Source organism: Paenibacillus chibensis (assembly GCF_004001045.1).
Lineage (GTDB): Bacteria > Bacillota > Bacilli > Paenibacillales > Paenibacillaceae > Paenibacillus_AQ > Paenibacillus_AQ chibensis.
Genome location: NZ_BIMK01000041.1, coordinates 1 through 57,671, shown reverse-complemented (window position 1 = coordinate 57,671; position 57,671 = coordinate 1). Strand labels below are relative to the sequence as shown.

Here is a 57,671-nt window from a genome sequence, read left to right as displayed (position 1 = left end):
GATTTTCGATTCGAGGCGGGCCAGCTGGGAGCCCAGACAGAAGTGAATGCCGCTCCCGAGACCCAGATGGGGATTCGGATTCCGGTGGATATTGAATTGTTCCGGCCGTTCGAACACGTCCTCATCATGGTTGGCCGATGCCATCCAGATGTGGACGAATTGCCCTTTCTTCAGTTCTTGCCCGCGCAGCACGGTATCCTCTTTTACATGACGGAACATCAGCTGAACCGGCGAGAAATAGCGGAAGGTTTCCTCGATCGCTCCCGGGATCAGCGTCGGATCTGCCAGCAGCTGTGCCCGTACCTCCGGAAGGCTGTCAATGCCAAGCATGGCCGAGGAGATCAGGTTGGTCGTCGTTTCGTTGCCGGCGACGAGCAGAAGAATGCAGAATCCGATGATCTCCAGATCGCTTAAGTGCTCGTTATCGATGCGTGCCTGAACCAGCTTGGTAATCAGATCCTCCTGCGGATGGCGGCGGCGGTCCTCGGCGATGACCGAGAAATATTCGCTCATCTCCCGCTGGCATTGGTAAAAGTCCTCCGCATGATCGCCGACAAGGGCATCCGACCATTCCTTGAATTTTTCCCGGTGCTCCATGGATACGCCCAGCATCTCAGCGATGACGGTGATCGGGAGCGGACTGGTAAACTCGGCCACAGCGTCCATATGTCCCTTCTTCTCCGCTTCGTCCAGAAGCGAGGACGTGATCGCCTTGATTTTCGGGGCAAGGGATTCGATGACGCGCGGGGTAAAGGCCTGGGAAACCAGCTTACGCAGCTGACGGTGCTTTGGCGGGTCCTGCCGCAGAATGCTGTACTCCAGCGGGTCCTCGGAATCGGGAGCGCCTTGTGAGGAGAATACCTCGTAATTCGTAAAGACGGCTTTGACGTCCTCATACTTGAACACGTTCCAGACCATGTTGTTTTCGGATAGGATCACCGGAGATTGTTCCCGCATTTGCTTAAACCATTCCAAAGGCAGCAGACCGTTTTTGTTCCATTCCATTCGTAGACACCGTCGCTTTCGTATTGGATTTGTGTAAAACTGACTGGTCAGTTTAATGAACTTAAAAAAAAGGCCGTGCTAATCGATCGATATAAACAGGCCTTTGGTAATGATGGTAAAGACGAAGTGTTCCAGCTCATCGCGCGAATAGGCTTCCGGATGGCTCAGATAGTAGTTGCAGGTACTCTCCATTGTGCCGATGATGCTTGCCGCCGCCAAATTGGAATCCACGTCGCGAAGCAAATTTTCCTCGCATTTCCCAGCTTCGAGAATCGAAGCCAAAAAGTGAAGATGGTCGCGCCGGAGCTGCTTCAGTTCATCCAGCACATCCTGCTCGATGCCGTTCGAAAGCTCATTGAACACGATATGCGAAAAGTGGCGCGATTCCAGAAATAAATCCAGATGATGGCGGATAATCCGCAGGATCTGTTCTTTGATCGGGAGCGGGGCGTTCAGGTCGGCTTGCGTGCGATGCATGATATCCTCAAAGCCCTCTTTGACGATGGTTTTGAACAGCTGGGATTTTCCCGGGAAATTGTAGTAGAGCGTACCTTTGGCCACCTGTGCCCGCAGGGCAATCTCGTCCATGCTTGCCCGGTGGTAGCCATTTTCGGAGAAGACTTCGATGGCTGCGCGTATGATTTTATCTTTACTCAAGGTTAATCTACCTTTCAGAAGCGTAATTTCGGACAAAACTAATCTGACTGGTCAGTACAAATTTAAAATAACACGCTGGAAAATAATAGTCAAACGAAAGAATGCCCGGCGGATAAATGATTATTTCCGGTCGGAACATGTACATATGGCCCATAGTGGTGTATATTTCAACTTGCTGGTTAATTAATCAGAAGAAATGGATATGACTAAACCTAGAACACTACACGGTAACGGAGTGATCATTTGAGCAAATCAAAAGGCAAGGGCGGAACAGGCAGGGGAACGGATAAAAAGGGCTGGACCCGCTGGGATGCGAAAGCCCGCCGGGCGAAGAGCGCCCCGAAGCCTTATACGAGTAAAGGGACGAAAAAAGCCAGCGAAGCTAAAGTCGAAGGACAAGGCAAAAACAACGACGCCACGCGCAGCTGACCATCATAAGGAGATGACATGAAATTGGAAAATACGGAACAGGAAGTAACTTCGGTAGCAAGCGATCTCCCGGAGAACTATAATGAACTTAAGAATGCGGCGAACCGCACAGCGAACTGGAGAGAGCGGCTGGATGCGGTCAAGCAGCTGGGCCAGTGGAAAAGCCAGCAATCGGTCGATATTCTGACGCGCAGATTGCATACCGATCCGGTATTCCAGGTGCAGGAGGCAGCCTATGAGCAGCTGAAGGCATGGGGAGAGGATGTCGAGAAGCCGGTCCGCAGCAAGTATGACGTGGTCAAAGGCATCCAGAAAATTTTGCTGCGCGTAAAGAAAAGCCTTCCGCGGGAGCATTCGTACGAAGCGTTTAAAGAGAAGCTGAAAAAAATGAGAATCGACGTCTACGACACCTATGAAGGGGATAAAGGCGCTGATTTTGACACCTGGCTTGAAGAAACGTGGAAAAAGCTGTAACCAGGATTGAACCAATACAAATATAGGAGTGGTATTCTGAGAAAACAAAAACCGATGTCATTTGACGACCTGTTGCTGGAGCTGAAGGGGCAAAAAACGATTCAGGAAGATCCGGACCATGTTCCGCTGAAAGAGCTGTTTAACGCCGCATTTATGCGGAAGCATTCTTCTTTTGACAGCTTCGAGGAATTCGCGGAGAAGGGCAACTTTCACATCGAATCCTATGAAGATATCGCGAACATACCGGATGAGCTGTATGACCGCCATGTCTCGAGAGAGACGGACTTCGCCGACTGGAAATCCATGCTGGATCAAGCCAATGCGGAGTATAAGGGAAAGTAGAATAAATATCCACGAAGAGCGCGCCGGCACAGGCTGCGCTTTTTTCGTTCAGCGATCCTTCCTGCGCGGGAGCGGCTCAGTAGACTGGATCCAAGGATTCTTGATAAAATGAAAAGACGTATGAAACCAATGGGATCGGAGGGATTGTTATTCTGGAACTTTCGATGGCGCGGCCCGAGGAACTTGTGAAGGTAACCCATGCCCTCTCGACAGAACTAAGGCTGAGCATGATGAGGCTGCTGAACACCCGCAGAATGAACGTTGCGGAGCTTGCGGAAGCACTGGACATTCCCGTATCCACGGCCGCATCGAACGTGAAGGTGCTTGAGCAGGCCAAGCTGATCGAAACGGAGCTGCTGCCTGCGTCTCGCGGCGCAATGAAGGTATGCCGACGGACGTATGATGATATTAAAATCCGGATGAATGCACCGGAGCTGCATGGAAGCGATCTTAACCGGTGTTATGAAATCGAAATGCCCATCGGCAGCTTCATTGCCTGCGAGGCGGCTCCCACCTGCGGCATGGTCAGTGAGGAGGGTCCGATGATCGCGGAAGACTCGCCTGCGGGCTTTTTCCATCCCAGTCGGCTCCAGGCGCAGCTGATCTGGCTTCGCAAGGGATACTTGGAGTACCGTTATCCGCTTGAGCTTCCGCCGGGCGCGCAGATCCAATCGATTCAGTTTTCTATGGAAATATGTTCGGAAGCCCCGAATTACGATCCTGATTGGCCTTCGGATATCACCTTATGGATTAATGGGGTGGAGATTGGCACATGGACATCGCCCGGCGACTTCGGCGGGAGACGCGGTAAGCTGAATCCTTCCTGGTGGAGCGATTCGGGCACGCAGTTTGGCCTTCTCAAAACGTGGTGCATCGATGACACACGGAGCATGCTGGATGAGAAGGAAATCTCGGCGGTTACGCTCAACGAGCTGAATCTGGCAAGCCGCAGTTACGTGGATATGCGTATCGGCGTTAAGGAGGATGCCGTGTACAAAGGCGGACTGAACCTGTTCGGAAAGCGGTTTGGGGATCATGAGCAGGATTTGAGGATGAAAATCCATTATTTATAAGCGAGCTTTCTGCTTTGACGCAGAGGCTCTTTTTTTGTGCACGCATTGACTTTTGAAAAAGGGGACTCTATGCTGTAACTATTAATACATTATTTTTGTATAAAAACAATATTTATGTATGAAAAGGAGTGTATACGGATCATGACGACTCTGAAGTACATCAAGGATTATCCTCGGCCGCAGTTTGTCCGTGATGCATGGCAAAGCTTGAATGGGGAATGGGACTTCCGTTTTGACGATGCCAACGTGGGAGAGAAAGAGAAGTGGCAGGAAGATCTGCAGGGAGACTTGAAGATTCAGGTTCCTTTTACTTATGAAACGCAGGCCAGCGGAATCGGCGAGGAAGCATTTCATCCCTATGTATGGTATCAGCGGGAACTGGAGCTGCCGCAAAATTTGGGGGATCAGCGGGTAAGGCTGAATTTTCAGGCCGTAGATTATATCGCCAAAGTATGGGTCAACGGCAGCTTTGCAGGTCAGCATCAAGGCGGGTATGCGGCATTTTCATTTGATATTACGGATTACTTAAATCTGGATGCGGGTGCGCGCAACCGGATCGTTGTGAAAGCGGAAGACAGCCAGAACTGCACGCAGCCGCGGGGAAAACAGCGTTGGGTGGATCAGAACTTCGAATGCTTTTATGTGCAGACCACCGGGATCTGGCAGAGCGTATGGATCGAATATACCTCCGAGTCGTATTTGAAGGCAGTCAAAATCACGCCGGACTTCGATCAGCGCTCCGTTCGTTTTGAATATCAGACCCATAGGGCGGCAGATTCCACCTCCCAGCTACGGGTGGAGACGCGGATTAGCTATCAAAACAGGATGCTGAAGCAGGTCCAGCTTCATATAGACCGCCCATGGCTGCAGTTGGAAGTAGATTTAACTCATGAAGCCAATGGACCGTGGAAGACCATCGCCTGGTCTCCGCAGACGCCGAATCTATACGATGTGGAGTTTGTTGTATACGAGAATGACGTCGTGATCGACCGGGTGTATTCATATTTCGGGCTGCGCAAAATCTCCATTGAACAAGGCAAAGTGCTGCTGAACAATACGCCGGTGTATCAAAGGCTGATCCTGGATCAGGGGTATTGGCCGGAAAGCCACCTGACTCCGCCTTCGGAGGAGGCGCTGATCGCGGATATCGATGCGATTCTGGCCATGGGATATAACGGGGTCCGCAAGCATATGAAAATCGAAGACGCAAGATTCCTGTACTGGTGCGACGTGAAGGGGTTGCTCGTCTGGTCGGAAATGGCGGCGACGTTCGAGTTTAATGATGAGGCGGTGGAATCCTTCACGAAGGAATGGACGGAGATCGTGAGGCAGCAGTACAATCACCCGTCGATCGTGACGTGGGTTCCCTTTAACGAGTCCTGGGGCATTCCGCAGATTTTAACGCATCGCAAACAGCAGCAGTTCACCGAAGCCATTTACCATCTGACGAAGTCGATCGATCCGTATCGTCCGGTGATCGTGAACGACGGGTGGGAGCACACGGTCAGCGATATCATTACGCTGCATGATTACGAGGAGCATGGTTCAGCTTTGCAGGAACGTTATGCGGACTCCCAGGCGCTGCTGGGCGGCGGCATTTCCTTCAACAACTGGAAGTATGCCATGGCGCAGGGCTACGAATATCGGGGGCAGCCGGTGATCGTCAGCGAATTCGGCGGCATCGCTTTTCAGTCCAACACGGGCTGGGGTTACGGCAATCAGGTGAACGGCGAGGAAGCCTTCATCGAGAGGTTTAGAAATATAACGCAGGCGATTAAAGCGACGGATTATATCTGCGGATATTGCTATACGCAAATTACCGATGTCCAGCAGGAAGTGAACGGACTTCTTACGGAGGACCGGCAGCCGAAGGTTCCTTTGGAAGTGATTAAGGAGATCAACCTCTCCTAATATATAAGAACGAATGAAGTCTGGTCTGGGGGGAGCCCGGATCAGGCTTCTCTTGTTTAAGCGTAACAATGTCCACCTCTTAGCACAAAGACAGCAAGATTATCCTTCAAATTCGTAACATTGTCCCCCAAAAGCATGCCGATTATCGGTTCAACGCCCCATCCGTTGCGATTACACTTGTATAAAAGAAAGCCCTTACATTTAAACTGGACCACCGAAAATCACAGAAAATAGGGCGACTAGATCGGAGGTGAAGACTAAGCGGTTTTGCCTGCATGGCGTTCAAGGCTTCTTCAAGATCACCAATGAAATTTAATCGGGAGGGAAACCATTTGAAGCGAAAACTGTTCACCTCGTTTGCGGGTCTCATGTGCTTGATCATGATGTTTGCGGCCATCCCCGCCTTTGCGGCGGCCAGCGGGCCGATTGTATGGGGCTCTTCGTCCACCATTACGGATATTAAAACCTTCAACGATGCCGGTCCTGATGCGCGGGGCTTAAGACCGGGCACATTCGGTGCCGAATATGCGCGCATGATCAAGCTTGCAAACGGCGATTGGCTGGCGGTTGCCGCCATTTACGATAATAACGGATACACGAAGGTTTCCTGGGGCGGAACGCGGCTTCAGGTATTCCGCAGCACGGACAACTGCCGTACATGGTCGCTCGCAGCGACCTTATGGGAGGATGGACGCGACCTGGACAACGGTCAGCTTCTCCAATTGCCTAACGGGGATATTCTGCTCGCCATGCGTTCGGTGCGTTGGCAGGAATCGTACCAGCTCCGGGTATACAAGAGCGTAAATGGAGGCTCCAATTGGAACTTCCTGAGCACGATTGACGAGAATACGGGTGCGCCCGGCGCGCTGGGGAACCCGGACAAGGGCGTATATGAGCCGCATATGCAGCTGCTGAATGACGGATCGGTTGCCGTCATGTACGCGAACGAGAAGCATGTGACCGAGAATCCATCATATAGCCAGTTGATCTCCGAGAAGATTTCGACGAATGGCGGAGCCAGCTGGGGGAATGAAATCTACGTCGCTTGGGATCCTGCGAATGCGGGGGCACGTCCGGGCATGCCGGTATGGACCAAAATGACCAACGGGCAGTATATCGTCGCATTTGAAGTCTGCGGCACCCAGAACTGCGAAATCTTCACCAAGAAGAGCACGGATGGGAAGACCTGGTCGAGCGGAATTGGGACCAAGGTATCTACGGCGCAGCATGGCGGGCCATACATCCTGTCACTGGGTGACGGCCGGCTTGTCCTCAGCTCGAACTCCAACGTGCTCTCGCTCAGCAATGACTACGGAACGACCTGGTATAACAATGACGTTCCCGCATTCGGCAACTCCTGGTGGGGAGCCCTCTACCAGACAGGACCCAATGAAATTGCCATGGTCAACTCCGTGGAGCGAAGCGTCGGCGGACATAATGTGCAGGTCCGATTCGGAACCTTAACCGGTTCCTATACGAACGATTTTGCCGCGAATGATAATGGCTGGGTTCGCTACGGGGGAACCTGGTCCGTCGCCGGGGGCACCTATAATGTGAATTCGGCGAACGCGGATAAATCGGTGCTTACGCCGTACCCTTCCAAGATGAATTATTCTCTTGAGGGAGATATTAAGCTCAATAATGCGGGTCAAGGGAGCTTGATCTTCAACGTGACGAACCCATCCACCGGAGCGGATCAGCAGTCTGGCTACGGAGCCGGCATCGACTCGGCAGGAATGGTCTGGTTAGGACGGTTCAACAATAGCTGGACGCAGCTTCAATCCGTAAACACGGCGATTGCGGCGAACACGTGGTACCATATGAAGGTGGTTGTGAACAACGGGAACATAAAAGTGTATGTCGGAGATATGTCGACGCCCAAAATCAGCTATAATGACGCCGTGTATACCGGCGGCACGATTGGCGTACGCGGAGGCTTCAACAACAGCGTCAGCTTCGACAATATTACCCTGAATTAGATCGAACGTGAAAGAGCCCTTCAAGGGCTCTTTTTCTTGTATGCCCTTTGTTCTCATGCCAGCGGACGCTTACCGTACGTTTCGCCACCTACCTTAACTTTCTCCACCTGTGAAGGCTCCGCCCAGGTCAAACATCTGTGATTTGTTCCCCAAGGATCGGCTTTTTGTCGGTTCTTGACCGGCTCTAATCCAGGTAAAGTAGGTGATGAAGAAAGCACTTACATAAAGCTGAAAGGGCTTTCGCAAAGCAAATACAATTGCACGAGAGGGTGGGTCAAATATGAAGATGAGAAAGAAATTAACGGGCCTGTTAACGGCAAGCCTGACGCTGGCCTTGGTGATGGCGGGCTGCTCGTCCGGCACCAAAGACAGCGGCGCCTCGGGTTCTACCGGGACCGAAACGCCAAAGACAGAAAGCACAGGCAGTGCTCCTGTGGAGATTACCTTCTGGAATATGTTCGGCGGAGGGGAAGGCGATTTCGTAGATCAAATCATCAAAGGCTTCAATGATTCCCAAAAGGAAGTTTCAGTCAAGCAGTTGCGCCTGGAGTCGAACGAGTACTACGCGAAGCTCAGCACGGCGCTGTCTTCGTCCAAAGGTCCTGACGTCGCCGTAGCGCACGTGGACCGGATCTCGCCGTTCGTGAAGGCGAAGCAGATCGTACCGGTGGATGAGCTGGCGAACAAGGCCGGTTTCGATCTCAAGCAGATTACCGAATCCAACATCACGAGCGTGACCTATGACGGCAAGCCTTATGCCGTGCCGCTGGATACTCACTTCCATATGTTCTATTACAACAAGGACATTCTGAAAAAGGCCGACCTGCTGAACGAGGATGGCACGCCGAAGCTGGGCGAGATGACGCCTGAAGGGTTCGAAAAGACGCTGGCTGATATTCATGCCAAAGTGCCTGACGTGCAGGCGCTTGCCGTGAACACGCCTTATTTCCAGGAACCGTTCCTGAATATGTATTACGAAGCGGGCGGGGATATCCTCAACGCAGACATGACCAAAGCCGCGATCAATAATGATAAGGCACTGAAGGTCTTAAACTTCTATATGGATCTCTACAAGAACAAATACAGCGATTTGAACGATAAAACGCCATGGGATACGTTCCACAACGGCAAAGCCGCATTCTGGTTCGGCGGCGTTTGGGAAGCCGGGCTGCTCCTCGGGGATAAATCCCTGAATATCGGCGCCATGCCGCTTCCACCGATCTTCGGCAGTCAAACGCATTGGGCCAGCTCCCATACCCTTGTCATTCCTTCCTACGTATCCCCGGAAAAGCAGGAAGCCGCAGCCAAATTTATGAAGTACTTCTCTGAAGTTGGCGGCAAGACTTGGGGTCAGGCAGGACACGTGCCGGCAAACAGCAAGGTTACGGCAAGCGAAGAATACAAGAGCCTTCCATACCGCAACGAATTCATCGAAGCCCAGAAAACGGTGAAATTCGCGCCGCCGACAGATAAATACACGACGATCATCACGACGATCTCGGAATCGCTGCAGAACATTATTTTCGGCAACGAGAAGCCGGAAGACGGCCTTGCGAACATGGAGAAACAAATCAATGAAGTCCTCGATAACTAGAATGTAAATTGGAGGGGAAGCGACCTGGCCCGGTTGGCAGGGAGCTTCTTCTCATTCAGATATCAGAAAAGATCAGCGTCGAAGGATCGGCCTCCTGATATCGCATGAGAAACTACCGCTAATGCTACTGCTGAGGAGAATGACCAATGGAGACGAAGTTGAGAGAAGGCAAGGGATCCGTGGTGCTGCACAAGCCTGCTCCCTTGCGCATTCGATCCGAACTGAAAGCAATCATCTACCTGATCCCGTTCCTGGTGCCTTTCGCCGTGTTCTACTTGTGGCCGGTGCTGCGGGGAGCGTGGATGAGCCTGCATGTATGGGGCATCCAGGGGATGGAGAAGTATTCGGCGTTCGCCAACTATAAGAAAATTCTCACCAATTCGGATTTCTATACGTATTTGTGGCACTCGTTTTATTTTGTGCTGCTGTGCGCGCCGACCGTAATTGTTCTCGGCCTGGTGCTGGCGCTGATCATTAATCAGAACATTTGGCTGCGGACCTTGATCCGCTCGGTTTTTTTCCTGCCTTACGTACTGTCCGTTTCCGTAATCAGTTTTATATGGCTGCGCCTGTTTGATGCGAAGAATGGACCCGTAAATGCACTTCTGCATGTGCTCGGACTTCCTACAGACATCAACTGGCTCACGGATCACCGATTCGTGTGGTGGGCCATTACGATCGCAACCGATTGGTGGACGGTCGGATTTGTTATGGTGCTGTTCCTGGCGGGCTTGCAGGAGATTCCAACCGATCAATATGAAGCGGCCAAGATAGACGGCGCGAATGCGTGGAAGAGATTCCTGCATATTACGCTGCCGGGATTGTCCAGAGTCATGAAGGTCCAAATTTTTTATCAGATTATCAGCTGCCTGAAGCTGTTCGGTCAAGTACAAATTATGACCGGAGGCGGACCCGGAGACTCCACGAATACGATGATCCGCTATATCTACGTGACCGGATTCAAAAAGGATATGTTCGGTCTGGCTTCCGCGCAGTCGATGATCTTCTGCTTCATCATGCTGCTTATCGCCGTCATTCAATTTAAAATGACCGACCGCAACGACGGATAAGGAGAGAAGAACATGAATAAGATCCTTTTGAATATGATCGCTATCGTCCTTGCAATTTTATTTATTTTTCCGCTGATCTGGATGCTTCTCGTTTCTCTGAAACCTGACGGCGTGAACGTATACAGCCTATCGGATTGGGTGAACTGGTCTGATCTGAACGTGGATAACTATGTCAAAGTCATCCGTGACTCGCCCATTTTGCGCTGGACCTGGAACAGCTTGGTGATTGGCGTCCTTACGACCGTCATTTCCATCCTGTTCAGCTCGCTGGCGGCATTTTCGTTCTCGAAGCTGCCTTTTCGGACACGGGGCATCTTTTATGTCATCATCGTCTCGGGGCTGCTGATTCCGACGGAAGCGATATTGATCCCGCTGTATGAAACGGCGCTTCATCTGAAGCTGATCGATAACATCTGGGCGATCATTTTGCCGGGATTGACGAATCCGATCGGTATTTTGTTATTGAAGCAGTTCATGGACGGCGTGCCCAAGGATTATATCGAGGCCGCGCAAATCGACGGCAGCCGTAATTTCCGTCTCTGGTGGAGCATCTGCCTGCCGCTGACCCGTACGGCGATGGTGTCCGTAGGTATTTTCTTCTTCATCATGTCCTGGAACAATTTTCTGTGGCCGTACCTTTCGATTACGTCTGAGGAAAATATGATCCTCTCGGCAGGGCTCCCTACCTTTTTGTCGAATAATACAATGTCCTTAAACCTGATCATGACGGCAAGCGCCATTGCGGCGATTCCGACCATTATCGTGTTTATCCTGCTTCAACGCCACATTGTCCAAGGGGTATCGATGTCGGGCGTTAAGGGCTAAGCAAGCGCCGGCAGAGATCTCTTGAATAGAAAGGGTTACAAGCATGACCCATCCACCTGGCAAGACCGTACAACCCTGGGACCGCGTTCGATCCTGGATGAAAATATGGAAGAGCAGCATACGTTATAAATGGATGCTGCTTTTATTTCTGTTCTCCTTGACGCCGCTGGTCGTCATGGGGATTATTTCGTTTTCGATATCGAAGTCCACCATCAACGATAAAGTCACCGAATACTCGGAGCATTTGTTGTATCAAACGGCGGACAATCTGGATACGCGCCTGGGCATTTATAAGGATATGATGATGCAAGTCCTGAATAACAATGAGATCGTCAATATGCTGCGGACCCTTGATCAAACGGACCCTGCCCGTTACGATGTGGATAGCCTGTCGCTCACGACGAAGCTGTCGACCATTGTGGCGATTAATCAGGATGTGCAGTCGATATCGTTTGTATCGGAGAAGCATTACATCAAAGGCATTTACCGCTGGAGCAAGCGGACCCGGACGGAAGTCGAGCCCTTCCTTCGGACGCTTGAGGATGGCAGCAACTTCCGCTGGTATCCTACCCGCTACGGTACGTACGTGGATAGCTTGAATTCCCAGAGCGCGCATGTCTTTTCCTTGGCCAAACAGCTGTATAAAACATCCGATGACAGCCCGCTCGGCATTATTGCCGTGCTGGATATCCGGGAAGACGTGATCAAGGAGCTTGTATCGAAGGCTGTGAGCAACAATCAGGATCTGCAAAGCTTCGTCGTGGATGGCCGCGGACAGCTGGTCTCTTATCCGGATAACGCCATGATCGGCAAAAGCGTGACGGAGGTGCTTGGGAGCGGCGGATATGATAAAATTGTGAACTCGGGCTCGGGGGAACAACGGTTTCCGCTCATCTACAAGGGCAACCATCTCATCGTGAACGCGAAAAAGCTTCATACCAACGACTGGATGGTCGTCAATGTCATTTCCAAGGCTGCGCTGTACCAGGATTCGAACCGTCTGCTGCAAATCATTCTGGTCATCGCCCTGCTGTGCATCGTCTTTTCGATTATTACCGCCATGCTGCTGGCCAACTCGATCACGAACCCGATTCTTAAGATGATCCGTTTGATGAGACAGGTGATGTCCGGAGAATTGACGGTCCGTTATAAAGCCAAGCGCCGGCATGACGAATTTGATATTTTGGGCAACAACTTCAACTATATGGTGACTCGCATCGACGAGCTCCTGAAGGCTGTGTATGTTGAGCAGGACCAGAAGAGAGTTGCGGAGCTGAAAGCGCTGCAAGCCCAGATCAACCCCCATTTTCTATACAATACCCTTGATATTATTAAGTGGACGGCCCTCATTCAAAAGGCGAATCATGCTGCGGAAATGGTCAGCCTGCTGTCGCGCCTGCTCCGGATCAGCATCGGAAAGGGGGAGGAGACCGTAACCGTCGAAGAGGAAATAGAGCATGTCCAATGTTATTTGGGCATTCAGAAATTCCGCTTCAATTTCAATATCGAGACGCGGGTCGAAATGGACGACGATGTAAGGCAGCTGCGTACGCCCAAGCTGATTCTGCAGCCTATTGTCGAGAACGCGATCATGCATGCTTTCGGGGAGCAGGAATCCGGGGGAAGAATCGATATTACCTGCTTCAAGGTGCCGGGTGAAGGTCTGCGGTTTGAGGTAGCGGATAACGGAAAGGGAATGGAGCCTTCATTTGCACGCAGTCTGCTGACAGAGCACGCTGCCGATGGCGAAAAATCAGGCGGGATCGGCCTGGCGAACGTGGATGAACGGATCAAACTCATTTGCGGAAAAATGTACGGCATTGAAATCGAAAGCGAACCCGGTACAGGAACCGTCATCCGAATTAGACTTCCTTTGATGACATAGAGGGGGAATGAGGTATCATGCATCGCGTCATTATTGTTGAAGACGAGTTTATCGTAAGGTATGGCATCTGCTCGATGATTGATTGGGAAAAAATAGGGCTGCAGCTAATCGGCGAGGCCGCCAACGGAAAAGAAGCACTTGAGCTTATGGAGTCGGAAATGCCGGATATCCTCATTACAGATATCAAAATGCCCGTGATGGACGGCATTGAGCTTATCGCTGAAGTGCGGGCCGCCTCACCGGATATGAAGATCATCATTCTCAGCAACCTTGAGGATTTTCAATATGCCAAGGAAGCGATCAGGCATGGCGTATCCGAATATCTGATCAAATCGGACATGATGCCCCGGGACTTCGAGCAGGCACTGCTCAAGGTCAAGGAAAGCCTCGACGCGGTCCGGAAGGGACCGTCCGGGGATACGCCGTCCTTTCAGTCTGAGCCGGTACATAAGGAGAAATTCCTGCTCGAATTGATGGAGGGAAGCATTGCCAATGCAGCTGAGTCCATGGAGCAGGCACGGTTATTAGGCATGGCTCCGCTTCATTCCGCGCATCTGTTGCATATCAGCCTGAATGCGGCGGAGCAGGGCTACACGGAAAGGCAATCCGCGATCCGGCATATGGTGGAACGAATGCGGGATGAGCTTCCTTGGAAGGTCGAAACCTTTCCGGATAAACAGGGCGACATGAATGTGCTTTTCATGGACGCTGCTGGGGAAAGGGTCATAGGTTCCACGCCAATGGAGCTGCTGATTCATCAGGCGGAAGAAATGATCCGGCGATTATCCAAGGAGTTCGGGCTTACGGCCACGATCGGAATCGGGGGGCGCATCCGGGAATGGACGGATATCAAAGAGGCATATGCCCAAGCGGTCAGGGCGGCCAAGCAGAAAATGTTTCTTGGAAGCGGCCGCGTCATGGTACACGGCAGCGATGAATTGCAGGCGTCTGACGTGCAGGCGGATCATTTCAAGATCAGCACGCATCAGATCCAATCCATGGTGTATGCGTTCCAAACCAAAGAGCTGATGGAATATCTGGAGGCGCTGTTCGGGCAGCTCGCTGCACGCCGGGATGTCGAGCTGGTCCAAATCGTTTCGCTGGAGCTGCTGATGATCCTGACGACCTTATGGCCCGATGTATCCAACGATGCCCAGCAGGTGCTGCGGCTGAAAAAGCAGTATTTTGATGAGCTGGCCAAGCTTGAGACGCTGGAGCAGAGCCGGAGCTGGTTCATAGAAGCATTTGAAGCATTGGCGCGGCATATGAACGAGATGTATCATAGCGACCGTAACAGCATCATTAAAGCAACCCAGTATATTCAGCAGTTTTATCATCAGGAGATCTCGCTTCAATCGATCAGCAGCCTGGTGCATTTAAGCAAGAACTATTTCGCCAATTTGTTCCGGAAGGAAGTCGGGGAAAGCTTTCTGGAATACTTGACGCGAATCCGGATCGAAAAAGCCAAGTCGCTGCTGACCGGGGATCTGAAGGCGGGGGATGTCGGAAGCCTGGTTGGCATTCATGATCCGAAGTATTTCTCCAAGGTGTTCAAAAAAATTACCGGGCTGTCGCCGTCGGAATACCGCCAGCGGATTCGTGACTACGGTGAAGACAGAGGGCCTGTGTAAGTTTGCAAGCGCTTACTAATTAAGTTAAAGATGGTTGGATCAGGGAGGTGGAGTGTGGTGAACATCAGGGGTTCCCTCCTGCCGGTTATCATGCTGTGTGCGTTCATCATATCGGGTTGTTCGGATTCCTCTTCTGACGTCAGGGTCAAGGCAGAGAAGATCGTACCGCCCGTCGAGCTGTCATTTTGGAATCCCTTTGGGGGCGGGGAAGGCGAATTCGTCGAGCAGATCATCAAGGATTATAACGACTCACAACATCGGGTGTTTGTGAAGCAGCTGCGGCTCGAGTCCAACGAGTATTACGCACGGCTGAGCACGGCCCTTTCTCTGGGGAAGGGACCGGATGTGGCCGTGGCGCATGTGGACCGTCTGTCCCCGTTTATCAAAGCCAAGCAAATCGTACAGCTTGATGCGTTAGCAAACGAGGCGGGGTTTGATTTTAATGAAATCGAGGCATCGAACCGCCTGAGCGTGAGATATAACGGAAACGATTATGCCGTGCCTCTGGATACCCATTTTCATATGCTCTATTACAATAAAGACATCCTGGACAGAGCCGGATTATTAAACGACGACGGGACACCGAAGCTGGGGGAGCCCACGCCGGCCGGTTTCATGGAGTTTTTGCAGCAGATTCACGAGCGGGTTCCCGGTGTACAGCCGATGGCGGTGAATACGCCCTATTTTCAGGAATCGTTTCTGGATCTGTACTATGAAGCTGGTGGGGAGCTGCTGAGTCCCGACTTGAAAAAGGCGGCTATACATAATGAGAAAGCGATGCAGGTACTGACCTTCTATCAACAGCTATTCGACAGGAATTTAAGCGATTTGAATGACAAGACGCCATGGGACTCCTTTGATCATGGGCAGGCAGGTCTATGGTTTGGAGGGGTATGGGAAGCAGGTCACCATCTCGGCAATCCGTCCTTGCATGTCGGGATCATGCCATTACCGCCGATCTTCGGCACCAGCGTTCACTGGGGGAGTTCCCATACGTTGGTCGTGCCGGCTTACGTCTCGGAGCAGAAGCAGCATGCCGCCATGGATTTCATGAGATATTTCTCGGAGGTCGGCGGAGCGATCTGGGGACAGGCGGGGCATGTTCCTGCGAACCATGCCATTGTACAGAGCGAAGCCTACCTGGAGCTTCCGTACCGCAAGCAGTTTGTGGTATCCCGTGATTCGGTCAAGTTTGCGCCCAAGACGGATAAGTACGCGGCGCTGTACACCACCATTTCGGAGGATCTTCAGAACATCGTACAGAACCGAATTGTCCCCGAGCAAGGATTGGCGGCGCTGGAGAAAAAGCTGAATCAGATTTTGGCAAACTAAGAAGGTCACCTGCTGCTCTTATGGTCACGACGGCGAACACGGTTATCGGAAACCCCCGGTAACCGTTTTTTTTGCTGCAAAAATGGAAAATAACCTGGATTATCCCAATGATATCCGTTAAAATTGGAGCATGAATGAAACTCGGTTTCATATAATGAAACGAATTGAGGAGGAGTTCTTATGTCTTATTCATTCACCGGCATCGATCATGTCCAGCTGGCAGCACCGGAGGGGTGCGAAGCGGAAGCAAGAGCATTTTTCGCGGACCTGCTGGGATGGGAAGAAATTCCGAAGCCTGAGAATCTGCGTAAACGCGGCGGCGTATGGTTTCTGTGCGGCAGGCATCAGGTGCATATCGGCGTGCAGAAGGATTTTGTACCGGCGACCAAAGCGCATCCGGCCTTTCATGTGCAGGGCATTCGGGAGCTGCGGGAGGTTTTGCTGCAAAACAACATCCGTGTCATGGATGATGAGGCTCGTGCAGACGAAGGGGTGACGCGGTTTTATCTGAACGATCCGTTCGGCAACCGGCTGGAATTTTTGGAATGGCTGTAATGAAAAAAAGGCGGGGCGGAACGTTTACGTCCACCGGGCCGCCCATAGCTTCATTTCATGGCAAATCACGTGCAAATCCTGGCCCTTCGGCGTCAGCGTGTATTCGACGGTCACCGGTACCGTGGGGAAAACTTCGCGCTCAAGCACGCCATGCTCTTCAAGATGCCGGAGGGTACTGGTCAGCGCCCGGGGGCTGACGCTTGGAATGCGGCGCTGCAGCTCGCCGAAACGAAGGGTGCCGCCGAAGAGCTCGCGGATGACGAGAAAAGCCCATTTGCCGCCTAGCACATCCAGTGTCTTTTCAATATTGCATTCAATGAAATCCGGATTTTTCGGGATATAGCTGCTCGCTTTTTTGGTCGTTGTCACGCGCATCATCCTCCATATGTATTTACTATACTTAGTATACTAGATATCCTTCGTATAATTAAGTGAAAAACATTTCACTTCTTCTAATCCGGCACGAACTTCTATAGAATGAACATGTAATCAAGGATAACCTCAAGGAGGAATGTAAACATGAAATACCGGAGATTAGGCGGCAGCGGCCTCAAGGTCAGCGAAATCAGCTTGGGAAGCTGGCTTACATATGGCGGTTACGTGGAACGGGAAAATGCGGTCAATTCGATTAAAACAGCATATGATTTGGGCATTAACTTTTTTGATACAGCGAACGTGTACGAAAGAGGCGCGGCGGAAGTGTTAGTAGGCGAAGCGCTGAAAGCGTATCCGCGCGAATCTTATGTACTGGCTACGAAAGCCTTTTGGCCGATGGGCGACGGTCCGAACGACCGCGGTCTGTCCCGCAAGCATATCATGGAGCAGGCTCACGCCAGCTTGAAGCGTTTGCAGCATGACTATGTGGATATTTTCTACTGCCACCGTCATGATCCGGAAACGCCGCTTGACGAAACGCTGCGTGCGCTCGACGATCTGGTTCGCCAGGGCAAAGTGCTGTATGTGGGCGTAAGCGAATGGCAGGCATCGCAAATCGCGGAAGCGCTGGGCGTAGCCGACCGTTACCTGCTGGACCGCATCGTGGTCAACCAGCCGCAATACAATATGTTCGAGCGTTACATCGAAAAAGAAATCATGCCGCTGTGCGAGCGTTCCGGCATCGGACAAGTCGTCTTCTCGCCGCTGGCTCAGGGCTTGCTGACAGGCAAATATACATCTGCTTCGGATATTCCGCAGGACAGCCGCGCTGCGAGACTCGAATGGATGCGCAAAGGCATCACCGAGCAAAAAATCAATCAGGTGAAGCAGCTTGAAGGCATTGCAAGCGAACTCGGCATTTCGGTAGGCAACCTGGCTTTGGCCTGGATTCTGCGCAACAGCAACGTTGCCAGTGCCCTGGTTGGCGCAAGCCGTCCGGATCAGGTGACGGAGAATGCCAAAGCATCCGGCGTCGAGCTGAGTGCCGACGTCATCGACCGCATTGAAGAGATTTTGAAATAGCGTATTCATTTCTACATGGACCACTCTTGAGCGAGGAGGCATTTTTCAATGGCAAAGGTTGTGATTACGGGCGGAAGCGGCATGCTTGGACGCTGGGTCGTGAAGCATTTCGTGGAGCAGGGATATGAGGTACTGAACGTCGATTCCCGGCGGCCGGCAGAGGAGCTATGTCCAACGCTGATTGCCGATCTGGAGGATCTGGGCGAAACCTACAGCGCCCTGGCCGGCGCAGATGCCGTCGTGCATTTGGCTGCCATTCCTGCCGCGCATATCCGGACACCGGAAGTGACGTTCCGCAACAACGTCATGTCGACGTACAATGTGCTGGAGGCCGCGTCGGGCCTCGGGATCCGCAAGGCAGTGATCGCGTCGAGCGAATCCTCATACGGCATCGTGTTCGCCGAGAATCCGATCGCGCCGCAGTACGTGCCGCTGGATGAAGAGCATCCGCAGCTTCCTCAGGACAGCTATGGATTATCCAAAATCGTCAACGAACAGACGGCCGAAATGTTCAACCGCCGCACGGGCATCCAGGTCGTGTCGCTCCGCTTGGGCAACGTCATTCCTCCGGAGTGGTACGAACGGTTTCCTTCCTTTATTCGCAAGCCTCGGGAACGCGAGCGCATTTTGTGGAGCTACATCGACACCCGCGACGCTGCTGAAGCCTGCAGGCTGGCGATCGAAGCGGACGGACTGGGCGCGGTGGCGCTGAATCTGGCTTCCGATGATTCGAGCATGGACATCCCGAGCCGCGAGCTGATGGCCGAATGCTATCCGGACGTAACCGACTTCAGGGCACCGCTCGAAGGATACGAGTCTCTGTTCAGCAACGAGAAGGCGAAGCGCTTGCTTGGCTGGCAGCCGAAGCATCGCTGGCGTGAACAGGTCAAGGACATCTAAGCACGACGCAAACACAAGCTAGAATTCGATGAAGGAAAAGCTCCGGGAGGGTTCCCCGGAGCTTTTTCCTTTTGTGAATAGATTCTGGCGGGTACACCGCTCGTGTTGTCGCAGAGGCCGTAACGGCTAACCATTACGCGATATCGGCAGCCAGCAGCGTCAGCGGCCCTTCCTCCGCCGCGACGCTTTGCAGGTCGTACACCGAAATCGGGAACATCGGGAACCCGACGTAATACGGCGTAATGGCATACAGCGGATAGAAAACGACCAGCGCCTTATCGGCCAGATAAAAGTCCTGATTCGGCTGTACCGTCACGGTTGCGCCCTCGAGCACGGGCAGGCTTCGCTTTTTGATCTGCGCGTTGATCTCCGCAGTGAGTACCCCCTGGTAGTTCGAACCGGGCTTGAACAGATCCGAGAGGGCATAGCTGGCACCAGTGGCCGTATTGAAGGTCAAGCCTTTGGCGACCGTATAGCCGTGGGCCATGGGGATCGAGTACGTGTAGTTGCTGAGCACGAGGCTGAGAATGCCGCGTTCATTGGTCTTGATTTCGAAAGTTCCGGTCGTGGACGGATTCGTGCCTGTCTGCATCTGCTGCTGGGTCCGCTGCATCTCCTGGATTTGCTGGATGATCGCGCGGTTGATTCGCTCCTCCGCCTGTCTGTTGGCAAGCCCGGTGACCTGAGGATAATGGATGACGGTGCCAGGGGCCGTATAGGTCAACGTGCGCACGTTCACGGGTGGTTGGTAGATAGCCATTGCGTTCGCTCCCATCTGTTCATGATTGTTGCATTAGCCTATTCAGAGGCGGAATAGGGCGTGAATTAAGGAGACTCGGCAGCAACATCCTAGCCGACATAAGAATGGGGGAAATAAGGGATTGCCCTCCGAAATCTTTTCGGATAAAATGAATGAAAATATTGACTCCAGCACCACACCTTCAAGAATCCACACCTTCAAGAATCCACACATTGATGCAACGCAGCAAGAATACAACCTTCGTTTCATTTTCAAGACGAACTTCCCACAGCCGAAACGACTCCTGCAATATCCATTCTGATTTGTGAAAGCAAGTTCTTTACGAACAACCCTGTTCATATGCATTCATGATAGCGCTTTCCCGTTTACGATGGATTTAACGCATCCTTACACAAGGGGGAGAACATGCAGAGAAATTATGCCTACTATAAAAAAGCATTCGACGGCATACCGAAGCCCTTCGGCTTTGTCGATTTGGATCTGCTTGACTATAACATCGCCCGAATTACCGCCCGGGCCGGCTCGAAGAACATCCGCATCGCGACCAAGTCGGTTCGAAGCACGCCGCTGATCAAACGGATTCTGCATAGCAGTCCGTTTTTTTGCGGACTCATGTGCTTTTCGCCGCAGGAGGCCATCTACCTGCTCAAGCAGGGGATGGACGATATCGTCATGGGCTATCCGGTGTGGGAGCCTGGGGCGCTATCCGGTCTGGCTGAGCTGATCCGCCACGGGAAATCCGTGACCCTGATGGTCGATTCCATCGCGCACATCGAGCATATTGAAGGGATTGCGAAGCGGTATGGCGTACGTTTTCCGGTCTGTCTCGACATGGATATGTCGATGGATGTGCCCGGACTTCATTTTGGCGTCTGGCGCTCGCCGATCCGCACCGTGGAGGATGCCAGGCCGGTCGTGGCACGAATTCTGTCTTCCGGCGGCGTCACCATGGACGGGGTGATGGGCTACGAAGCCCAGATCGCCGGCATCGGCGATCATGCGCCGGGCATGGCCGCGAAAAACGCATTAGTACGAACTCTGAAGCGGCGTTCGGTCAAGCGGATTGCCGAGAAAAGGGCGGAGCTGGTCGCGATGATCGAGGATGCCTTAGGCTCGCCCCTACGGTTCGTCAATGGCGGCGGCACCGGAAGCCTCCGTACGACGACGCAGGAGGAGGCGGTAACCGAGGTCACGGTCGGCTCGGGGTTCTTCTCCCCCGGACTGTTCGATTACTACAAGGATTTCAGATACCAGCCGGCGGCGGGATTCGCGGTGGAAATCGTGCGCAAACCGGCAGAACATTTGTACACCTGCCTTGGCGGAGGTTATGCTGCGTCCGGGGCAGCGGGCAAGGATAAGCTTCCCAAGCCGTACCTGCCGCAAGGCGCGGCGCTTTTGTCTCTGGAAGGTGCCGGAGAGGTGCAGACGCCGGTGTTATACAAGGGGGAGGAGCAGCTAGATTTGGGAGACCCTGTATTTTTCAGGCATGCCAAGGCCGGAGAGCTTTGCGAGCGTTTTACCCATTTATATGGAGTGTCACAAGGCCAAGTTGTGGATCAAATCTCAACATACCGGGGGGACGGGCAATGCTTTCTCTAAATGAAAATCAGAAGGTGTGGAAAAATTGGTCGGGAGTCGTCCGCAGCAAGCCAAGGCATATCGCCTATCCTTCGATCGTCGATGAAGTCGTGTCGCTGGTGCAATCCTGCGCCGAATCGGGCAAGGGCATCCGTGTAATCGGAGCGGGACATTCGTTTACGCCGCTGGTTCAGACCGAAGACGTGCTGGTGTCGCTGGATCATCTGGCCGGTGTCGAGCCGGTGGATGAAGCCACGCGGAGCGTCTGGATTTGGGCGGGAACCCGGCTCAGGGATTTGAGCGGGGATTTGCACCGGCAGGGGTGGGCGCAGGAGAACCTGGGCGATATCGATACCCAGTCCATCGGCGGTGCCATCGGAACCGGTACGCATGGAACAGGCATCCGGTTTGGCTCGTTATCGACGCAGCTGCTGGAGGTTCAAGTCGTTACGGCGTCAGGCGAGCTGCTGACCTGCAGCGCGGAACAGAACCGTGACCTGTTCAAAGCACTCCAGGTTTCACTCGGCATGCTGGGCATTATCGTGAAGGTCCGCATTCGGGTTGTGCCGCTGACCGTACTCCATTATAAGAGCGAGCGATTCTCCGTTGACGAGTGCTTCCGGCGGTTGGCCGAATTCCGGGATGAGCATGATCACTTCGAATTTTTCTGGTTTCCGCATACGGATGTTGTGCAGGTGAAGCGCTTGGATGCGACGGATGAAAAGCCTTCGGGCAGCCGTTTCTGGATCCATATGAATCAGATGGTGATGGAGAACGGCTTGTTCGGATTCATGTCGGCGGGTTGTCGCGCCTTCCCGGGGTTGTGCAAGCCGGTCAGCCGCTTGTCGGCGCGGTTTGTCCCGACGGGCAAGGATGTTGCATACAGCCATCAGCTTTTTACCACGCAGCGCCTGGTCCGTTTCAACGAAATGGAATACAGCGTGACTGCCGGGAAAATGGAGGAGGTCGTCAGCGAGATCCGGGCGAGCGTCGCGGCACAAAGCCATGCGGTGCATTTTCCGGTGGAATGCCGGTACGTCAAAGGCGACGATATTTGGCTGAGCCCCGCGTATGGACGCGATTCGGCCTATATCGCGGTCCATATGTACAAGGGCATGGAGCATACAGCCTATTTCCGCGATATCGAGGAGATCTTCCGGCGCCATGAAGGCCGGCCGCATTGGGGCAAAATGCATACGCGGACGGCGGAGGAGCTGGCCGGCCTGTATCCGCAGTGGGAGGCTTTCCGCGAGATTCGTGAGCAGATGGATCCGGACGGCGTGTTCCAGAACGATTACTTGCGTAAGCTGTTTGCGGTAACATAGCAGAAATGTGTAAAAGCCCACAATGTCGTGGGCTTTTTTGCGTTTTAGGGATTCCATGCTTCTTGTCTGTACCATGAACTTATGCAGGCTGCAGACATCCTGCGAGCGGATGACCTCTGCACGATACGCAAATACAATCGTGGCGGCTGCGTAACCCGTTACATATTGACTTCGAAAAACAAGATATGATATATAAAAGAAAGAATTAGCACTCTTGATGAATGAGTGCTAACGAATCGTTTGAACCGAAGGGAGCCAGACTCATGATTAAAAAAGAGTTTAAAGCCGAATCAAAACGATTGCTGGAAATGATGATCAACTCGATTTATACGCAGAAGGAAATTTTTCTGAGAGAATTGATCTCCAATGCCAGCGATGCGATTGACAAAATTTACTATAAAGCGCTGACCGACGAACAGCTCGTATTCAATAAAGACGATTATTACATCCGCATTACGGCGGACAAAGAGAACCGTACCTTGACGATTGCGGATACGGGGATCGGTATGACGCAGGAGGACCTGGAGAACAATCTGGGCATCATCGCCAAGAGCGGTTCGCTGGCGTTCAAAAATGAGAATGAGGCGAAAGACGGTCATAACATCATCGGGCAGTTCGGGGTAGGCTTCTATTCCGCGTTCATGGTGGCCGACCAGGTGACGGTGATCAGTAAAGCGCTCGGCAGTGACCAGGCTTACCGCTGGGAATCCGAGGGAACGGACGGCTACACGATCGAGCCTTGCGAGAAGGATGCGGTGGGTACCGAAATTACGCTTAAAATCAAAGAAAACACCGAGGATGACCGCTATGACGAATACCTCGAGGAATATCGCCTAAGAAGCATCATCAAGAAATACTCCGACTTTATCCGCTACCCGATCAAAATGGAAGTCACCGGACATCGTCCGAAGGAAGGCGAAGACGGCGGGTTTGAGGAATACAAGGAAGAGCAAACCGTCAACAGCATGGTGCCGATCTGGCGCAAAAACAAAAGCGAGCTGACGCAGGAAGATTACGAGAACTTCTATGCCGAGAAACGCTACGGCTTCGATAAGCCGCTGACTTACGTGCACGTGAAGGCGGACGGCGCCGTCGTGTATAACGCGATTTTGTTCATTCCGGAAAATACGCCATTCGATTATTATACGAAAGAATACGAGAAGGGGCTGGAGCTGTATTCGAACGGCGTCCTGATCATGGATAAGTGCGGAGACCTCCTGCCGGATTATTTCAGCTTCGTCAAAGGCATGGTTGATTCCGAGGATCTGTCGCTCAACATCTCGCGTGAAATGCTGCAGCATGACCGTCAGCTGACGCTGATCGCGAAGAACATCAAGAGCAAAATCAAAAGCCAGCTGCAGTCTCTCTTGAAGGATGACCGCGAGAAATACGAATCGTTCTTCAAGGCGTTCGGCAGACAGCTGAAGTTCGGCGTGTACAACGACTACGGCGCCAACAAGGATGTGTTGTCCGACCTGCTGCTGTTCACATCCTCCAAGGAGAAAAAACTGGTGACCCTCGACGAGTACGTGTCGAGAATGCCGGAAGACCAGAAATACATTTACTATGCTTCCGGTACATCCGTCGAACGCATCGAGAAGCTGCCGCAAACCGAGCTTGTTGCCGACAAGGGCTTTGAAATTCTGTACCTGACCGACGACATTGACGAGTTCGCGATCAAGATGCTGATGAATTACAAGGAGAAGGAATTCAAGTCGGTATCGAGCAGTGATCTCGGCATCGAAGCCGATGCGGACGAAGCCGCCTCCGAAGAGGAGAAAGCCGAGAACAAGGAGCTCTTCGAAGCGATGTCGAGCCTTCTGTCCGGCAAGGTGAAGAGCGTCAAAGCCTCGAAGCGCCTGAAATCGCATCCGGTTTGTCTGACCGCGGAAGGCGATCTGTCCATCGAAATGGAAAAGGTTCTGAAATCCATGCCAAGCGGGGAAGGCATTCAGGCCGACAAGGTGTTGGAGATCAACGTGCATCATGAAGTGTTCCAGTCGCTGAAGGATGCTTTTGAAAAGGATCGGGAAAAGCTGGGTCTGTTTACCAGCCTGTTGTACAATCAGGCACTGCTGATCGAAGGACTTCCGCTTCAGGATCCCGTCGAATTTACGAATGACATTTGTAAAATCATGGTGTAGTCTATTCATAATACACAGTGAATGCAGCCCGGCCTTCCGGAAGGCTGGGTGCGTTCATGTCAGGGCCTCAAAATCAGAATCAATGTGCATCTCTATGAGGGTCCTTTTTGCCCATGAAATCATGCCGATGCTTTCTTATAGAAGATGAATTTGCAGGAATAGTGTATAATGTTAAAGGTGCGTCCCGTTAGCGGGATGTACATGCTTATCAATCTGGAAGAGGTGTAAATGTTGGAAGACCCAAGGATACAAATGGAAGAACGTAATATACAGCACGCCATCATTGGAGACGTGATGACCCGTTTGCCGGAAATTCTGCAAAGCTTGACCAAATCAAGACTTTCTTCGCTTGCTACCGTCAATCAAATTTCCGGACGTTCCAAGATGAAGAAGGAAGAGCTTGCAGATGCTCTTTCAGCATATTTGACCGATCCCGAACAGTTGAAATCCATCGTTCTTGCGACGGATGGCGACGAGTGGGCTCTTCTGGAACCCCTGATGAAGGAATCCTCCATTCAGGACAATGCGCTTCCGTTCGAGCAATATTCCTATTATCTGGAGCGCGGACTGGTGTTCAGCTTTTTCAATGAAGGCAAGCTGCATGTATTGATGCCGGAAGAAGTGAAGGCTGCCGCAGCGACCCTCGATTTGTCCAGGCTGAAGCAGGAGCATGATTCATCGCAGGAAATTCACGAGTATATCGCGGCTGCCGCGCATTTGTACGGTGTTATCAAGCTGGACAAGCTTGTTCAAATATTCAATTCGCAGCATGATTTGGCCATGACGGAAGAAGAGCTTGCGCAGGCTGCCGCCGAAATGATCGAACGCGGCCAGAATATCATCCTTCACGACGGAACCCTGTTTAACGGGTTTATTGCCGGCGGGGATGAAAGCAAGCTCGCTGAACTGGCGGAGAGCCAATCCGGCAAGCCTTACTATGTACCGGACAAAGAAGAGCTGCTCCGTTACGCGGACTTCGCATACTTCGAAATGACCCCGCAGCTGGATGAGCTTCAGACCTTCGTCTTGAACAACATGTCCAAGGACAAAGAGCTCGTCGAAGCCCTGATGGACGATATCCAGCTCGGATGTGCGAACAAATCCTCCATGCAGGAGCTGATCGATCTGTTCGACAAGCGCAAGGTGCCTTTCAAGTCGCCGGTGCATGCGCAGCGCATCATCTCCCTGCTGGCCGAAGTGTACAACAATACGAGAATGTGGGCCAACGCCGGCCATACGCTCGTTGAAGTCAGCGCCATGGAAGAGGGCAGCGATTCCCAAAAAGGTCTGGTCCGGCTGGTGGACGATAACGAAAACGTTATCCCTAAAGTAGGAAGAAACGAACCATGCCCATGCGGAAGCGGTTTGAAATACAAGAAATGCCACGGTAAATAGCATCCCATGCTTTTAGGAATTCCGGATACACCCTGCGGACGAGCAGGCAGCCTTTGGTTGTCTGCTCCAGCCGCGGGGTATTTTTTATAACCCATACCCTATTGAAAGGAACGAAGCATATGCCTGAACCGATTCGCATACCCGACTTATCCTCCAGACCGTATCATTTAGAGGTGGAACGCCGAATGAATTGTACGCCGGAGGTGCTTTACAGCGCATGGACGCGGCAGTTCGACCGCTGGTTTGCTGCGCCGGACTCCGTTATCATGCAGGGGGAAGTGAATACCCCTTTCTTCTTCGAGACGGTCTTTAAACCGGATGCAAACAGCGAAGAGCAGCGCCATCCGCATTATGGGCGATTTCTGCGACTGGAGCCAGACCGTCTGATCGAGCTGACATGGGTAACCGGCGAAGGGGGAACCAAAGGAGCTGAAACGGTGGTCACCGTTACGCTTGAGCCGCTGGAAAGCGGTACGCTGCTGCGTCTTGTGCACGCCGGATTCCCGGATGAGGCAGCCAGAGACGGACACGAGCAGGCATGGCCGTTTGTCCTTGAGCAGCTGGACAAGCAGATGCTGGATGTCCGGTAGCATGGGCTTGGGATGAATCGAACACTATAACTCCCTTTATCGAACAAAAAGACACCCGGGGAAGCGCTTGAACGCGCATTTCCAACAAATTGCCTTCCCTTAGAAAACACCTGAACGTTCCTGCCTTTCCGGATCGGGAGTACAATGAAAGCGTATTCCTCTTGATAAAGGAGAGCAGCCATGACATTTGACCTGAGCATTGTGCCCTTCAGCCGGAGAGAGACGTTTCTCGCGGTATCGCTTCTGCCCGAAGGGAAAAATAGACAAGAAGGATTGTATCTTCGCACGGTTCGCGGCGGCGACGACAAGTTTGGCGAAGCGTTCCGCATCGAGCTGGTGGACCGTCAGGGACAGGCGCTTCCGTATACGCCGGAAGCCGCTCCCGAGTCCATACGGCTTCATGTGAACGCTTCATCCGCTTATGCGGACATCTGCATCTCAGACAGCCGCACGTTCCGCTTCCGGGCTAAGGGCTGCGGTATCCGGCTTACCTTTGTGCCGGCGGCATATGATTATGCTTACGAGGTGAATCCGGACAGCTGGGAAATGAACAGCTTTACCCATGAATGCCGCTTTATGCTGACGAGGCTCCTTGGCGGCATGAAGATGGAGGTACCATGGGACAAGATCAAAAGCTCGCGCGTCGTGGCCGAATTCAGCGCCGACCCGGAAACGGACACGGCCGAGTTTGCCGTCGAGGAATTCCGGACGGTATGGGAACCGCGGGAAGCCTGGGTGTCCTTTGATGACGCCGTCGCCTCGGCCAAAGCCGATTTCGAACAATGGCTGGAGAACAGCTTGTCCGTTCCGCACCGCTGGCAGGAGGGACGGGAGCTGGCGGCCTATATTACCTGGTCGTGTCTGGTACCGGCAGAAGGATGCCTGACGCGTCCGGCCATGTACATGTCCAAGAACTGGATGACGAATATATGGAGCTGGGATCACTGCTTCAATGCAATGGCCCTCGTTCGCCACGATCCGAAGCTGGCCTGGGACCAGTTCATGATTTTTTTCGACCGGCAGGATGAGAGCGGCTTAATCCCCGATTTCATCAATGATAAATACGAGCTGTGGAACTGCAATAAACCGCCGATCCATGGCTGGACGCTCGCATGGATGATGCAGCGGACGGATTACATCCGGGAAGCCCAGCTGCGCGAGGTTTACGGTCCATTATCCCAATGGACGAAATGGTGGTTCCGTTACCGCGACGGGGATGGCGACGGCATTCCGCAGTACAATCACGGCAACGATTCGGGCTGGGACAACAGCACGGCGTTCAATAACGGAATCCCGGTCGAAAGCCCCGACTTGGCGGCATTTCTCATCATCCAGACCGAGCTTCTCGCTGAAATCGCCGGACTGCTCGGATTCGCGGAGGATTCGGCAGCGTGGAGACGCCTCTCGGAGGATACGCTGACGAAGATGATCTCCCACTTCTGGAGGGACGGGAAATTCATTTCCTGCCGTTCGGGGACGCACGAGTCTTCTGAAGGGGACAGCCTGCTGCTGTTTGTCCCGATTCTCCTTGGAGAACGGCTGCCGGAACAGATCCGCGCCTCGCTGCTGGCCGGCTTGAGGGAAGAGAACCGCTTCCTGACGGATAACGGCTGGGCCACGGAAAGCATTCGCAGTCCTTATTATCAGCCGGACGGATATTGGCGCGGCCCGATTTGGGCGCCATCCACGATGCTGCTGGTGGAGGGCGTGGCGGCTGCGGGTGATTTGGAGCTGGCAAAGGATGTATCAAGCCGCTTCTGCAGCATGCTCAGCCGCAGCGGCATGGCGGAGAATTTCGATGCTCTGACGGGAGCAGGCCTCCGTGACCGGGCGTTTACATGGACTTCAAGCGTGTTCCTCATTTTGGGGCATGAATATACACAAGGATAAGCATGAAATGCACTTCTCCGACTGTTTTTTTTCACAGCCGCCGGGAGGTGCTTTTCCTGCTTGACAGGAATGTCCGTCACGCCAATTGGAAGTTAAAGGCAAACCCGAATTGAAAGCGGTAACATGAAGAAGCTGGTTTTAACCATTGCAGGCTTGTCCATGCTAGAATGCAGTTATAAGCACCTGCTGGTGGGAGGTGATCCGTGTATGAAATTCCAGTGGCTTCAGCAGCAATACCGCCGCGTCCTGTCCGGTTCCTACCGCAGCATCCGGACGAAGCTGCTTATCTGTTTCCTCATTGTCACACTGATCCCGCTGCTCTCGCTCGGAGCTTTGTCCTATTACCAGTCTGCCAAAATTATTAACTCGCAGTTCGGAAAATACGGGGAGAACGCCGTAGCGCAGCTGCAGCAGCAGACCGGCTCGTCGCTGAGCCGGATGAAGCAGATGAGCGAGACCATCTATTCCTATTTGCTGGATCCGGCCCGCACGGATCTGGGGAGCAAGACGCCTGTTACCTATAATGAAATTATCGAGAAAAATGACTTTGAAGCGCTGCTTAAGTCGCTCCGAACCGATCTGACCGCGGGAATTTATATCCTTACGCCTTCAGGCTATTATTACGGGGAGAGCAATCTCGATGTGGGTAAACTTGAACATATTCCGGCCTGGAAAGACAAGCCTGCTTCCTACCAAGGCACGTACTGGCTCGGCTTTTACATGCAGGATCATGCGATGAGCAGCGCGGGCAGCGTAAGTGAGCCCGTATTGGGGCTTGCGGTTCCGATTCATAATCCCGGCGGGGCACAGGATGGCAGCACGATATTGATCGAGGAGAATGCCCAGGAGCTTCTTCATATGTTCCGATTGTTCGAAGAGGATACGAAGGCGCATCTGACGATCAAAGCGCCGGATGGAAGAATTGTCTATAAGAGCGCATCGGCGTTCACGCCGAAAGACAGCGATATCGTCTGGGACCGGACGCTGGCCGTGAGCCAGTGGACGATCGAGGCCAGGCTGCCGGCCAAAGCGTTTTATCTGTCGTCGGGCATCATCCGGTCCAACACCATCCTCGTGGCGATTCTTTCTTGTTTATTAGCCTTTGGGCTGGCTTATATATTTTCTTCCCATTTTACCGCGCGGATCCGTTCGCTCAAGGATTCCATGCAGAAGGTCAGCTTCGGCAAGCTGGATACCCGGATGCCCGTCGAGGGCAGGGATGAGCTGGGAAGCCTGGACATGAGCTTCAACCGGATGGTCAGCGGCGTGCAGACGCTGGTGCAGGAGGTGGAGCAAAGCGAGCGACTGAAAAAGGAAGCCGAGCTGAAAGCTTTTCATTACCAGATCAATCCGCATCTGCTGTTCAACACGCTGAACTCGATCCAGTGGAAGGCCCGTCTCCAAGGCGCGGAGGATATCCGGCAGATGCTCTACCACCTGACCATGGTGCTGGAGGGTAACCTGGATATTTCGCAGGAGCTGATTACGCTCGGCCGGGAGCTGCGCATGATCGAGCATTTTCTGAAGATCCAGGAGATCCGGTACGGCTGCGTGTTCCGCTATGATCTCCGCTGCGGGGAGGAGCTGAAGCAGTACCTCATTCCGCGGATGACGCTGCAGCCGCTTTTCGAGAATATATTTTTTCACGGCTTCACCGACGGCGTTGGCATCATCGAACTGGAGGTCAGGGAGAGCGGCGAAGAGCTGCTGCTGACGCTGAAGGATGACGGCGCGGGCATTACGGCGGAGAAGCTTGCACGCTTATTCGTCCCGGGTGCCAAACGCCAAGGGCGCGGCGGATTGGGCGTTCAGAACGCAGACCAGAAATTCAAGCTGCATTTTGGCCCGCAGTATGGGCTTACGGTACATTCGACGAAGGGCGAGGGGACGGAGATCCTCATTCGTTGGCCCAAAAAGGAGGAGCGTTCCGATGGTAACAGCCAGGAAAATTAAGGTGCTGATCGCTGATGATGAGAGCATTGTTCGCAAGGGACTCCGCTCAACCGTACCTTGGGAGCAGTTCGGAATGGAAGTCGTCGCCGATGCGCCCAACGGCCTCAAAGCATGGGAAGCATTTTTGGAATATCGCCCCGACGTGGTGATCACGGACATCGTCATGCCGGAGATGGACGGGATTGAGCTGACCCGCAAGGTCAAGGAAACGGCGAAGCATACGAAAATCATACTGCTCAGCTGCCACCGGGATTTCGAATATGCGCAGCAGGGGATGCGGCTGGGGGCGTCAGGGTATCTGCTGAAGACCGCTTTCGAGGATGAGGAGCTGGAAGAGCTGCTGAAGCAATTTCAGCGCGATCTTTCGGCCCCATCATCCGAGCCGGGGCAAGATGGCGAACGGCTGGAAACGATGTTATTCGCCTGGCTGAACGGGCACAGCGACAAGTTTCCGCAGGAGCTTGCGAATGTGCAGGAAGACCCGAAGCATTTTGGCGGGCAGCCGATCCATCTGTATTTGATCCGGACGGCGGAATGCGGAGCCTCCTGGAGCTGGCTTTTAGCGGATGCGGGGCAGGATGAACGGTGCATTGCGGATGGAAAGCTCATCCCGTACGGGGGAGATTACTGTTATTGGATCGTGCCCGACGCCTTGAGGGTAGCGGCAGACGGATTGCTCGTCGAATGCAAAAGCCGCTGCGGCCGGCTGCAATGGAGCCGCAGATGCTCGCTGCTGCACAGCGAGGATTTAAGGGAGGCGTTTCTGTCCCTGCATAAGGAAGCGGAGCTGGAGCGAATCTACGGCGTGTCCGGAGAGGATTGGCCGGAGCCGATCTGGAAGGCCGTTCATCTGCTGCACGCCAATCCGGCGGCGGATTGGTCCGCGAGCGATCTGGCGGAAGAAGTCGGGCTCAGCCGCAGCCATTTCTCCATTTTGTTCAAGAAGGCGGTGGGCGACAGCTTTATCGCATTTCAATACAAGCGGAAGCTGCGGCTCGCTTCCGGCCTGCTGCGGGACACGACGCTCACGATGCAGGACATTGCCGAGCGCACGGGACTTGGCGACAGCAAATATTTCAGCAAATGGTTCAAGCGCTGCACGGGTCAGACGCCGAGCCAATACCGGGCCCAACAAAAAGAAGACATGATCCGAACAGAATGACACCCGCCTTTGAAAATTCGAACAAAATCACAACAACATTCAAATCGATGCACGTTTTGAACCGCTTTCATTCGAGTTACGATGAAAGCGGTTCAATTATTATACACCTCAATAAACAGGGGAGCTGACAAGATGAAAAAGAGAGTTTCACTCATTGTCCTTGCAACAACCGTGATGGTATCCGTTCTATCCGCCTGCGGCGACAGCGGCAGCAGCGCCGGAACGGCCGGCAAAGGGGAAAGCGGCTCGGCACAATCGAAGACGCTTCGTTTCGCGACCTGGGATACCGGAGATGCGCTCAAAATCGAGCAGGATATTGCCAAAAAGTTCGAGACGGAGCATCCCGGCACGAAGGTGCAGGTAGAGGCTTACGCCGATGGCTTCGACCAGAAGCTGGCTGCCGGCTTCGGTGCGGCAAACCCGCCGGATGTCATGTACATGTGGGATTTCCCGACCTATCATCAATCCCTGGAGCCGCTGGACAGCTACGCGGACAAAGACAATGACCTCAAAATAGATGACTTCTACAAAGGATTGTTCAACTACGGCAAAATCGACGGCAAGCTGTACGGCATTCCGGCCGGATTTACGACCCGTGTCGTGTATTACAACAAGAAGCTGTTTGATGCCGCGGGGGTCCCTTATCCGAAGGACGGGTGGACTTGGGACGAATTCCAGGCGATTGCCCAGAAGCTTTCCGACAAATCCAAGAAGCAGTACGGTTTTGGCGTCCGCGCCGAAAATGACACGTATGACCTTCAGGGCTTTGTCTGGAGCAACGGCAGCTCCTTCATTTCACCGGATGGCAAGACGATCGACGGTTACATGAACAGCAAGGAAACTGCCGAGTCCATCCAAATGTTCGGCGATATGGTCAAAAATGGTTCGGCCGTGCTGACCGGAGGCAAAGGACAGCAAAGCGGCGACGATATTTTCAAGGCAGGCAAAATCGCCATGTGGGAAAGCGGCATCTGGCCGCTGGAATCGTTCAAGCAAGCAGGCATCGATGTCGGAACGGTGGAAATGCCGGCTTTCCCTGGCAAACCGGTCAAAGGCGTTCTGGCTGAGTCCGCGCTGTCCATCGCCAAAGACTCCAAACAAAAGGATCTGGCCTGGGAATTCGTCAAATTCTACGTAGGCGGCGAATCGATTAAAATGCGCGTAGCCGACCTGCCTGTCCGCCAAAGCGTCGTTACCGAGCTGAAGAAGGATCAGGATCCGCTCTATAAGCCTTTTTACACGATGCTTGAACGTTCGAGCGATACGCCGGCTTTCCTGCTGAATCCGAAATGGAATGAAGTGAACCGTCAGCTGTCCGCAGCGGTCGAAGCGGTCATGCACGGCAGCAATGCCCAGGAAGTGCTGAATCAAGCCGTCAAGGACAGCGAGCGGTATTTGAAATAAAAACTTGAATTTCGAGTTTGATAAGGTCGGTTTTCAGCCGGACTTTTAAACAACCTCTACAGAAAGAAGGTTAGGAGATGGCTCAGACCTACCTGCACAGCACACGGGAACAGACAGCCGCCCTTAAGCCCTTGAGAAAACGCAGATGGGGTGGGGCTGCTCCCTACCTCTTCATCTTTCCTTGGATCTTCGGATTTGTCGTCTTTACGCTGGGTCCCTTGTTGTTTTCCTTGTTCATTTCGTTCTTTGACTGGCCGATCGTCGGCAAGGTCACGTTTATCGGCATCGATAACTACATCGAGATGTTTACGGATGATCCGATGTTCTGGAAGTCGCTTTTCGTCACTTTGAAATTTGCGGTATTATTCGTTCCTCTCAACATTATCATCGCGCTGGGACTCGCCATGCTGCTGAACCAGAAGGTTCGTGGAAGCGCGATCTTCCGCACTGCCTTTTACCTGCCTTCCGTCATTTCGGGCGTGGCGCTGGCGATGATCTGGTCGTGGGTATACAGCGGGGATTACGGCATTTTGAACTACTTCCTGTCGGTGTTCGGCATTCAAGGACCCGACTGGCTGAATGACACGAAATGGTCGCTGGTGGCGATGGTCGTGGCCAGCCTGTGGGGACAGGGCTCGATGATGCTGATTTTCCTGGCAGGGCTGAAGGGCATTCCGAAGGATCTCTACGAATCGGCCTCGATCGATGGCGCGGGCAAAATCCGCCAATTCTTCAGCGTGACGATTCCGATGATAACGCCCACCATTTTGTTCAACCTGATTACGTCCATTATCGCGGCATTCCAGCAGCTGACCTTGGCATTATTGCTGACAGGAGGCGGGCCGCTGAAATCCACGTATTTCTATGCCATGTACATGTACGAAAACGCATTCAAATATTTTAAGATGGGCTATTCCGCCGCCAACGCCTGGTTCATGTTCCTGATCGTGCTCGCACTGACGTTCCTCGTCTTCAAGTCATCGGAAGCCTGGGTGTTCTATGAAGGCGAAATGAAAAAGGGTTCCAAGAAGAAGCCGAAAGCCCGGAAAGGAGGCCAGGCCGGATGAAAAAAGCACTGACGTACACGCTGCTGATCCTATGCTCGCTCCTGTTTATCGCGCCCTTGTTCTGGGCGGTGACGACGGCGCTCAAATCGCAGCAGGAGCTGTATCTGTTTCCGCCCAAATGGATTCCTTCCGTCTGGAAATTCAGCAACTTTGCCGAGGCATGGAACACGCAGCCGTTTAACCTGTTTCTGAAAAACACGCTGGTCATCACGGCCTTGTCTACGCTCGGGCAGCTGATCTCCTGTACGCTCGTCGCTTACGGCTTCGCCCGGTTTCAGTTCAAGGGGCGCGATTTCCTGTTTCTCGTCGTTCTGGCAACGATGATGATTCCGTGGGAAGTAACGATGATTCCGCAGTACATGGAATTCAACTATTTGGGCTGGATCAATACGCTGAAGCCGCTGATCGTGCCGTCTTGGTTCGGATCCGCCTATTATATCTTTTTGCTGCGCCAGTTTATTCTGACCCTGCCGCGGGAGCTGGACGAAGCAGCAACGATCGACGGAGCCAGCAAAATCACCGTGTTGTTCCGGATTATCGTGCCGCTGATGGCGCCTTCGCTCATCTTGGTGGCCGTATTCCAGGTGATGAGCTGCTGGAACGACTATCTCGGACCGCTCATTTTCCTGAACGACCAAACGAAATATACGCTGACGCTCGGCCTGTCGCAGTTTAAGGGGATGTACGGCGTCGATATGCAGTCGATTATGGCGATTACCTGCCTGATTTCCATTCCGCCGCTGGCTATTTTCTTCTTTGCGCAGCGCTATATTGTCGGAGGCATTGCGACGACGGGCATTAAAGGATAGAGAGAAAGGAAGAGGACCATGTATGACATCATGATGCAGCGGGATTGGGATAACCTCGGCGTGCTGGCCAGAAACCGCGCCAAGAGCCGGGCTTATTTTATCCCTTATTCGGACCGGGAGGGCGCTTTGAGCTATGACAGAGGAAGCTCGCCTTGGTTCAAATCGTTAAACGGCATCTGGAAGTTTGATTTTGCGGAGGGGCCGGAGCTGGCACCAAAAGATTTTGATAAGCCGGAATTTGACACTGCCGGATGGGACGATATCCGCGTACCCGGACACTGGCAGCTGCAGGGATACGGGCATCCGCATTACACGGATCTGTATTACCCGTTTCCGGTAGATCCTCCGCATGTGCCGAACGACAATCCGACGGGCAGCTACGTAAGGGAGTTTGATATTCCTTCCCATTGGGACGGACAAAAGGTATGCATCAAATTCGACGGCGTGGACAGCGCCTTTCATGTATGGCTGAACGGTTCGCTGGTCGGCTACAGCCAGGGCAGCCGCCTTACCTCCGAGTTCGATCTGACGCCGTACTTGCAGGCCGGGACCAACCGTCTGGCCGTCCGCGTATATCAGTGGTCGGATGGCAGTTATCTGGAGGATCAGGATATGTGGTGGATGAGCGGCATTTTCCGGGACGTCTATCTGGTGGCTGAGCCTGCGAGCGTCCGCCTGACCGATTTCCGGGTCGTAACCGAGCTGGACGCGGCATTCTCGAATGCGGTGCTGTCGGTCCATGCAGATGTGGAGGGGGAGGACGCCGCAGGCAAAATCCGGCTGCAGCTGCTGGATCATGCGGGAAAAGAGCTGTTATCCGCCGAAAAGCCGTTGTCCGGGCAGGTGCAGGCCGAGTTCAATCTGCCTGTTTCCAGACCTGTCTTATGGAATGCGGAGTCCCCATACTTGTATCATCTTGTGCTGACCGTGCTCGATTCGTCGGATCAGGTTACGGAGTCTATCGCCCAACGGGTGGGCTTCCGCCGCGTGGAGGTGCAGAACGGTCAGTTCCTGGTCAACGGGAAGGCGATCCTGCTCAAGGGCGTCAACCGTCATGACCATCATCCGAATACGGGCCGTACGGTGACACCGTCCACGATGCTGCAGGATATCAAGCTGATGAAGCAGCATAACATTAACGCCGTGCGTACGGCGCATTACCCCAATGATCCGCGGTTCTATGATCTGTGCGACGAATATGGCCTCTACGTGATGGAGGAAACGGATCTCGAAACCCATGGCTTCGAGCCGCTCGGCAATATTTCGAGGCTGAGCGATGATCCGGCCTGGAAGGAAGCTTATGTGGACCGGGTTCGCCGCATGGTGGAACGGGACAAAAACCATCCGTCGGTCATTTTCTGGTCGCTTGGCAATGAATCGGGCTTCGGCTGCAACTTCCGCGCGATGTCCGAATGGTGCAAGGCGCATGATTCCACGCGGCTTGTGCACTACGAAGAGGACCGGGAAGCGGAAGTGTGCGACGTTGTGAGCACGATGTATTCTTCCGTGGAAAAAATGGAAGGCTTCGGGCAAATGGAGGACCATCCAAAGCCGCATATCTTATGCGAGTTCGCCCATGCGATGGGGAACGGACCCGGAGGTCTGCGGGCGTACTTCGACGTCTTCGACAAGTACCGGCGCCTGCAGGGCGGCTTCGTCTGGGAGTGGATCGACCATGGCCTCAGCCGCAAGTCGGCGGACGGCAAAGAAGATTACGCGTACGGCGGAGATTACGACGATGTGCCGAACAACAGCAACTTCGTCATTGACGGGCTCATCCGCCCGGATCGGACGCCATCGCCGGGGCTGATCGAATATAAGAAAATAATCGAACCCGTCCGGGTCGAAATGATCGGCGCCGGCCGGATCCGCATCACGAACCGGTATGATTTTATCGGCCTGGATCATCTGCGGGCGCATTACAGCGTTACGGCTGACGGACGCGTCTTGGACAGCGGCGTGCTGGACCTGCCGGATATCGGCGCCGGAGAAAGCCGGGAGGTCACGGTTCCGATGCGGAGCGATTTCCCGCTTGCATCGGCGGAGCCTGCCATGGAGCACTGGCTGAACATCGGCTTTACGCTGGCGGCGGAATGCGATTGGGCTCCGCAGGGGCATGAAGTGGCTTGGGCGCAGTTCGAGCTGCCTGCGGCTTCGGATGGTCCATCCGGCATATCGGCTGAAACGCATAAGCATCGGGATACGCTTACCGTTTCTGAAGCGGACCGGGAGCTTGTTCTCGCGAGTGACCGGTTCCGCATGGCCGTGGATCGCCTGCGTCCGGGCATCGCTTCGCTCCGCATCGGCGGCAGGGAGCTGATCCGGCGCGGTCCCCGCCTGAATTTCTGGCGCGCGCCGATCGACAACGACATGTACGTGCTGCCGGATTGGCGCAAAGCCCATCTCGACCGGCTCTCGGAGCGGGTCGACGGCTTCCGTTGGGAGCGGCTGGATGAAGCTGCGGTACGGATGACCTGGATTTCGCGGATTGCGCCGCCGGTTCATGACTGGGGCTTCCGCTGCCAAGTCTCCTATACCGTGACCGCAAGCGGACTGATTACAATGGATGTCAGCGGCAAGCCGGAAGGAACGCCGCCATCCATGCTGCCGAAAATTGGTCTGCAGCTGGAAATTCCGGGCGACATGGAGCATGTTCGCTGGTACGGCCGCGGGCCGGGCGAAAGCTACTCCGACAGCAAGGAAGCGGCACGAGTCGGCGTATATACGGATACAGTGGATGGACTATTCACGCCGTATGTCTATCCGCAGGAGAACGGAAACCGGACGGATGTCCGCTGGATGTCCATCACGGACGGAGCCGGCATCGGCCTGCTCGCCGCAGGCGCGCCAGTATTCGAATTCGGCGCAAGCCGTTATACGGATGGCGATGTGGAAGCCGCCCAGCATCGAAGCGATCTGACGGCACGTGATTTTATTACGCTCAATCTGGACTACCGGCAAAACGGTCTCGGCAGCAACAGCTGCGGACCGGCCCAGTCGCCGGAGCATGCCGTCAAGCCGGAGCCTTTCCGGTTCCGGATTCTGCTTCAGGCGTACACGGCAGAGGATTCTTCGCCTGAACGCTTGAGCCGGAGAATGGCGTCGGAAGCCAAACACCATGAAATGGAGGAGGAGAACCATGCTTAATACACAGGACGTTTTGAACTTAACCGGCAAGGTGGCGGTCGTTACGGGGGGAGCCTCGGGGATCGGCCTGGCCACGGCCGAGCTGCTGGCGAATTTCGGGGCACATGCCGTGCTGCTCGATATTAATGAGACAGCCGGGGAGAAGGCGGCTGCAGACATCCGCGGGCAGGGAGGACAGGCCAGCTTTTTCCGCTGCAATGTCACCTCGGCCGAGGACTGTGAACGCGTTGTCTCGGAAATCAGCGCTGCGCTTGGAGGCATCCATATCCTGTTCAATAATGCCGGGGTGATCCGCCGCAAGACGGTAACCGAGCTGGAGGAGAAGGATTGGGATCTGGTGCTGGACGTTTCGCTCAAAGGGGTCTTCCTCCTCTCCAAGTATGTCATTCCGGTCATGGAGCAATGCGGGGGAGGCAGCATCATCAACACCGGCTCCGGCTGGGGCCTCAAAGGCGGAGACCGCGCGGCGGCATACTGCGCGGCCAAGGCCGGCGTCGTGAATCTGACGAAGGCGATGGCGATCGATCACGGAGCAGCCAATATCCGCGTCAACTGCGTGTCGCCCGGCGACACGGATACGCCGCTGCTGCGCGACGAAGCGAAGCAGCTAAAACAGGACGAGGCCGCGTTCCTGGTCGCTTCCGCCGGCGGACGTCCGCTCGAGCGTCTCGGCACGCCGCGCGACATCGCGAATGCCGTATTGTTCCTGGCGAGCGATCTTTCCTCTTGGGTGACCGGCAGCGTGCTTGTCGTTGACGGGGGCGGCATTGCTTAAATCGGACATTTCTTTCATTCATTCAACACGAACGGAGGCGTTTCATTTGGCTGACAACAGAACGTATGCCCATCCTTATATTCCGAATACCGTCCCGGAAGTCCGGGACGCCATGCTGAAGGAAATTGGCCTGACATCCATGGATCAGCTCCATGACGCCATTCCGGACAGCCTGAAGCTGGACCGGGAGATGAACATCCCGCCGGCGATGAACGAGTATGAGCTGCGCCGCCATATCGAGGGCCTGCTGGCCAAGAACAAGCATGGCGCCGATTACTTGAATTTCCTCGGCGCCGGCTGCTGGCAGCATTTCATCCCCGCCGTATGCGATGAGATCAACCAGCGCTCGGAATTCGTCACCGCCTATGCGGGAGAGCCGTACGAGGACCACGGCCGTTTCCAGGCCCTGTTCGAATATCAGAGCCTGCTCGCCGAGCTGGTGGATATGGACGTCGTGAACGTGCCGACCTTTGACTGGGCGCAGGCGGCTTCCACCGCCATCCGGATGGCCGGGCGCGTTACGGGCCGGAAGACGGCGCTGATGCCGCGATCCGTCGACCCGGATAAGGCGGCGATCATCCGCAATTACTGCATGCCCGTGATGGATATTCAATATATCGAGATCGATCCGGCTACCGGAAAAATCGACGTGGACGATCTTCGCGGCAAGCTGAGCAGCGATGTGGCCGCGGTTTATTTCGAGAATCCGGGATATCTCGGCATCATCGAGGACCAGGGGGGGACGATCTCCGCTCTTGCCCATGAAGCGGGCGCGGTTTCCGTCGTGGGCGTCGATCCGATCTCGCTCGGGGTATTGGAGCCGCCGGCACGCTACGGCGCGGATATCGTCTGCGGCGATTTGCAGCCGCTCGGCATGCATATGAACTATGGCGGCGGGCAGGCGGGCTTCATCGCCACGCGCGATGAAGAGAAGTTCGTGATGGAGTACCCTTCGCGCCTGTTCGGCATCGTGCCGACCGAGGTGGAAGGCGAGTACGGCTTCGGAGACGTCGCTTATGAACGTACGTCCTTCGCTCTGCGCGAGAAAGGCAAGGAGTCCGTAGGGACCCAGACCGCCTTATGGGGAATCACGGCAGGCGTCTACTTGGCGCTGCTCGGACCGGCCGGCATGCAGGAGGTCGGCAGCACCATCATTCAGAAGTCGGGCTATGCCGCCAAGCGTCTGGCAGAAATTCCGGGGGTTTCCCTTCGCTTTGAGGGCGCCTTCTTCAAGGAATTCGTCGTCGATTTCAACAAGACAGGGCTGACGGTCGCCGAGATCAACCGCCGTTTAATGGACGAGGGGATTTTTGGAGGCAAAGATCTGTCCGCGGGCTATCCGACATGGGGACAATGCGCGCTGTACTGCGTGACGGAGATTCATACCCAAGCCGACCTGGACCGTCTGGCGGCAGCGCTTCGCTCGATTGCAGGCACATCATCGAACGGATCATAAGGAGGAGGACGAATACGCCATGAAACGGATCATCAGAGACCGCAAGGTACGCCAGTTCCACCAAGCCAAATGGGATGAGCCCGTCATTTTCGAGCTTCACCGCGCGGGCGAGCGGGGCGTCATCCCGCCGGGAACCGAAGCCGCCGTGGCCGCCGAGATCGGCAGCGCGGCGGACCGGATTCCGGCTTCCATGCAGCGGGCCGCCGCACCCGCGCTTCCGGAAATCGGCCAGGCCAAAGTGCTGCGGCATTATCTCCGATTGTCCCAGGAAACGCTGGGATCGGACTTGAACGTCGAGATCGGGCAGGGGACCTGCACGATGAAATACATTCCCCGGATCAACGAAATGCTGATCCGCAATTCGCGCATGACCGAACTGCATCCGCTCCAGGATGTCGATTCCGTGCAGGGTATGCTGGAAATTTTCCATAACCTCGATCTGGCGATGCGTGAAATTTCCGGCATGGATGCATTCTCGTTCCAGCCCAGCAGCGGAACGCAGGCGCTGCTCGCCATGGCCTCGATCGTCCGTGCCTATCATGATTCCCGCGGCGAGGGAGAGCAGCGCGACGAGATCATCACGACCATCTTTTCGCATCCTTCCCAGGCTGCAACCGCAGCGGTGAAGGGATATAAGATTATTACGCTGCATCCGGACGAGGACGGGTTCCCGGATCTGGAGAAGCTGAAGAATGCCGTTTCCGAACGGACGGCAGGCTTTGTCGTCGCGAACCCGGAAGACACCGGCATTTACAATCACCGTATCCGGGAATTTACGGACGTCGTGCATGCCGCCGGCGGCATCTGCTATTATGACCAGGCGAACGCCAATGGTCTGCTCGGCATTACCCGGGCCAAGGAAGCGGGCTTTGATATGTGCTTCTTCAACCTGCACAAAACCTTCGCTGCTCCTCATATGTGCGGAGGACCGGCGACCGGAGCGCTCGGCGTGACCGATGCATTGAAGCCGTTCCTGCCGGGACCGCTGGTAGACCGCGAAGCTGACGGGCATTATGTGCTGAAGCAGCAGGGCGATCTGAGCATCGGCAAGGTGCGAAGCTTCCACGGCGTCGCCCAAACCGTTCTCCGCTCCTATGCCTGGATCCTGAGCCTTGGCGCTGAAGGACTGAAAGACGTGGCTCAGGTCGCCGTATTGAACAACAATTACCTGTACCATAAAATCCTGCAAATTCGCGGTGCAAGCGCTCCTTACATCAAAGGGCGGCGGCTCGAGCAGGTGCGCTACAGCTGGAAGCAGCTGACGGACGAAACGGGCGTCACGACGGAGGATATCACGCGCCGGATGTGCGATTTCGGACTTCATTACTGGACGTCCCATCACCCGTACATCGTACCGCAGCCGTTCACGCTGGAGCCGACCGAATCCTATTCCAAGGAGGATTTGGACGAATATATCCATGCGCTCGAGCATATCTCGCATGAAGCTTATACGAATCCGGAGATCGTCAAATCCGCCCCGCACAGCAGCACGGTACACCGCAATGACGAATCATCGCTCGACGATCCGAAGCAGTGGTGCATTACATGGCGCGCCTATTTGAAGAAAACGAGCCCGGAGCTGCAGACGCAAAGCCAAGCGTGAGCCAATCAGGTTCATGCGTTCAAGAGGCCCTTTTAGGGCCTCTTTAGTTTTTCGGAAAAGCATCTTCAGCGTCCATTCCAAGCTTCTATAGTCGGTTACGATACGATATAATAGAGTAAACAACTTCTCTGGATCCGCTTGCATGACCTCTTGAATCTTCCGCAGCCTGGCCCAACATGTATCTTTTTCCTGCAAATCAATTCCGAAACATCACCACTTCATGACTTTCTCTTCCGTATCATGACTCTTTTGAATATCAAACCCATTCCTACAAGGATTATCAGGCAGGTTTCCCGTTTAATAACAGATAGGGTGATTGTCCATACTTGTACACGGTAAAAGAAGCCTAAGCGTGGCATGACGCCGCGAGTATGCTTTTTTCATATCAAGTGAATCAGCGCCTCTCTATTTTAATCAAAGGAGAATCAGCCATGAAAAGAAAAGAAGTTGTGGCCATGCTGCTGGCTGGAGGGCAGGGCAAGCGCTTGAAGAGCTTAACGAAAACGCTGGCGAAGCCCGCGGTCTATTTCGGAGGTACATACCGGATCATCGATTTCCCCTTAAGCAACTGCTCCAATTCTGGCATCGATACGGTCGGCGTTCTGACTCAATACGAGCCGCTTGTGCTGCACTCCTATATCGGCGTCGGCAGCGACTGGGACATGGACCGCCGCAGCGGGGGCGTTTACGTGCTGCCTCCTTACGAGCGGGAAGATGGAACAAGCTGGTACCGCGGAACCGCGGATGCCATCTACCGGAATATGAAGTTCATCGAACAGTATGATCCGGAGCATGTGCTGATATTGTCAGGCGATCACATATACAAGATGGATTATGACCGCATGCTGCAGTACCACAAGCAAAAACATGCCGACTGCACCATTTCCGTCATCGACGTGACCCTGGAGGAAGCTACGCGTTTCGGGATTCTGAATACGGACGACGATTTGCAAATTTACGAATTCGAAGAGAAGCCTGAGAAGCCGAAGAGCACCTTGGCATCGATGGGGGTGTATTTGTTTAAATGGGACGTGCTGAAACAATATTTGCTGCAAAACGTGGAGCAGCCGGATACGAGCCATGATTTCGGCAAAGACATCATTCCGATGATGCTGGCTGAAGAAAAAACGCTGTATGCCTATCCGTTCCAAGGATACTGGAAGGATGTCGGCACGATCAACAGCCTGTGGGAAGCGAATATGGATCTGTTGTCAGAGACGTCGGAGCTGAATCTGAACGATCCGGACTGGCGGATCTATACACGCAATCCGAACCAGCCGGCTGAGTATATCGCGCCGGGAGCGAAGGTGCGGGGCTGCATGATCAATGAGGGCTGCTCCGTATACGGCGAGGTGAGCCATTCCGTTCTTTTTTACGGGGTCGAAGTGGGAGAAGGCAGCGTCGTGACCGATTCCGTCATCATGCCGCAGGTGAAGATCGGACGAAACGTGCGGATTCACCGCGCGATCATTACCGAGAACCTTGTGATTGAAGACGGCACGGTCATCGGCGAGGGACTCGGAGAGGACAGCGAAATTTTATTGGTTACGGGCGACAATGAAGCCGCACCAAGCATCCTGGATTCGTCCCCAACCCCAACCCTTTAATAGGACTGCATCATCCTGAAACCCAAAATAAAAAGGACGGTGTCAATCATGAAGGAACTGATGGGCGTCATTAACCTGGATCATGAGCTGGATCAATTGAATGAGCTGACGTATTTCCGCTGCGGGGCGGCCGTGCCGTTTGCCGGCCGTTACCGGCTGATCGATTTTGTGATGTCCAACATGATGCATGCAGGCATTCTGGATATCGCGCTGTTCGTCCGGCGGAAATACCGGTCGCTGCTCGACCATCTCGGGGAAGGGAAGCCCTGGGATTTGGACCGTAAACGGGGCGGGCTGTTCGTTCTGCCTCCCGATTGGAACGATCCGACGGATGTTTCCACGGGCGAACTCCAGCATATTCATAATAATCTGGACTTTTTTGAGCGAGGTTCGGCCCGGTACGTCGTGTACTCCGGAAGCCAGCATTTGAGCAATGTCGATTTCTGCGATGCCTATGCCTACCATCTCGAGCAGGGAGCCGACGTTACGCTAATTTATACTAAGACGCAGCAGATTCGGCCCGAGCATCAGGCCTGTACCCGACTGGACGTGGATGAAAACGGAAGGGTGACCGATATTCATCTGGAGCGCGAGCATCCCAACCTGTATATGGAAATGTTCATCATGGAGAAGAACATGTTCCTTCATCTCGTCAGACAGTGCATCGCTCACGGGGAGAGCCACTTTTTCCGCGACGCCATCCAGAAGAACCGCAGAAAGCTGAACATTGCCGGTTATGAATACAAAGGATACCATGCGGTGATCAACTCGCTCGAGAGCTATTACCGCAACAGCCTGGATTTGCTGAAGCCGGACACGTATCATTCGCTGTTCCGCGAGCAGCCAGTCCACACGAAGATCAAATACGAGGTGCCGGCCAAATACCTGAATACTGCCGATGTGAGCAATTCTCTGGTGGCGAATGGCTGCCAAATCGGAGGATCGGTGGACGGCAGCATCTTGTTCCGCGGGGTCCAGGTCAAGGAAGGGGCCCGGATCCATAACTCGATTATTATGCAAAAATGCATTATTGAAGAAGACGTGGTGCTGGAGAACGTCATTTTAGACAAAGACGTCGTCATCTCCAGAGGCCGCAAACTGCAGGGCGATATTAGAAAGCCGTTTGTAGTGGCGAAAGACACCGCGATTTAAACCTATGCGTCAGGAGGACACTTCTTTTGTTTAACAACAAGGAATTATTCAAGACTGCGTTTAAGGAGCAACTGGTCAGCCGTTTGGGAAAAAGCATGGATGAAGCGACCGCAGGCGATATTTACAAAATTCTCGGCAATCTGATCCGCGAAGTGATCGGACGCGAGTGGGCGGAGACCAATCAGGAATACAAAATCCAGCAGCAGAAGCAGGTGTATTATTTTTCGATGGAGTTCCTCATCGGGCGGCTGCTCGGGAATAATCTCTTGAACCTGGGACTGCTTGAAACTGTGCGGGACGGCCTGCTCGAGCTGGGCTGGAATCTGGAGGAGATCGAGGAGCAGGAGCCGGATGCCGGTCTCGGTAACGGAGGCCTGGGCCGACTTGCTGCCTGTTTCCTCGACTCTCTCGCTTCCCTCGGCTATGCGGGCCATGGCTGCGGAATCCGTTACAAGTACGGCCTGTTCGAACAAAAGATCATCGATGGGCATCAGGTTGAGCTTCCGGATGACTGGCTTCAAAAAGGAAATGTATGGGAAGAGCGCCGGCCTGACAAAAGGGTCTTGGTGAGCTTCTGGGGCCAGGTGGAGATATCCGAGGAGAACGGCAGAACGGTTTTCCGCACGGTAAACGACGAGAAAATTTGGGCTGTGCCTTACGATGTGCCGGTGATCGGTTACGGCGACCTTCATGTGAACACCCTGCGGCTGTGGAGCGCCGAATCGGCGATGGATCCGGCCCGAATGCGGATGCAGGGCCAAAACAGTTATTATAAATTTCTGGATTACAACCGTTCGGTCGAATCCATTTCCGAATTTCTGTATCCGGACGATTCCGGCTACGAAGGCAAGCTGCTTCGTCTGAAGCAGCAATACTTCCTGTGTTCTGCAGGGCTTCACAGCGTGCTGCGAACCTTTGAGAAGCTGGGCCGGCCTTACACCGAGCTCCCCGACAAGGTGGCCCTCCATATTAACGATACCCATCCGACCTTGCTGATTCCGGAGCTGATGCGGATATTGATCGATGATCAGGGGTTCGGCTGGGATGAAGCCTGGGATATTACCACGCGCACCGTATCCTACACCAACCATACGCTGCTCAGCGAAGCGCTGGAGAAGTGGCCCGTTAATATGGTCAGGGAACTGCTGCCGCGCGTGTACATGATCATCGAGGAAATCAACAAGCGTTTCTGCGGCATGCTGCTGGAACGTTTTCCGGGGCGGCAGGACCTTGTCGACCAGATGGCCATCATCGAAAGCGACCAGGTGAAAATGGCCCATCTGGCGGTGGTCGGCAGCTACAGCGTTAACGGCGTGGCCCAGCTGCATACGGATCTGTTGAAACAAGACGTCATGAAGCCGTTTTACGAGCTGTATCCGGAACGCTTCAACAACAAGACGAACGGCATTACCCATCGCCGCTGGCTGATGCACGCGAATCCGGAGCTAAGCCGTTTGATCAGCGAGACCATCGGGACGGAATGGATTCTGAATCCGCATCAGCTGCTGAAGCTGGAGGAATATAAAGACGATCCGGCATTCCAGGAATCGATCATGCGCATCAAGCGCGGCAACAAGCTGCGTCTCGCGGATTATATCCGGCAGAAGCAGGGGATCTCCGTCGATCCCGATTCCATCTTCGATGTTCAGGTGAAACGGCTTCATGGCTATAAAAGGCAGCTGATGAACATTTTGCACGTCATGCACTTGTATAACGAGATCAAGGATCATCCGTCGGAAGAACGGGTTCCGCGGACCTTCATTTTCGGGGCCAAGGCGGCGCCGGGGTATTATTTGGCGAAAAGCATCATCAAGCTGATCAATGTCGTGGCCGACGTGGTCAATAAGGATCCGCAGATGAACGGCAAGCTGAAGGTGCTGTTTCTGGAAAACTATTCGGTGTCTTTGGCGGAGAAAATCATCCCGGCAGCCAATGTCAGCGAGCAAATTTCCACGGCTGGCAAAGAGGCGTCCGGTACAGGCAACATGAAGTTCATGATGAACGGCGCACTGACGATCGGTACGCTGGACGGCGCCAATGTGGAAATGCATCAAATGCTGGGCGACGACAACATGTTCCTGTTCGGCCTAAGGTCGGAAGAGGTGCTGCAGTATTACCGATCCGGCGGCTATCATGCCAGGGAGATGTATGAACGGGATTCGCGGATCAAGCGGGTAATGGATCAGCTGGTGTCTGCCGGTCCGTTTTGCTGCCATGACCTCGAGTTTGGCCTCATATCCCAATCCATATTGGATTTGAATGACGAATTTTTCGTGCTGCGGGATTTCGGCAGCTATGCTGACACGCAGGCGGCGATTGACCGGGCTTACCTCGATACCCAGGCCTGGGCCGCCAAGTCCATCGTCAATATCGCGCATGCCGGACATTTTTCCAGCGACTGCACGATTAACCGCTACGCCGCCGATATATGGAAGATTCGTCCGGTGCAGCCGGCGATTCAGGTATGACCTATATGAAGCCTAACGAAAACGGCAGTCCCATGGGACTGCCGTTTTTTTCGCGTCTATTCAAGATTCGTAAGCGACTTGGCCTGCGCCGCCTTCGCGCAGCAAATGCCGGTAATTCGATTTCACGAACTCAACGACCTTGTCGCAGATGATCCGGTGCCCCTCCCGATTCGGATGGATGCCGTCGGAGCAGAGGAATTGGGTGAAATCAGGATGCTCCAGAAAAGCCCCGCGCACATCGATGTACTTGGTTTTGGTCAGCTCCGATACCTTCAGGATGGTCGAATTGTAGCGTTCCTGCCACCAATAAATTTTAGTCACGCTGCCGAGCCATTTCAGGATGTTGCGCTCCGCCTCGGGATCGTTCTGGCTGACCCATTTAAAATACTTGTCCGCATTCAGCGGGGGAAGGCTCATGAGAATCGGAATGATCTGCTGGTTTTTCAGCTCGTTCACCGTTTCAGTGAGCATTTGTTCAAACATATTAAAGTCGGTTTTCGGATAATGCTCCGCCTCGGGATTGGTTGCGATTTCGTTCCAGTTAAAGTCGCAATCATTGCCGCCGTACTCGATCAGCACGATGTTGGGTTTCTCCTTCAGCACATCCTTTTTCAGGTTGCTGATTCCTTTCAACAGCGTGTTTCCGAATCTTGCCGTATTGCGGACCGCGCCCTTCAGTTTATTTTGCAGAAGGGATACATAATTGTCCTCCAAAATCACGTACTTCTTTCGAACCTCGTCATAGATAACGCCCTTGGAGATGGAATCGCCCGACACGATATACTTGGCACCGTCATCCCCAAAGTCCAGATTAAATCCTCCCACAGCTTCACCCCGTTTCCATGTTTTTTCTCTTCCTCTATTGTAGTGTAGCCGCTTCTCGTAAAGCAAGTGCCCTCATTTCTAACTTGCCTTCTTGCATGGTATAATTACCAAAAAAGGAGTGATCTCATGACAGTAGAATTCCAAGTTCAAGCTACACCCAATCCGAATTCCATCAAAATTAACACGAATACAACCCTGTTTGAAGGTCCGAAAAGCACATCCCTGAAAAGCGGGGAAGCAACCGACCATCCGCTTGCGAGCGCTTTGATCCGCATCGAAGGGGTCGATAACATCTTTGGTATCCGGGATTTCGTAACGATCAGCAAGACGCCGGATGCCGACTGGGACGACATTCTGCCGCAGGTTGAAGCCGCATTTAACTCGGTTTACGCATAGGCCGAAGGAAATTGCATGTTTTTACCTACCTGTCCTTTGTATCGCTGGTGCCTTAAGCACCAGCGATATTTGCGTTTATCTCCATTTTTGCTTTCGTCTTCCGGTCGCACCTGTATCGGTATGTTAAATTCTGCAATACAGCATGTAGCAAAATTTTCTAATTCCTTAGGATGAGATCGCCTTTATAGTCAAAAAGATATGCGTTCCATAGCCTGATAGCCTATTTCCCTGAAGCGGAAAAGATGCTTCTAGTTACCTTGTCGTAGTCAAGTTTTCCTGGGTTGCTAGGCCGATCTCTCGACCCGTTTGGCCTATTCACAAGGCATGACAATTGTGGTTTTCTGAATAATAGTGACGATGGGTGACTGGCTTGCTTAAATCGAGCCGAAGTTTGACTAATGCAGGAGGCCTAGGAATGACGGAACAAATAGGTAGAAGAAAACTGTCTTTTTCAATTCGAATACTGCTATCCGCCTTATTTTTGACAGGACTTGTGGGCGAGTCCGGCTGGGGTGAGGGACATCATGCTTCAGCGGCGGCAGCTCCGGCGGTGCAGCGCCAGACCTTTACGGATATTAAAGGGCATTGGGCGCAGGAGCAGATCGGGGATATGGTGAAGCAGGGGATTTTGGACGGATATCCCGACGGAAGCTTCCGGCCGAACGAGCCGGTGAAGGTGGACCAGTTCATCAAGATGCTGATCCTGTCCTTCAGCGATTTGCATCCGAATCAGGAACGGAGCTGGAAAGGTTCCTTTCTCGATATGCTGTCCGAAGAGAACCGGACGATCCTGAAGCAGGATTACCGTTATTTTAACTTTAAGCCTGCCATGACCGGATATTGGGCCAAGCCATACATAGACGTCGCAAGCGACCTGAACTTTTTGAGTAAAAGCCGATTCAGCGATTTCCAGTCAGATATGACCCGGGAAAACGTGGCCGAGATTGTTTTCTATACGCTTCAGGAAACGGAGTTTCTGGAGGATGAGCAGTTCAGCCGCTCGGTGGCCCAGGCATACGGGGATTTGACGAGCGCGAATGACCGGGAGCAGAAATTTATTGCCGAATCGCTCATTAAGGGGATTATGCAGGGGTACCCGGACGGCAGCTTCGGCGTGGGGCGCTACGTGACCCGCGCGGAATCTCTTGTTATCTTGAACCGTCTCACGGATAAAGCAAAGCGTGTACCAATCAAGCCCGAATCGGATAAGCTTCAACGGCTTGTACCGACGGCAGGCGGCGGGCAAAAAATCGTAGCCTTCCCCGACAAATCCATGTGGGATGCTTATGAAACGTTGATCAAAGCCGGCAAGCTGCGCGGTACCAACTATGACCTGTTTGAGACAACGCTGCGCCTGTACAAGGACGAGAAGGAGAAGAAGGCCGTGCAGCAAAGCACCGGCATCGGCAACGTAGGGGCAGGGACGCCGGTTCCGCAGGAAGAAGCCGCGATCTGGCTGGATCCGACGTTCAATACCTACGGCATTACCGTCCGGCTTCGCGAAGGCACGCTGGCGCGTAACAAGGAGTCGATCGAGCTGTTCTCCAATCAGCTGTTCAGTTATGATGCCGCTCTGTTCCAGCGCTGGTTCGATTCGATCTGTACCGAGGTGGAGGCAGGACGGCCTCTGGCATCCAAACAAGCGAATGTCGGTCCATATACGGTTAACGCTTTGGTCGACAACGCGCAGAAGACCGTAGTATTCTCCGTTGCGGTCAAGAAATAACTTGCCATGCCCATGAAACGGCATGAATCACAATAAAGCTCCCGCACCGTGCAGTGCTTGATGGATCAAGGCGCTGCTTCCGGTGCGGGAGCTTTTTTCTGAACTTCCCATGCATGCTGCTCTGCATGACGATTCTTGTATGGAGGAGATGAGCTTATTCGGGCGGGAATCTCAAGCCCTGGCGGCTGCGGGTATATTCATATAATCCGGCCATCAGCTCCAGCGACTTCTTGCCTTCTTCCGCATCGATCCAAAATGGCCGTCCATCCCGGACATGCCGGTAAAAATCCGCGATCAGCTTCCGGTGGCTCGTTCCCCAATAGGATTTGCCGCCTGCTTTGGTCTGCGGAGGCTCGCATAGCCGGGTTTCCTCTCCATCCTTCCATAGATAGAGCGAATCGCGGCGCTGGGTCAAAACCCCGTTCTCAAACACGATCTCCAGCTCCACGGGCGAATCCGTTCCGTAGGCCGTCGTCCCGTAAAAGAGTGCCCTGGCACCGCTCGTGAAATCGATGCATGCATGGGCGGTATCTTCCACTTCAATTAAATCGGCGAGCGCGTCGGCGGTCACGCTGCCCTTGACCGAGGATATGGCTCCACCGAACCACTGCAGCAGATCCAGGGTATGGAGCGTCTGGTTGATCAGGACGCCGCCGCCTTCCGTGGCCCAGCGGCCCCTCCACGGCGCGCTTTCATAATAAGCTTGATCGCGGTGCCAGGTGACAATGCCTTTCATGCAGATCAGCCTGCCCAAGCTTCCGGAGGCGATGTATTCGTGAATCATCTGCGAGGCGGCGTTGTACCGGTTCTGGAACGTGACGCCAAGCTGTCCACGGCTGTTTCGGGCCGCCTCCAGCAAGGCGTCGGCGGATGCCGGGTTTTCGGCCATCGGCTTTTCGGTCAGAACATGCTTTCCGGCTGCCAACAGCTCCACCGCCATTTCCGCATGGAGATGATGGGGCGTGCATAGATGAATGACCTGAATGTCGTCCCGCTCCAGCAAAACCCGGTAGTCGGCGGCAGCCTCGCATGCATAACGCGCAGCGGCTGCTTGCGCTTTCGGCAGGTCTGAATCTACCACGAGGCGAAGCCCCGCATCATCCAGTTCCATAACCGCATCCGCATGAAGGGGGAAAATAGCTCCGCAGCCGATGATGGCTGCTCCTGTCTTATTCATCATATCCCGTCCTCTTTTAAGAATTTACCTGGATAATGGAACGAGTAGGCGCTCGGCAATGGCTTAAGAGATGCGGACCGCCATTTCCTGCGCTTTCAGGCAGAGTTCGGCGGCCTTGAAGGCATGCTCCTGCGTCATAGCGTTCTCGGTACGGTTGAGGCAGTCGAGAATCAGTTGTCCGAAGAACGGATATCCGATCTGTCCGTGAACGGCAAAATGCTGCTCGCCGTCCTTATTGACGAGGAAGACGTGATCCCCTTCCGAGTCCCGTGCAACGTCAATGTATTTGCGGAGCTCGATGGTTCCTTCCGTTCCGATGATGAACGTTCTACCATCGCCCCAGGTACGGAGTCCGTCCGGCGTAAACCAGTCCACGCGGAAGTATTGGGTGGCTCCGGTATCGCCAACCAGCGTGGCATCCCCATAGTCCTCCAGCTCCGGGTATTCGGGATGGTTATAGTTAGCGATTTTGCTGTGAAGCACCTGCGCGTCCTTGCTGCCTGTATAATACAGAAACTGTTCAATTTGATGGCTGCCGATGTCGCAGAGAATGCCGCCATATTGCGCCTTCCGGAAAAACCAATCCGGCCGCGAAGCCGCGCTCAGCCGGTGCGGGCCGAACCCGGTCACCTGCAGCACGCGCCCGATGGCTCCGTCATGGATGAGCTGCCCGGCATAGATAGCGGACTCCACATGCAGCCGTTCGCTGAAATACACCATATACTTCCGGCCGGTTTCACGGACCTTGGCCCGGGCGGACTCGAGCTGCTCCAGCGAGGTGAAGGGAGTCTTGTCGGTAAAATAATCCTTTCCGGCGTCCATCACCCGCAGACCAAGGGCGCAGCGCTCTGATGGCACTGCCGCTGCCGCTACCAGGCGCACGGACGGATCCTCCAGAATCTGCTCCAGGCTGTCCGCCACGGCAGCACCCGGGAAGTGGGCTGCGAAGGCTTCGGCCTTGGCGCGGTCCGGATCAAATACCCATTTCATCGAAGCGCCCGCTTCGATAAGTCCCTGGCTCATCCCCTGAATATGACCATGGTCCAGGGCGGCTGCGGCGAAAATGAATTCGCCCGGCTTCACCACAGGGTTGGGTTTGCCCTGCGGAGCATAATTCATTCCGTCCTGTTTCTGCGTCATAGCTGCTGCATCCCTTCCCACATGAATTGCCCGTACTGCTTCAACAGCTCCTTCGAGTCATACTGCTCGCTGAAATCTTCAATGCCGAGGTAGCCGTCGTAGCCGACGCTCTTCAGATCCTGAAGCAGGCTTCCGAAATTCACGATGCCCTCTCGCATCGGGGCCCATTCCGAGCGCCAGTTGGCCGTTCCGTCCTCGCGGCGTCCGTCCTGAACCCAGCGGGCGTTTTTGATGTGGACATGCGCAAGGTAAGGTCCAAGCAGCTCGATGCCCATGCGGAAATGCTCGTAGCCTTCGTGGACCATGTTTCCGGGATCGAACAGGACGCCGATGTGGTCAGGGTCGCATGCGCTGACGAGCCGGTGAGCGAGGCTTGCGCTAGGTGAAATGGTTCGATGATGCGTCTCAATAACGCCTTTCACGCCGTATTGCTTGGCCATCCGCTCGGCTTCCTTTATGTAGCGCGCCGTGGCTTCGTACAGCTCGGGGTAAGGCTTGCTCCCGTCATAAGACGCGACGCCGATGCGGATCATTTGAGCCCCCAATAAGCGGGCTGTATGGAAAACATGCTCGGTGGCATCGAGGTTAAGGTCGTTCAAGTAAGGCGTAATGCTGACGATCTCCAGGCCTCCGCCTTCGGTGATTTCTTTATATTTGAGCATTTCAGCGTCCGAGAGGGAAGGATCGATCGAGCACAGGTTATTCCCCCAGAATGACGTTTGTTCACCCGCGGCCTCGGCCGGCACTTCCTTGAATCTCCATTCCACGCCGTCCAGACCGGCTTCACGGGCAGCTTTCACCAATTCTTCCGGGTTTAGGTCCGGAGTGACTACAGTAAATACGGAAAGTTTCATCGCCTTTGCCTCCTGCCTTGTATTAGTGTGTTCCTTTAACGTCAAGCACAGTTTGTGCGGATGCTTCTTTACGGAAGGTAGAATTCCGGATTCTCTCCTGGAGCTTGTCGTAGAAAAGATCTTCGTCCAGCGGCAGATCCACCCAGTCATCGGTCCAAGCCGACAGATGCATCGCGTTGGAGATCGTCAGGCCGAGAATGCCGTCTTCTCCAGGAGCAAGCAGCTTTTCGCCATGCAGTAGGGCATTCGTGAAGTTTTGCAGGATGCCTTTATGCTGGGGTCCGTGTCCGTCCGGTACCGGGATGTCGCAGGTCCAGCATTCCGGCTGCCCGAACCCGCCTGTATATTCGCGGTTGAACTGCGGCTCGGGTACTCGCAAACGCCAGAAGGTCAGCTTGCCGTCTTCGATCAGGATTTTGCCGTTATCGCCGCTGATCTCATAGCGGTTGGTTCCCGGGCTTTCGCCGACCGTCGTCACGAATACGCCCGTGGCGCCGTTTTCGTATTCCACGTAGGCGGTGACATCGTCTTCAACCTCAATGTTGCGGTATTTGCCGAACTGACAAAACGCGCGTACCCGTTTCGGCATCATGCCGGTCGTCCACTGCCACAGGTCGAGCTGATGGGGGTCCTGATTCAGCAGCACGCCGCCGCCTTCGCCGGCCCAAGTCGCACGCCAGCCGCCCGAATTGTAGTAGCTCTGTGAACGGTACCAGTTTGTAATGATCCAATTTGTTCTTCTGACCGTGCCTAGCTCGCCGGATTGAATCAAGTCACGCAGCTTGGCATAGAGCGGATTGGTGCGCTGGTTATACATAATGCCGAATTGCTTGCCGGATTTGGCCGCGGCCTCGTTCATTTCCCGAACCGCTTTGGTGAATACGCCGGCGGGCTTTTCCACCAGCACATGGTAACCGTTTTCAAATGCCTGAATGGCCATGCCCGGATGATCATAATGCGGCGTGGCGATCAGCACCACGTCCATCGCTTGGGAGGCAAAAAATGCTTCCGGCGTATCAAAGAGCTGCACCGATTCGGACAGGTTGTTTTTTGCCCAATGCAGCCTGTCAGGATTCGTATCGCAAACGGCTGCCAGTTCGGCGCCGCGAATTTCCCCGCTCAGACTGAGGGCATGCGTGGAGCCCATATTTCCGATTCCAATAATGCCAAAGCGTACTTTTTCCATGAAGGTATTCCACCTTTCCTATCTGCTATTCACCCTTAGCTTAGCTTGAAACGAACGCGTTGAGAATGAATTAGACTAAGAGGCTTTTGCACAAAATTAAGGTGTTTTGGATAAATACAAATGTTACAATAAGGCTGAAACACAGGGGAGGGGATATCGATGGCTCAGGAGCTTGAAGTGTCTGGACGGCTGCCGGAAAGCTTGACGATGAATATCAGCTATGCCCAATACCGTGAGGGGTTTCCGGGATGGAACCGGACCGAGATCGCACCAGCATTTCACCGTCTGTATTTTATTGCTGGAGGCAGCGGGTCGGTTGTCCTGAACGGCGTTACCTATACGCCCAAAGCGAATCAGATGATGATTATGCCGGCGGGCACGAGCCAGATGGCGCTGACGGAGCAGGAGGATCCTTATTCGCGGTATTTTTGCCATTTTGATGCACAGGTGGGAGAGTGGCCCTTGTTTTCGGCGGATAGCAAGCTCTATATCTGTGACGCCAAGGATCCCGAATTCATAGCGCGTACGTTTACAGAAATGGTGGAGCTTTTTCACAATGGCGGCCCTTTTTCGGTTCTGCGTTTGCAGGCATGTCTGTTCACCTTGCTCGCCAGTTGTCTCGAAGATGGGGGTTATACGGATTTCTGGAAGGATTTTTTGCAGCAAACCGAATCGAGCAAGCTTAGGGATGTACTGGCCTATATCCATGGACATCTGCATGAACCGATGGAGATCGAACTGCTGGCGGATATCGTGCATTTGCATCCGAATTATTTTATTCCGTATTTCAAAAAGATCATGGGGGTCACACCGATGCATTACGTTCAGCGCAAACGCATGGAGGTTGCCAAGCGACTGCTGTCCTACACGGATGCACCCATTTCGGATATTGCGGATCAGATCGGCATGCAGCTGGCTTATTTTTCGCGGCAGTTTAAGGGTCACACCGGCCTGTCGCCTACGGCGTACAGGGCCTGCACGAGTTAAATAAGCTTAACCGCTTTGTTCGCTATATACATATAGAACTGAAGAAAAAGAGGATTTTACTGCTGCATAATAAGGCAGTGGAAAAAGGAGCGTATTTTCAAGGAGGAGCCCAATGCAACGAGTTCATGGATTCAGGTTTCGAAAGGCGAAAAAGCCGGCTGCGGAGGCAGTCGGCTTTTTGTTGCGCTCATCTATGGTTGAACCTTAAACGTTATCGGAATCCAAAATATCTTGGACCACCTCTGCAAGGGTGACAATCTCGAGCGAATGTTCCATGGCTTTCTGTGCGGTAGAAAACTGTTTGTTCAGTGACTGCTGAATATTTCTGCCGACGATGCAATCCGGATTGGGATGCTCGTGAGAGTTGAATAAATCGTTTTCTGCTACAACGTTCACAGCCTTATATACATCCAGGAGCGTAATTTCCGAAAGCCCCTTGGCAAGTTCTGACCCCGGTACGCCTGCCCGTACATTCACGAGGCCAGCCCCCTTCAGCATGCTCATGACTTTACGAATGACGACGGGATTGGTATTGACGCTGCCGGCAAGGTGCTCGGAAGTGTTGGTTGCCTTATCCTTGTTGATTGCCAGCAAGCACAAAATGTGTATCGCGACAGAGAATCTGCTGCTGATGGACACGGTACATCCCTTCTTTCTTCCTATACGAATATACTCATTTATAACATGCCTATACTATCGTTACAAGTTCATGGAGATATCCATATGCTTGACAAAAACTCATATTGTAACTATTATAGTTACATGTAAACGTAATGTTTACATCTAGCTGGATATGACAGAATTTTCATCCACGCCGGCAACTCAAACTGGGGAGGTAGAATATATTGAAAATCGCAGTCGTAGGCGCAAGTGGCAAAGCAGGCAGTTTAATCTATCAGGAGGCCGTAAACCGGGGGCATGAAGTAACCGCCATCGTTAGAAACGCATCCAGACTTCAAGGGGAGCATCCATCGGTCATCGAAAAGGATGTGTTCCACTTAACCTCTGAGGATCTGAAACCATTTGATGTGGTAGTGAATGCCTTCCAGGCACCTCCGGGAAGCGAGCATCTGCACGTAGAAGCGGGAAGAGCCCTCATTGAAGCATTAAAAGGCGCTCCGAATACGAAGCTGTTTGTCGTTGGCGGCGCGGGAAGCTTGTTCGCGGACGAGGCCGAAACCTTGAAGGTGATGGATACGCCTGATTTCCCGAGCATCTATTATCCAACCGCTTCGAATCAAGGCAAAAACCTGGAGGATCTGCAGCAGTCGGAAGGCATTACATGGACTTTCCTCAGCCCTTCGGCATTTTTTGATCATGAGGGCAAGAGAACAGGAAAATATCAGGCAGGCAAGGATCATCTGCTGACGAACTCCAAGGGAGAGAGCTATATCAGCTATGCCGACTATGCAATCGCAGTCATAGATGAGATCGAGAATCCGAAGCACGTGAATGAACGCTTCACGGTCGTAGGAGAGAAAAACTAACTATATAATAGATGTAGTAATATCAGATATCCTATTGAATCGGTCTGGGCGGAAGGATGCCCGGGCCGGTTTGCATGTTAGGGCTGCAATGATCCAATGAACGCGGTGAAAAATAAAGTTGGTCATTGTAAAATTTTGTCGCTTGCACTCAAAATCTAATCATGGTACATTATAAATCCGGCCGATGAACATCGATCGGAAATGAGTTTTAAAAAGAGCTTGAAAAAAGAAATTAAAAAAACTTCTTGCAAAGCTCGAAAGAACATGATATTATATAAGAGTTGCTGCTGAGACAAAATGTTGAAGCGGAAACGAGAAAAAATTTGATCTTTGAAAACTGAACAACGAGTGAGATAAGGCTTTGCTTGCAAAGCCGATAGCGAAGCGAATTGGTTCGAGCCTTCTGGCTGAATGATTCGCGGAGCATAAATGAGATTAATATAATGAAATTTCCGATTTGGCTTTGCTTAATCGAAAATGTTCATTGT

The 57,671-nt window shown here is 53.6% G+C and carries 47 protein-coding genes (1 of these 47 running past the window's edge); 37 read left to right on the top strand and 10 right to left on the bottom strand.

The features are described from left to right. Positions 1–1,005 carry the 5' portion of a cytochrome P450 gene (locus tag PCH05_RS24310; protein WP_127606803.1) on the bottom strand. It extends 120 nt beyond the left edge of the window, so the window shows 1,005 of its 1,125 coding nt (coding positions 1–1,005); the start codon lies at positions 1,003–1,005; the stop codon falls past the left edge of the window. Positions 1,006–1,083: 78 nt separating this feature from the next. Beyond that, entirely contained in the window at positions 1,084–1,662 is a 579-nt protein-coding gene (locus PCH05_RS24305; RefSeq protein ID WP_127606801.1) for a TetR/AcrR family transcriptional regulator, read from the bottom strand. A 243-nt stretch (positions 1,663–1,905) separates the two neighbouring features. Here PCH05_RS24305 and PCH05_RS24300 point away from each other — a divergent pair, with 243 nt between their 5' ends. From PCH05_RS24300 to PCH05_RS24240, 13 genes are all read left to right on the top strand, one after another. Further along, positions 1,906–2,091 carry a DUF3934 family protein gene (locus PCH05_RS24300; RefSeq protein ID WP_127606799.1) on the top strand — a complete coding sequence of 62 codons (186 nt, stop codon included), beginning with the start codon at positions 1,906–1,908 and terminating at the stop codon, positions 2,089–2,091. A gap of 18 nt (positions 2,092–2,109) precedes the next feature. Next, positions 2,110–2,565: a HEAT repeat domain-containing protein gene (locus tag PCH05_RS24295; RefSeq protein ID WP_127606797.1), complete on the top strand. Its 456-nt coding sequence runs from the start codon at positions 2,110–2,112 to the stop codon at positions 2,563–2,565. A 54-nt stretch (positions 2,566–2,619) separates the two neighbouring features. After that, complete coding sequence (locus PCH05_RS24290) at positions 2,620–2,907, top strand: hypothetical protein (protein ID WP_127606795.1); 288 nt, start codon at positions 2,620–2,622, stop codon at positions 2,905–2,907. Between the two features lie 164 nt (positions 2,908–3,071). Next, entirely contained in the window at positions 3,072–3,980 is a 909-nt protein-coding gene (locus PCH05_RS24285) for an ArsR/SmtB family transcription factor (RefSeq protein ID WP_307719581.1), read from the top strand. Positions 3,981–4,121: 141 nt separating this feature from the next. Continuing rightward, positions 4,122–5,891, top strand: coding sequence for a glycoside hydrolase family 2 protein (locus PCH05_RS24280; RefSeq protein ID WP_174806300.1), 1,770 nt, complete (start codon positions 4,122–4,124; stop codon positions 5,889–5,891). A gap of 332 nt (positions 5,892–6,223) precedes the next feature. Continuing rightward, positions 6,224–7,870, top strand: a complete 1,647-nt coding sequence (locus PCH05_RS24275; protein WP_127606792.1) for a 3-keto-alpha-glucoside-1,2-lyase-like domain-containing protein — start codon at positions 6,224–6,226, stop codon at positions 7,868–7,870. Between the two features lie 286 nt (positions 7,871–8,156). Then, the gene (locus PCH05_RS24270; RefSeq protein ID WP_246049929.1) at positions 8,157–9,464 is read left to right on the top strand and encodes an ABC transporter substrate-binding protein; all 1,308 of its coding nucleotides are present in this window, start codon (positions 8,157–8,159) and stop codon (positions 9,462–9,464) included. A 146-nt stretch (positions 9,465–9,610) separates the two neighbouring features. Continuing rightward, entirely contained in the window at positions 9,611–10,534 is a 924-nt protein-coding gene (locus tag PCH05_RS24265; RefSeq protein ID WP_127606788.1) for a carbohydrate ABC transporter permease, read from the top strand. Positions 10,535–10,546: 12 nt separating this feature from the next. Further along, positions 10,547–11,359, top strand: coding sequence for a carbohydrate ABC transporter permease (locus PCH05_RS24260; protein ID WP_127606786.1), 813 nt, complete (start codon positions 10,547–10,549; stop codon positions 11,357–11,359). A 133-nt stretch (positions 11,360–11,492) separates the two neighbouring features. After that, on the top strand, positions 11,493–13,244 hold the full coding sequence (locus tag PCH05_RS24255) for a sensor histidine kinase (RefSeq protein ID WP_164766782.1): 1,752 nt from the start codon (positions 11,493–11,495) through the stop codon (positions 13,242–13,244). Positions 13,245–13,261: 17 nt separating this feature from the next. After that, positions 13,262–14,875: a response regulator gene (locus tag PCH05_RS24250; RefSeq protein ID WP_127606782.1), complete on the top strand. Its 1,614-nt coding sequence runs from the start codon at positions 13,262–13,264 to the stop codon at positions 14,873–14,875. 57 nt (positions 14,876–14,932) lie between these two features. Continuing rightward, the gene (locus tag PCH05_RS24245; RefSeq protein WP_246049928.1) at positions 14,933–16,207 is read left to right on the top strand and encodes an extracellular solute-binding protein; all 1,275 of its coding nucleotides are present in this window, start codon (positions 14,933–14,935) and stop codon (positions 16,205–16,207) included. A 180-nt stretch (positions 16,208–16,387) separates the two neighbouring features. After that, positions 16,388–16,762 carry a VOC family protein gene (locus PCH05_RS24240; RefSeq protein WP_127606778.1) on the top strand — a complete coding sequence of 125 codons (375 nt, stop codon included), beginning with the start codon at positions 16,388–16,390 and terminating at the stop codon, positions 16,760–16,762. 24 nt (positions 16,763–16,786) lie between these two features. Here the strand turns inward: PCH05_RS24240 and PCH05_RS24235 are convergent, their stop codons facing one another. Continuing rightward, positions 16,787–17,137: a winged helix-turn-helix transcriptional regulator gene (locus PCH05_RS24235; RefSeq protein WP_127606816.1), complete on the bottom strand. Its 351-nt coding sequence runs from the start codon at positions 17,135–17,137 to the stop codon at positions 16,787–16,789. A gap of 144 nt (positions 17,138–17,281) precedes the next feature. Between PCH05_RS24235 and PCH05_RS24230 the strand changes: the two genes are divergently transcribed. Both PCH05_RS24230 and PCH05_RS24225 read left to right on the top strand, forming a co-directional pair. Next, entirely contained in the window at positions 17,282–18,220 is a 939-nt protein-coding gene (locus tag PCH05_RS24230) for an aldo/keto reductase family protein (RefSeq protein ID WP_127606775.1), read from the top strand. A gap of 48 nt (positions 18,221–18,268) precedes the next feature. Continuing rightward, the gene (locus tag PCH05_RS24225) at positions 18,269–19,120 is read left to right on the top strand and encodes an NAD-dependent epimerase/dehydratase family protein (RefSeq protein ID WP_127606773.1); all 852 of its coding nucleotides are present in this window, start codon (positions 18,269–18,271) and stop codon (positions 19,118–19,120) included. A 133-nt stretch (positions 19,121–19,253) separates the two neighbouring features. Here the strand turns inward: PCH05_RS24225 and PCH05_RS24220 are convergent, their stop codons facing one another. Further along, positions 19,254–19,880, bottom strand: coding sequence for a DUF3298 and DUF4163 domain-containing protein (locus PCH05_RS24220; protein ID WP_127606771.1), 627 nt, complete (start codon positions 19,878–19,880; stop codon positions 19,254–19,256). A gap of 405 nt (positions 19,881–20,285) precedes the next feature. On the opposite strand from PCH05_RS24220, the gene PCH05_RS24215 reads away from it, so the two are divergent. The 18 genes from PCH05_RS24215 (at position 20,286) to PCH05_RS24130 (ending at position 47,405) form a co-directional block, all read left to right on the top strand. Then, on the top strand, positions 20,286–21,479 hold the full coding sequence (locus tag PCH05_RS24215; protein ID WP_127606769.1) for an amino acid deaminase/aldolase: 1,194 nt from the start codon (positions 20,286–20,288) through the stop codon (positions 21,477–21,479). After that, positions 21,467–22,783 carry a D-arabinono-1,4-lactone oxidase gene (locus PCH05_RS24210; protein ID WP_127606767.1) on the top strand — a complete coding sequence of 439 codons (1,317 nt, stop codon included), beginning with the start codon at positions 21,467–21,469 and terminating at the stop codon, positions 22,781–22,783. Before PCH05_RS24215 ends, PCH05_RS24210 begins: the two co-directional genes overlap by 13 nt. Before the next feature lie 263 nt (positions 22,784–23,046). Further along, the gene (htpG, locus tag PCH05_RS24205; protein WP_127606765.1) at positions 23,047–24,927 is read left to right on the top strand and encodes a molecular chaperone HtpG; all 1,881 of its coding nucleotides are present in this window, start codon (positions 23,047–23,049) and stop codon (positions 24,925–24,927) included. 252 nt (positions 24,928–25,179) lie between these two features. Then, entirely contained in the window at positions 25,180–26,322 is a 1,143-nt protein-coding gene (locus PCH05_RS24200) for a YecA family protein (protein WP_164766781.1), read from the top strand. A gap of 119 nt (positions 26,323–26,441) precedes the next feature. Further along, a complete protein-coding gene (locus PCH05_RS24195) occupies positions 26,442–26,912 on the top strand; it encodes an SRPBCC family protein (protein ID WP_127606761.1) in 471 nt (156 codons plus the stop codon). A gap of 180 nt (positions 26,913–27,092) precedes the next feature. Further along, positions 27,093–28,802: an amylo-alpha-1,6-glucosidase gene (locus PCH05_RS24190; protein WP_127606759.1), complete on the top strand. Its 1,710-nt coding sequence runs from the start codon at positions 27,093–27,095 to the stop codon at positions 28,800–28,802. 207 nt (positions 28,803–29,009) lie between these two features. Next, the gene (locus PCH05_RS24185; protein ID WP_127606814.1) at positions 29,010–30,755 is read left to right on the top strand and encodes a cache domain-containing sensor histidine kinase; all 1,746 of its coding nucleotides are present in this window, start codon (positions 29,010–29,012) and stop codon (positions 30,753–30,755) included. Next, a complete protein-coding gene (locus tag PCH05_RS24180) occupies positions 30,733–31,917 on the top strand; it encodes a response regulator transcription factor (RefSeq protein ID WP_127606757.1) in 1,185 nt (394 codons plus the stop codon). Before PCH05_RS24185 ends, PCH05_RS24180 begins: the two co-directional genes overlap by 23 nt. A gap of 132 nt (positions 31,918–32,049) precedes the next feature. Next, a complete protein-coding gene (locus PCH05_RS24175) occupies positions 32,050–33,321 on the top strand; it encodes an ABC transporter substrate-binding protein (RefSeq protein WP_127606755.1) in 1,272 nt (423 codons plus the stop codon). A gap of 77 nt (positions 33,322–33,398) precedes the next feature. Next, entirely contained in the window at positions 33,399–34,388 is a 990-nt protein-coding gene (locus tag PCH05_RS24170) for a carbohydrate ABC transporter permease (RefSeq protein WP_127606753.1), read from the top strand. Next, positions 34,385–35,197 carry a carbohydrate ABC transporter permease gene (locus tag PCH05_RS24165; protein ID WP_127606751.1) on the top strand — a complete coding sequence of 271 codons (813 nt, stop codon included), beginning with the start codon at positions 34,385–34,387 and terminating at the stop codon, positions 35,195–35,197. Before PCH05_RS24170 ends, PCH05_RS24165 begins: the two co-directional genes overlap by 4 nt. 18 nt (positions 35,198–35,215) lie before the next feature. Further along, positions 35,216–38,344, top strand: a complete 3,129-nt coding sequence (gene lacZ, locus PCH05_RS24160) for a beta-galactosidase, LacZ type (protein WP_127606749.1) — start codon at positions 35,216–35,218, stop codon at positions 38,342–38,344. Then, positions 38,337–39,119, top strand: a complete 783-nt coding sequence (locus PCH05_RS24155) for an SDR family NAD(P)-dependent oxidoreductase (protein ID WP_127606747.1) — start codon at positions 38,337–38,339, stop codon at positions 39,117–39,119. Before lacZ ends, PCH05_RS24155 begins: the two co-directional genes overlap by 8 nt. Positions 39,120–39,165: 46 nt before the next feature. After that, on the top strand, positions 39,166–40,575 hold the full coding sequence (gene gcvPA / locus PCH05_RS24150; protein ID WP_127606745.1) for an aminomethyl-transferring glycine dehydrogenase subunit GcvPA: 1,410 nt from the start codon (positions 39,166–39,168) through the stop codon (positions 40,573–40,575). A gap of 19 nt (positions 40,576–40,594) precedes the next feature. Beyond that, positions 40,595–42,178 (top strand): aminomethyl-transferring glycine dehydrogenase subunit GcvPB, encoded by a 1,584-nt coding sequence (gene gcvPB / locus PCH05_RS24145; RefSeq protein ID WP_127606743.1) that lies wholly within the window; start codon positions 40,595–40,597, stop codon positions 42,176–42,178. A gap of 431 nt (positions 42,179–42,609) precedes the next feature. Beyond that, positions 42,610–43,785 carry a glucose-1-phosphate adenylyltransferase gene (locus tag PCH05_RS24140; RefSeq protein WP_127606741.1) on the top strand — a complete coding sequence of 392 codons (1,176 nt, stop codon included), beginning with the start codon at positions 42,610–42,612 and terminating at the stop codon, positions 43,783–43,785. A gap of 48 nt (positions 43,786–43,833) precedes the next feature. Beyond that, positions 43,834–44,937: a glucose-1-phosphate adenylyltransferase subunit GlgD gene (gene glgD / locus PCH05_RS24135; RefSeq protein ID WP_127606739.1), complete on the top strand. Its 1,104-nt coding sequence runs from the start codon at positions 43,834–43,836 to the stop codon at positions 44,935–44,937. Positions 44,938–44,963: 26 nt separating this feature from the next. Then, positions 44,964–47,405 (top strand): glycogen/starch/alpha-glucan phosphorylase, encoded by a 2,442-nt coding sequence (locus PCH05_RS24130; RefSeq protein ID WP_127606737.1) that lies wholly within the window; start codon positions 44,964–44,966, stop codon positions 47,403–47,405. Between the two features lie 60 nt (positions 47,406–47,465). Here PCH05_RS24130 and PCH05_RS24125 read toward each other — a convergent pair whose 3' ends face one another. Further along, positions 47,466–48,230: an SGNH/GDSL hydrolase family protein gene (locus tag PCH05_RS24125; protein WP_218030546.1), complete on the bottom strand. Its 765-nt coding sequence runs from the start codon at positions 48,228–48,230 to the stop codon at positions 47,466–47,468. Between the two features lie 126 nt (positions 48,231–48,356). Between PCH05_RS24125 and PCH05_RS24120 the strand changes: the two genes are divergently transcribed. Together PCH05_RS24120 and PCH05_RS24115 are read left to right on the top strand one after the other, a co-directional pair. Continuing rightward, the gene (locus PCH05_RS24120) at positions 48,357–48,626 is read left to right on the top strand and encodes a NifU N-terminal domain-containing protein (protein ID WP_127606735.1); all 270 of its coding nucleotides are present in this window, start codon (positions 48,357–48,359) and stop codon (positions 48,624–48,626) included. A gap of 415 nt (positions 48,627–49,041) precedes the next feature. Further along, positions 49,042–50,352 carry an S-layer homology domain-containing protein gene (locus PCH05_RS24115; protein WP_127606733.1) on the top strand — a complete coding sequence of 437 codons (1,311 nt, stop codon included), beginning with the start codon at positions 49,042–49,044 and terminating at the stop codon, positions 50,350–50,352. A 154-nt stretch (positions 50,353–50,506) separates the two neighbouring features. Here PCH05_RS24115 and PCH05_RS24110 read toward each other — a convergent pair whose 3' ends face one another. From PCH05_RS24110 to PCH05_RS24095, 4 genes are all read right to left on the bottom strand, one after another. Further along, the gene (locus tag PCH05_RS24110) at positions 50,507–51,529 is read right to left on the bottom strand and encodes a Gfo/Idh/MocA family protein (protein WP_127606731.1); all 1,023 of its coding nucleotides are present in this window, start codon (positions 51,527–51,529) and stop codon (positions 50,507–50,509) included. A 63-nt stretch (positions 51,530–51,592) separates the two neighbouring features. Further along, positions 51,593–52,669 carry a Gfo/Idh/MocA family protein gene (locus PCH05_RS24105; RefSeq protein WP_127606729.1) on the bottom strand — a complete coding sequence of 359 codons (1,077 nt, stop codon included), beginning with the start codon at positions 52,667–52,669 and terminating at the stop codon, positions 51,593–51,595. After that, a complete protein-coding gene (locus tag PCH05_RS24100; RefSeq protein ID WP_127606727.1) occupies positions 52,666–53,523 on the bottom strand; it encodes a sugar phosphate isomerase/epimerase family protein in 858 nt (285 codons plus the stop codon). The genes PCH05_RS24105 and PCH05_RS24100 overlap by 4 nt, the downstream gene beginning before the upstream one ends. Before the next feature lie 22 nt (positions 53,524–53,545). Further along, positions 53,546–54,709 (bottom strand): Gfo/Idh/MocA family protein, encoded by a 1,164-nt coding sequence (locus tag PCH05_RS24095; protein WP_127606725.1) that lies wholly within the window; start codon positions 54,707–54,709, stop codon positions 53,546–53,548. Between the two features lie 159 nt (positions 54,710–54,868). Here PCH05_RS24095 and PCH05_RS24090 point away from each other — a divergent pair, with 159 nt between their 5' ends. After that, the gene (locus tag PCH05_RS24090) at positions 54,869–55,696 is read left to right on the top strand and encodes a helix-turn-helix domain-containing protein (protein ID WP_127606723.1); all 828 of its coding nucleotides are present in this window, start codon (positions 54,869–54,871) and stop codon (positions 55,694–55,696) included. Positions 55,697–55,900: 204 nt separating this feature from the next. Here the strand turns inward: PCH05_RS24090 and PCH05_RS24085 are convergent, their stop codons facing one another. Further along, positions 55,901–56,335: an Rrf2 family transcriptional regulator gene (locus PCH05_RS24085; RefSeq protein WP_127606721.1), complete on the bottom strand. Its 435-nt coding sequence runs from the start codon at positions 56,333–56,335 to the stop codon at positions 55,901–55,903. A 206-nt stretch (positions 56,336–56,541) separates the two neighbouring features. On the opposite strand from PCH05_RS24085, the gene PCH05_RS24080 reads away from it, so the two are divergent. Beyond that, positions 56,542–57,183 (top strand): NAD(P)-dependent oxidoreductase, encoded by a 642-nt coding sequence (locus tag PCH05_RS24080; RefSeq protein ID WP_127606719.1) that lies wholly within the window; start codon positions 56,542–56,544, stop codon positions 57,181–57,183. Positions 57,184–57,671 lie beyond the last annotated feature (488 nt).

What these genes read in the sequence shown, in the direction of transcription:
- PCH05_RS24295 (WP_127606797.1), top strand. Translation starts at nt 2,110, where the DNA reads ATGAAATTGGAAAATACGGAACAGGAAGTAACTTCGGTAGCAAGCGAT.
- PCH05_RS24290 (WP_127606795.1), top strand. Translation starts at nt 2,620, where the DNA reads ATGTCATTTGACGACCTGTTGCTGGAGCTGAAGGGGCAAAAAACGATT.
- PCH05_RS24285 (WP_307719581.1), top strand. Translation starts at nt 3,072, where the DNA reads ATGGCGCGGCCCGAGGAACTTGTGAAGGTAACCCATGCCCTCTCGACA.
- PCH05_RS24280 (WP_174806300.1), top strand. Translation starts at nt 4,122, where the DNA reads ATGACGACTCTGAAGTACATCAAGGATTATCCTCGGCCGCAGTTTGTC.
- PCH05_RS24270 (WP_246049929.1), top strand. Translation starts at nt 8,157, where the DNA reads ATGAGAAAGAAATTAACGGGCCTGTTAACGGCAAGCCTGACGCTGGCC.
- PCH05_RS24265 (WP_127606788.1), top strand. Translation starts at nt 9,611, where the DNA reads ATGGAGACGAAGTTGAGAGAAGGCAAGGGATCCGTGGTGCTGCACAAG.
- PCH05_RS24260 (WP_127606786.1), top strand. Translation starts at nt 10,547, where the DNA reads ATGAATAAGATCCTTTTGAATATGATCGCTATCGTCCTTGCAATTTTA.
- PCH05_RS24255 (WP_164766782.1), top strand. Translation starts at nt 11,493, where the DNA reads ATGCTGCTTTTATTTCTGTTCTCCTTGACGCCGCTGGTCGTCATGGGG.
- PCH05_RS24250 (WP_127606782.1), top strand. Translation starts at nt 13,262, where the DNA reads ATGCATCGCGTCATTATTGTTGAAGACGAGTTTATCGTAAGGTATGGC.
- PCH05_RS24240 (WP_127606778.1), top strand. Translation starts at nt 16,388, where the DNA reads ATGTCTTATTCATTCACCGGCATCGATCATGTCCAGCTGGCAGCACCG.
- PCH05_RS24235 (WP_127606816.1), bottom strand. Translation starts at nt 17,137, where the DNA reads ATGCGCGTGACAACGACCAAAAAAGCGAGCAGCTATATCCCGAAAAAT.
- PCH05_RS24230 (WP_127606775.1), top strand. Translation starts at nt 17,282, where the DNA reads ATGAAATACCGGAGATTAGGCGGCAGCGGCCTCAAGGTCAGCGAAATC.
- PCH05_RS24225 (WP_127606773.1), top strand. Translation starts at nt 18,269, where the DNA reads ATGGCAAAGGTTGTGATTACGGGCGGAAGCGGCATGCTTGGACGCTGG.
- PCH05_RS24220 (WP_127606771.1), bottom strand. Translation starts at nt 19,880, where the DNA reads ATGGCTATCTACCAACCACCCGTGAACGTGCGCACGTTGACCTATACG.
- PCH05_RS24215 (WP_127606769.1), top strand. Translation starts at nt 20,286, where the DNA reads ATGCAGAGAAATTATGCCTACTATAAAAAAGCATTCGACGGCATACCG.
- PCH05_RS24210 (WP_127606767.1), top strand. Translation starts at nt 21,467, where the DNA reads ATGCTTTCTCTAAATGAAAATCAGAAGGTGTGGAAAAATTGGTCGGGA.
- htpG (WP_127606765.1), top strand. Translation starts at nt 23,047, where the DNA reads ATGATTAAAAAAGAGTTTAAAGCCGAATCAAAACGATTGCTGGAAATG.
- PCH05_RS24200 (WP_164766781.1), top strand. Translation starts at nt 25,180, where the DNA reads ATGGAAGAACGTAATATACAGCACGCCATCATTGGAGACGTGATGACC.
- PCH05_RS24195 (WP_127606761.1), top strand. Translation starts at nt 26,442, where the DNA reads ATGCCTGAACCGATTCGCATACCCGACTTATCCTCCAGACCGTATCAT.
- PCH05_RS24190 (WP_127606759.1), top strand. Translation starts at nt 27,093, where the DNA reads ATGACATTTGACCTGAGCATTGTGCCCTTCAGCCGGAGAGAGACGTTT.
- PCH05_RS24185 (WP_127606814.1), top strand. Translation starts at nt 29,010, where the DNA reads ATGAAATTCCAGTGGCTTCAGCAGCAATACCGCCGCGTCCTGTCCGGT.
- PCH05_RS24180 (WP_127606757.1), top strand. Translation starts at nt 30,733, where the DNA reads ATGGTAACAGCCAGGAAAATTAAGGTGCTGATCGCTGATGATGAGAGC.
- PCH05_RS24175 (WP_127606755.1), top strand. Translation starts at nt 32,050, where the DNA reads ATGAAAAAGAGAGTTTCACTCATTGTCCTTGCAACAACCGTGATGGTA.
- PCH05_RS24170 (WP_127606753.1), top strand. Translation starts at nt 33,399, where the DNA reads ATGGCTCAGACCTACCTGCACAGCACACGGGAACAGACAGCCGCCCTT.
- PCH05_RS24165 (WP_127606751.1), top strand. Translation starts at nt 34,385, where the DNA reads ATGAAAAAAGCACTGACGTACACGCTGCTGATCCTATGCTCGCTCCTG.
- lacZ (WP_127606749.1), top strand. Translation starts at nt 35,216, where the DNA reads ATGTATGACATCATGATGCAGCGGGATTGGGATAACCTCGGCGTGCTG.
- PCH05_RS24155 (WP_127606747.1), top strand. Translation starts at nt 38,337, where the DNA reads ATGCTTAATACACAGGACGTTTTGAACTTAACCGGCAAGGTGGCGGTC.
- gcvPB (WP_127606743.1), top strand. Translation starts at nt 40,595, where the DNA reads ATGAAACGGATCATCAGAGACCGCAAGGTACGCCAGTTCCACCAAGCC.
- PCH05_RS24140 (WP_127606741.1), top strand. Translation starts at nt 42,610, where the DNA reads ATGAAAAGAAAAGAAGTTGTGGCCATGCTGCTGGCTGGAGGGCAGGGC.
- glgD (WP_127606739.1), top strand. Translation starts at nt 43,834, where the DNA reads ATGAAGGAACTGATGGGCGTCATTAACCTGGATCATGAGCTGGATCAA.
- PCH05_RS24120 (WP_127606735.1), top strand. Translation starts at nt 48,357, where the DNA reads ATGACAGTAGAATTCCAAGTTCAAGCTACACCCAATCCGAATTCCATC.
- PCH05_RS24115 (WP_127606733.1), top strand. Translation starts at nt 49,042, where the DNA reads ATGACGGAACAAATAGGTAGAAGAAAACTGTCTTTTTCAATTCGAATA.
- PCH05_RS24110 (WP_127606731.1), bottom strand. Translation starts at nt 51,529, where the DNA reads ATGAATAAGACAGGAGCAGCCATCATCGGCTGCGGAGCTATTTTCCCC.
- PCH05_RS24105 (WP_127606729.1), bottom strand. Translation starts at nt 52,669, where the DNA reads ATGACGCAGAAACAGGACGGAATGAATTATGCTCCGCAGGGCAAACCC.
- PCH05_RS24100 (WP_127606727.1), bottom strand. Translation starts at nt 53,523, where the DNA reads ATGAAACTTTCCGTATTTACTGTAGTCACTCCGGACCTAAACCCGGAA.
- PCH05_RS24095 (WP_127606725.1), bottom strand. Translation starts at nt 54,709, where the DNA reads ATGGAAAAAGTACGCTTTGGCATTATTGGAATCGGAAATATGGGCTCC.
- PCH05_RS24090 (WP_127606723.1), top strand. Translation starts at nt 54,869, where the DNA reads ATGGCTCAGGAGCTTGAAGTGTCTGGACGGCTGCCGGAAAGCTTGACG.